Here is a 57,671-nt window from a genome sequence, read left to right as displayed (position 1 = left end):
TTTGGTGAATGCTTCTCAACAATTAGGAACAACATTATGGGAAATATTAAGTGATGAAACATCTGTAAATACTTTAGCAGGACGTTCGGCCAAAGCTGTGAATAATTTCGCCGCCATGATTCAAAATCGTCAAGAACAAATCAAAGTTGTTCCCGGTTCGGAAATTTTACAAGGGATTTTAGAGGATTCTGGCTATATTAAGGAATTGCAAGATCAAGCTACAGATGAAGCTGACAATAGAATTAGTAATGTCAATGAATTATACAATGCTATGCTGCAATTTCAAGAAGAAAATGCTGGAGAAGATATTTCTTTACAGGCATTTTTGCAAAGTGCGGCTTTGAGTTCTGATTTAGATAATTTAAAAGAGGGACAAACGGCGGTTTCTTTAATGACTTTACACGCTTCTAAAGGGTTAGAGTTTCCTGTTGTCTTTTTGGTGGGTTTAGAACAGGGACTTTTTCCGGGTTATCGTTCTTTACAAGATCCTTCATTGTTAGAAGAGGAACGGCGTTTGTGTTATGTGGGTATTACCCGCGCTCAAGAACGGTTGTTTTTATCCCATGCCAGAGAAAGACGTTTATATGGGTCCAGAGAACCGGCAATGCGATCGCAATTTCTCGATGAAATACCCGCAGAATTATTAACTACCCAAAATAAAGCTACCCGTAGTTCGACTAAAACCACCTCTGCAAGCACTAGTAAACAAAGCACTTCCAGAATTTGGCAAGTAGGTGATAGAGTATTACATAAGTCTTTTGGACTTGGTGAAATTACTCACGTATTTGGAGAAGGAAATAAGGTTTCTGTAGCAATCAAATTCACTAGTTTAGGACAAAAAATCGTAGACCCCAGAGTAGCACAATTACAAAAAGTTTAATTTATTAATGTAAGTTGCTATAGGACTCCTATTTGATTTTTGGCGTTGCTGATTAAGGGTATGAATTTTAGTCTCACGCAAAGGCGAGGCAGCGCGGTCTTGGGGGTTTCCCCCATGAGCGACTGCCGTAGCAAAGACGCACTGAGGTTTGAGTTTTAAAGGTTCAATTTGGGAATTTCATACCTCGATTCAGCAACGCCGATTTTTCATTAGTCCACGCAGGTGGACTTTGCTTGTGTAGATGCGGTTTCTAACCGCCGATTTGACTGTGTATATCTTTATTTTGACAAGTGATATTTTTCTATAAAAAGTGGGTAGTATAAAAGTGCTGTCTTCAGAGTTTGGTTGTCAACAATGTCATAACCGAAATACTCACACACAATCACTCTCAGCATATTTCAGGTTACTAACGACCTCTATATAAAGTTCTGCCCTAAATTTGGCAGTCAGAATTATTTGTAATCATAACCAGAAAATATTCACTCCAATTACTTGACAAAGAAGCAACTATGTCTCGAAAACGTCAGCCATTAAAAAAAATTACCAGCATCTCTACGAGATTTATCCGGCGGTTTCTAGCAACCATAAAAAAACAAATTATTTGGTTATTAAGAACTGTTTTTGGGACTCAAAAACAACAGCAAAGTGCCAACCCAGGTTTCGTATTGCCAACAGTGGCAATGGTATCCATAGTCGTAGTTTTATTAACCACTGCTATCATGTTTCGTTCCTTTGATCGAGCGAAAATCGCTAGTAACGTCCGCGTCAATCAAGTAGCCATGAGTTCTGCTGCTCCGGCGATTGACAGAGCCAGAGCAAAATTAAAGAAACTATTTGATGATAACCGACTAGCAAGAGCCACACCCACCGAAGCAGGATTAGATGGGGTTTTAGTCACATACAAAGATGAATACACCTTTGGTGATGAAAAAAATCTGACAATCAACTGCATTGATCCTAGTAATGGGTTAAATGCTGGGGTTTGTGCTAACACTACCGGCAAAGAATTAAAAACAGCATGGCAATTCCCAGTTGATACCGATAATAATGGTAAATTTGATAGCTACACCTTGTACGGGATTTATTATAAAAATCCAGACTTGAATAGCACTAACACTCAATATAAAGTCAAAAGAAATCCCATCCAAGCTAGAACCACACCTATGACTTTTACGAGTATAGGTGGAAACTGTGGTACGAATAAAGTGACTAGCGCTAGTTTGGTTGGTGTCAATGGTTGGTTTAAAGGCAATAAATCATTAAGATTGGTGAAGGCATTTTTCGTCTACACTGTTACAGTTCCCATCACCTCTACTACCACCATTCCTAGCGGGACTAGCAGTAACTATGAAGTCAACACTGGCAATAGAAGTTTCTCAGCCCTAGAGTATGAACAAGATAAAGTTCAACAATCTCTAATTAACAATGCCGTAGTTTATCAAGACGACTTAGGCTTAACTCCTGGTGTTGATTTTCGACTGAATGGGCGCATTTTTACCAATGCCAACTTCCTTACTGGTTCAGGTTCAGCCAATATTAGGATATATCAAGTCAGTAGTCCAAATTCCTGTTTTTACGAGGCTGACAATGCCAAAATCACCGTAGGCGGAAATATAAGTAATGGAGGATTTACAGGAGGAGTCACTCGTTATACTAGTTTTGATTTATTCCCAGGTAAAGGTAATACTCCTAGTTCTTCTTCTACTCCTTCCACAGTCATCTCTCTTAATGGTAATCAATCAGTTACAGACTCATCAACTGATGTTGCCTACAATAATCTAGCTTATACACAGCGCGTAAATCGCTTAGTCGCCGCCCAAATAGCAGCTTATCCTAATAACACTGATGGAACTGGAGCAATTCAAACAAGTGATCCATCGGAAGTTCAACAAGGTATTCAACAACGAAAGAATGCAAGTGGTTTATCTAGCTATACAGACCCTCAGATAGCACAATACCGTTCAGAACAGCTACAGCTTTACTTTCAAAAACGGACTCGCCGAGTTCCTTTCAAGGAAGTAGCTTTTGATGGGGATGCTTTGGGTAGTTATGCCTCTACAAGTCCACTACAAGGTAGTGGCGATTCACTCCGCCCTATAGATGCCTGGAGTTATCCAACAAGCCCCACTGATGGTAAAACTGGTACGAGTTATACAGGACTAACATTGAATACTAGTGGTACTGTCCTGATCCCAAGTGCAACAGAGCCAACACTGCTTTTGAAAAACGCCAAAGAAAAATACTTAGGAGATAGAATCCAGATTGGTCATAATTTACCTCAATTATGGTGGAAGGCTTCTGAATCGAAGTTTGTTGGGCCAGAACCCTCGGATACTCAAAGCATTAGTGGTATCAATTGGACAGAGCCTACTTCCCCCGCTGAAAATCGCTATCGCCTTTCCCAGATTCAGACCCTAGCTGATGTCGGCTCTACGGATAGAGATGGAGATTGGGAACTAGACGCGGCAAAAGTACCAGAGAATCCTCAAGATCCTGTCGGTGGGTTGCGGGTGGTTACAGGGGCGGGGATTTATTTGCGTGGTGCTGATACCGCAGCAACTACCAGTTTTACTGGCGCATCTACGACACCGCCAGTTTGGTCAGACATGATGCCGATTTATAATAGTGTTAATAATGTAACACCTGCAAGGAAAGCAACACCTTATTCAATGTATGATGATGGTCTAGCATTTACAATTCCTACACCTAGTGCTAATACTCCTTATCTGAAAATGCGGGCAACGGCGGTTTACCACTACAAACAAACCGGTTATAGTCAGACAGCCCCCACACCGATCGCCTGTGTTAGTAGTTTTTATGATCCTACAAACAGTACCACAGCGAAGAATCTCAGTTCGTTGGCTGCTGCAACTAATTGGACTCCTCCGACCGGTTTTGGTGGAGGTGGTACTGGTGGTTTATCCAATAATGGCATAGTTTATGGACCACCAACAAAAGGTGTTACTGATTATCAGAACCTTTTGACTTATCAATCCACATTAAGATATGCCAATGGGCGCTCCATAGACGATGGACTTTTAGCCAGGGCTTTAGCAAAAACAGCAGCCAACCGGACTCTTTCCGAACGATCTGCTATTGATGCGGCTATTTGCGCTTTGCAAATTTTAGATGGTAGTGTTACACCTTTAGATACAGTGATTCCCCATGGGGCAATTTTTGAAACTGCGTTTTTAGATGGTAGACAAATTAAGGCAATACATTCAGACAATACAACTACTCCTACTCCTGATAGCAAGAAGTGTAAGAGGGATGATCTTAGTGTAATTCCTGCTGACGAGAGGTTTGTGAATGTGGATTGTGGTGCAAATCAAAGTACAAATTATGATCTGCCACTACAAGATAGACAGCCTATAGAAATTCGTGCCACTGTATTAGATTTGGGTAAATTAAGCGAATTAAGCGACGAAACCAAAAAGATTGGGGGAACAACACCATCACAGGAATACTTAATTCCCAACAGTGGTATTATCTACGCTACCCGTGACGATGCCCTAGTAGATAAAACTTCAGATAATCCTGATAAAACAGCAAATAAGCTAGAAAGTTCAGTGGACTACAAACTCGATCCTACTCGTCGTCCTAATGCCATTATCCTCGCAAATGGGTCAAACATCTCGCGGAAAACAGATTATCGAGACGCTGAGAAAGGTTTGATTGTCGCTACCAATTTACCTTCATATATTAAAGGTGACTTTAATCTGCATAGTGGTGAAGAATTTACAGCTGCACTAAATGATACTTGGAGTAACTTTTATACAAGGAGTACCCTTAATTCCAACTTCGCTTGTCGTCCCAAGGATCTAAGATTGAGCGTTAATGGTGTTGATCAATGTCCTACTGGTGATACATGGCGAACTGCGGCTGTGATTTCCGATGCCATGACATTACTATCTAATAACTATCGGTTTGGCTTCCGCAATGAGGGAGATTATGACTGGAATAATAACTCTAGTGATCCGGCCTCAGTGACTATCCGGACAATTAACAATGATTTTGGAACTAACAAAAATTTCCTATTCAATACCTACGCTCCGAAAACTTCTACTTTTAGTGGTACGTCAGTTAATGGACTGGAGAGTCAACATGACAATACTGGTTGGCGTGGTGGTCAGCCTAGTTCCTACTTATATAATTTCGTCACCCCTGTTGTCAGACAAACACAAAGGAAAAACATTTCATACTTAGATTATGGGTATGAAGTTTGTGACACTACCAAGTACACAGATTGCAGTAGTCCTACTAGCAATCCTAAGCATTGGACGATGACTAATGTTTCTTATAATGGCTTCAAAGACAATGGACAGAACAGTTGGAGAAATGGTGGGGGTGCAATTGAAGGACAACCAGTGAGTTCTTTGAAAACTGGTTCAGTTGGTACCCCTGCTGACAAAGGTTGGGATAATCCAGCTTTCCTGAGAAGAGTTGCTTTTAAACGGAATGTTGATACTGGTGAGTTAATTATTCCTCTTGCTGTTTATGGAGTATCTAATGACAAGTCGCCACCAAGACTAGAGGCTTTTGCAATATCAGATAGAAAAAATATTCGCCAGGTAAAGATAATAAATGATAAAGCTATAGTTCCTCAGTTAGAACTCGATGCCGATTATCAATGGAAACCTGTTTTATGGAATTCTATTGTTTCCACAAATGCAAATGAAAATAATGCTACTAAGTGGTTGCAATCGGCTACAAGCACTACTTACAATGTCATTATTGCCGCTGGTGATACTCCTGCGCGGACTACAGAAGATAATGGTGGTTTGCATAATTATGTCCGTTTTGCCGAGTCATGGGAAGGTGTTAATGCCAAGATCAGTGGTAGTTTTATGCAACTAAGAAAGAGTTCTTATGCTACAGCCCCATTTGCAACGAGTTTAACAAGTCCTAATGACGATAATTTAAGGTATTCTACGAATAATGGAGGTAACAAATTACCCTTCTATCAACCGCCAATAAGATTATGGGGTTATGATGTCGGCATACTTTCTCAGTCACCAGACCGGTTTTCCCAAAAATTAGTTGTACCAGTAGGTGATTTACCCAATGAATATTTCCGAGAAGTGGGTAGAGATGATCCTTGGGTGCAGAATTTGTTATGTGCTAAGGACGATGCTAACACCTCCTATGTAATTGACCAAAATCAACGTCCGAGTATCTGTCAATCTTAGTCTGCATGGTGTAGGGGTAAAGCAAAGGCGAATGGAATTCACGGAACCACACAAACAAAGTCCGCCTGCGCGGACTAAGGAAAAATCAAGGATTGAAACCCACGCAGGTGGGTTTTGCCTGTGTAGACGCGGTTTCTAACCGCCCGTTTTACGTTAGGTTGACATCATTAAGCACTGCTAAACTCCTACCTAGAGGATTAAATAATTAAGCCATTTTGAGTATATAAATAAGGATTTGGTGATTAACAATGGTGCAACTTATAGGGAAACGGAATATTAATAAAGATGCTGGTTTTACTATTATTGAGTCGTTAGTTGCCATGATTGTGGCTTCTGCCTTAATGTTGGCGATCGCACCAGTTTTGATTCTAGCTACAGCAACTCGTGTTCAGTCTCGCAGGGTAGAATTAGGTTCAAAAGCTGCAACGTCATTTATTGATGCGGTCAGGTCTGGAAGAATAGCCACACAATCAACGGATGGTACAACCGAATATATAACTACAGTTAAGGAGATTGATTCCACTGCATCTTCATCTTCATCTAGAAGCATTACAAATAGCACCAAAATCAATGACTATTTGATTAGCAGTACGAATATGTCCGTTCCTACAACAGCAACAACTCTATATTGTGTTCAAAGTGATGGGATTATTCTGACACCTGATTGTTCTAGTGACTCTGATCAAAAGAATTTGTTTTACATTCAAGCGGGTCGAGTCCTTGTTAGTGATCCTACTCCTACTCCTGATACTAGTAATGATAAGGGCTATCGTTTAGCGGTGAGAGTATATCGCCAAGATATTGATTTCACGAAAACTGTTTTAGCCAATACAGGTACTACGAAGAATACACAAGGAGTTGTTACCGCTGGTTCAGGGAATAAACAAGCGCCGATTCTAGAAATGGCTGCTGATGTAGCTAATGCTAATACAAGTTTTAAGGCTTTATGTAACCGCTTGGGTTTTAAAGCTGGTTCTGATACTAAACCTTGTAACTAAAAACGAGTAGGTGCGTCAGATAGGGGAAACCTGTTTTTTGTTAGATTATCGGGTCTGACGCACCCTACAAAGGTCAGTCCTATTTTTACGCTTTGAGCAGGAAAGATGCCTGCATTAACTATTTTAATTAAATGAGATGATCAAATTTACCAAAGGTGAAACTGGAATATGCTTAAACCAATTAATTTCTTGCTTAAAGGATGGATGAAATTTTCTAGGGTAGCAAACCGAGATTGTGGTTTTACCCTCATGGAACTGTTAATAGGCTTGGTAATGGCATTTTTAGTCTTGACACCATTGTTTGGACTAATGGTAAGCGTTATGAATACAGACAAAAGGGAGCAAGCTAAGACGAGTTCTGAGCAAGAATTACAAATAGCAATGGATTTCATTACTCGTGATTTACAACAAGCTGTTTATATCTATGATTACAATGGTGTTACTAGAAATTACAGTGCCACAGCCGCAAATAGTGGGATTAAGGATTCTTTGCGTACAGTAACAAATGGAGTCCCTATACTGGTTTTCTGGAAGCGAGAATTAGTCTCAAATGTCATTTCTACGGACGCAGGGACAAAAGATGATGCTTTTGTTTATTCCTTAGTTGCGTACTATTTGATTAAGGATAGTAGTACAACTTGGTCTAAAGCGGCTCGGATTGCTAGATGGCAAATTAAAGATGGTGTTCGCAGTATCAGTAACAGTACGGGGACGACTTGCACTGGTTCTTATGATACAAGTCTTAAATTTGTTGATACTGCTAATTGTCCTGATGGTGGTTTTGTGCCGTTTAACCTAGACAGATCAACGGGTGATATAACTGAGAAAATGAATCAATGGCGATCGCCTGATACCACCAATTATCCCAACTTAACAACAAGTTATACGGATACTCCCCAGGTGCTAGTTGACTATATTGATCAAACTGTGCCACCAGCAACTCCCACTACAAATAGTCCCAGTATAACAATATCAACAGCATCATGCCCTCCTGATGCTAACCAACCAGGTGTTACCATAACACCAATATCCAGTACAACAATGACCAGTTTTTATGTCTGTGTTAGTAATTATATTAATCAAGGGCAAGTAATTTCTACAGCACAGATTGTTATCCGGGGTAATGCTTTAGCCCGTTTGCAATCGAATAGTATAGATTACACTGACAAAAAGCAACAAACTTATTTTCCTACAGTTAGTGCCATTGTTCAAGCTCGTGGTTTCTTATACACTCAATAAATAAAATATAGGAGTCCGGTTTGATTCTGTGAATTTACTTGTGTGGTCAGGGAACAGGGAACTCTTAACTGGGAACACCTGAGTTTGGTGTTAGGAGTTCGGATCTCAGAGTTATGATTTTTTCAACGAGATCATAAGGGTTTGAGACTCATATTTGGGGCAGTTTTCCAAAAATTATCTTATGTCGAACTCAGCTAAATAGGAGTCCTATAGTTTCAATTATTAGGAATTAGGATTTACGCATTGACAAGATTCCCCAAATATGTGAGGTAAATTTTATCCCTTGTAGGGTGCGTCAGACAGGATATTTTGACAAAAAAACAGATTCCCTCTATCTGACGCACCCTACTCAATAAGTTATTCCCAAAGCCGAAAACGACGCAATTTCGTTCATTCATATTATGGTAAATTAGTGAGCGTGCGTAAGTCCTAGAATAAATAATGGCTACTAATTATAAAATTGCAAATTTACAGATCAAGTTATTACAGCATCATCGTCAAAGATATATTGGTCTAGACGCTGGTTTTAGCTTGATAGAAATGATAGTAGTGTTTTTGATGATTGGTGTTTTATCAGCGATCGCAGCACCAAGCTGGTTAGGGTTTATCAACGTTCACCACTTAAATATTGCCCAAGATCAAGTTTATCGAGCCATGCGTGAAGCTCAAAGCCAAGCCAAAAAGGAAAAATTGACTTACCACGCTAGTTTCCGAGAACAAAATAATATTCTCCAATGGGCAGTTCATGCGGCTACAATTGACCCATCTAATGCTCAATGGAACGACTTAGATGCTAGTGTGAAGTTAGATGAAGATGAATCCACATTAGACAAATTGCCTAATGGTGTAAGAAGAGTCCCATTTGATCATCTTGGGACAGTGAAACCGCCATTTGGTAGAATTACCCTATCCAGTAAATCTGGTGGTAAAGCCAAGCGTTGTGTTTTCATTTCCACCATACTAGGCGCAATGCGAACTGCTAAGGAAAATCCTACACCTGATAGCGGAAACAGGTATTGTTATTGATTCAGCCAGATGCAGCCAAATCCCCGACTTCTCTAAGAAGTCGGGGATCTATATCGGGATCTATATCCTTTATTAAAACCTATTATATGCTTGATCAAATTATTAAAGCTTTTGAATGTAAAGATTATCAAACAGCAGCTAAATTACTTCAGAAACTACTGATAGAATCACCAGAAAATCCTTGGGTACAACTGTATTTTGGTAAGTTAAAAGAAGTTTCTCATCAATTCCCAGAAGCTGAAAAAGTATATCGTCAATTACTTCGCACCACAACTCATAGTAAAATTATTTCTCAAGCTCGTCAAGGTTTACAGCGATTAGAAGAAGTTAAACAAGAAGAAAAACAAAGAGCTATAGTTAAAGCAACAACCGCACCTGATAACAAGGAATTGGGAATATTAGTTTTAGAACCGATTAATAACGAACTGAAAACCATCGCAGCCAGCAATTTTGCCCAAATCATGCAGGTAGATGCTTACACAGCAAGAATGATATTACCTAGCCAAAATTGGCGGGTTTATCGCATTGCTCAAGTTGGAGAATTAGCATTCTATGGAACACAATTACAACAGGCTGGTATTCCCTGTTTCTGGGTAAAAATTCCCCAAATTCAACAAATTCAAGTATTTCAAGTTAAACATTTATCAATAAATAAATCGCAAATCAAAGTAGTCTGTCAAAATGAAGCAAATCAAACTGGTTCGATGAGATTTGATTTATCAGAAGTTACCAATAGAGTAATGGGACTTTTACCAATTTTTGAACAAGTTGTAGATGTTAATGCTAGAGGTAAACTAGAACGGAAAACTAAAACTCAAGATTATGCTCAATTTTGTGATTTACATCTCCCAAATAGACGGAGTATTTTGCGAATCTATGATCAAGGCTATGAATTTCAGCAAGGTTTAGAAACTCAATCTCAAGCTAACCATAATACTATAAGAATGAACTGGAATAATTTAATGACCTGGGTTGAAAATCAGTTACCTGAAGTTAAGGTGTGGTCAGATTTTAAACCCTTTGCACAAATAGTTATAGACCAAACAGACATTCTCAAACAAATCCCATCTCACATTAATTTATTTCGCCCAGAACAAAGTTATTGGGATGCAGCTTTTCATTTATATAGTGGGATTATCTTTGCTAAAAATGCTTTGTAGGTGTTTTGAAAGTATTGGCGATTATAAATCGCTACTACACAAACAAAGTCCACCTGCGTGGACTAATATAGCGACGATTTATAATCTTTTTGATACTTATCCAGGAGTTTTGACTTGACGTGCCATATCTAAAAAGACATTCATATTTACCCCAGGACGACGACGAGGACTATTAGTAGGAATGAGATATTTGGTGGCGAAATTGGCTTCAGTGGGGACTGATATTTTAACTGGTTCGGGCTTAGTAACTTCTACTGCTGCTGGTGTAGCTTTTGGTTCAATTTTTGGTGTGGGTTGTGCTGCTACTGTTGCTGGAGATTGAGTAACATTAGCTTCTTCCTTGAGTTCTAGGTAGTAGCTATTACCCTTATTGCTAAACAATCCAGTAATAAAACCCACAATACCCGCAATGATATTTTTGATAAAGCCCATAAAAAATGCTCCTGGTTTGAATAGTCGTGAATGCTGCCGAAATTGTTAACAATTACGGTGTAATATTACATTTGATTGCGTTATCTGCGGTCAATAATTAGACATACTGTTTGCTGATCAAAAGCCTATAATTAGGGTTTGCTGAAAAAGTTGTCTGTGAGGGGATGTGACAGGTACTACACCACGGGCACAGGTGACAGGTAAGTATTTGTAGGTTTTTTTGTCTAAAACAGTATTCGATAAATAACGCAAATTAATTATTAAATTTTATTATAACTATAAGATTATGAGAATTTATTTCATAAATCTTAATAATTTATATTCAATCCCAAACCAGGGGAAACGCATCTAAATTATCTTGACAAAATACCGTTTTAATGTATAAACAAAGAAATTCCAATTTATCATACTTCAGTAATGATCATCTTTTGGGACTCAATACTGTTCGGTTAACGAAATTTTCTACTTAAACAACCTATTGTATAAAAACAACAAATTTTTGAAGATGTTGGGTTTTCTCAACCCAACCTAGATATTTTCATTTTTTAACCTTAACCGAACAGTATTGTTTTGGGACTCCTGAATATTTTACCGAGATTACTCATTCTCAATTAAGAGGGTGTTTGAAAAGTCTAATTTATTACTTGCAAGGGCGACTAGAAGTCGCAGCTACACAGACGAAACCCACCTATTCCTTCGGTCCCGTAAGGGATACGTGGGTTCAAAAACCTTGATTTTTCGTTAGTCCACGCAGGTGGACTTTGTTTGTGTAGTAGCGATTTCTAATCGCCGGAAACTTTTCAAACATCCTCTAAGGTTTGACAACCAATTGAAAGGAATCTAAATAGCCTGTAATAGTTTTATTGAGAGTATCATGTTGTTTTTTGGAGACTATAGCCATAACTTTATATAATCTACCATGAGCAACAAACATTCTGGTTTTAGTAATTTTACCGATCGCATTCACATATTCAATTTCTTTACCGGGATGAAAGTTAGAACTGCGAATATTGCGCTGATTTAGTAATCTACTTTTGGTGGTTGTGAGTTCTACATATTGGGCTTGATCCATGATTGTTTGGGGGTTAGTCATTTGGACATAGCTATCAGGAAATTCATTATATGTGACTATATATGCAGCTTCTTGTTGGGGTGGTTGGATTAAAAATATTTCTAATTTTATTTTGCCCATGTGGGTTTTTTGAATTTGGGTTTTTCCCTTGGGCATTCCTGGCATTAATACGGTAAAATATCCATCTGGGGAGGTAAATGTTCGCCATTTGGGTTGTATGACTGTGGGAACAATAGGTTTTTTAGGGGCAATTGTTGAATTAGTTGTTGGTTTAGATGAATGCACCTTAGCTACAGCGTAACTACTAGATAACAAGGTGGCAGCAATGAAAGATAGTAAAATTTTGCTATTCATAAGTTATGAAATTTGTAGATGCAGATTTCACTGTTATTAAGAAATAAACATTCAGCTATCAGTGTTCAGCAATTACTATTTAATAAATAATCTACCGATTTATCAAATATTCTGACTCCTGACTCGGTGACTCCTAACTCCTGACGTTGCTAGTTATAACCTAGAGGCAGATAAAGCTGCACCAATTAATCCCACTTGTTGATTAAGAATTATATGCACGGGGATTTCTTCGAGGAGAGAACCCATTCTGCCTTTTTGGGTAAAATTCAAGAGGAAACTACCATTTTGCATTAAGGGGAGGATTTTGGGGGCGATCCCACCAGCAATGTATAATCCGCCATAGGGTAGGAGTTTCAGGGCTAAATTCCCGGCTTCTGCACCGTAGGCTTCGATAAATAATTGCATGGTTTGTTCGCAAAGGCGATCGCTTTTTTGGAGTGCAGCAGCGCCAATAAATGCCCCTGGATCAGCGGTTTTTTCGGTTGTCTGTGCTTCTTGTTCCCAAGTTCTGACTGCTTGGGCAATTTCTGGTGATTCGGTGGCTATTTTCCGATCTCGTAAAAATTGGTAAATGGAGGTAATTCCTAACCCGGAAACCACTCTTTCGACAGAAACTCGTTGAATATTATGTTTATCTACTAGATATTTCAACAGTTGAAATTCTAATTCATTCCGGGGGGCAAAATCTGCGTGGCCACCCTCGGAAGGAAAGACTTGATATTCATGATCTTGTTTAATCAAAAATCCTTGTCCTAATCCAGTTCCCGCACCGATTACAGCCATTGGTGCTGCTGGTTGATATTTACCAACTTGTAAAGTTAGTAAATCCTGTTTTGTTAACCCAAAAATCCCATAACCAACAGCCGCAAAGTCATTAATTAGAGAAATTGACAAAATACCCAATTCTTGAGTTAACCGATTTGTATCGAGAAACCAGGCTAAATTGGTCAACTTGGCGGTGTTTTCCACTACTGGTCCTGCGATCGCAAAACAAGCCTTTTCGGGTGTGCTAGAATTAGCTGTAGTCAAAAACCTTTGCACTATGGGGACTAAATCAGGAAAATCCCCACTGCGAAAACTCTCTTCATACAGAGTTTTTAACCCTAGTGTTTCCGAAAATTCCACCAAACGCAAAATAGTTTTTGTTCCGCCTATATCTCCGGCCAGTAGCAATGTCATAAAATTTATCAATTAGTAGGTTACTTTTGCCCAGTTGTAGCGATATGCACTTGAATGAGATACAGAATCTACAGTAAAAGCCATAAGTTAAAAGTCTCTTAACTCCTGACTCGGTGACTCTTGCTATAGCGTCAATTGTGATTGAGAGAAAATCCCCCTTAAATATTTACACAAATCGCACCAATTCTTCAATTTTCGTCAAATGGGAAGTATCGCCCTTGAGTGCTAATAACCATTCTGAATCTTGACGGACAACTTTTACCAAAGAACATAGAGAAGCTTTAACTTCACTTTTGGCTATGTCTCCCACAAATCCCATTGCTGCACCCAAGACAGACGCGCCATGTGCCACCAATAGGATATCATGGGGGAAAAATTCAGTAGATAAACACCTGGCAGTTTGCGCCGAACGTTCCCGCACCTGTTGATGAGTTTCCGGGTATTTTGCGGCTATACGTGATGTGTAACTGGTATCAATTCTGGGAAATAATTTGACTAAAGCTGAAGTTGAGAGTTTTTCCGGTTCTTCAGTCATCCATTCGGGATTAAGCCATTCACTCAAACCTACTTCTAGTTTAATCTGTAAATCCAAAACTTCAGCGATCGCATTCGCTGTTTGGACAGTTCGCAAAAACGGAGACGCAAAAATATGGGCGATTTTTTCCCCTTTGAGTCGCTTTGCTAACTGCTGCGCCTGAATCATCCCATCATCTGACAAAGGTGGATCATACCGTCTTTCGGCGGTTAGAAACCAATCTGGATATACGAAATCAAGGCGGTTAGCGTGTCTTGCTATCCAAACTATTTGACTCATGGGAAAATCCGAATGTTAATTTTTGTTATGTGGCTATAATACGATACTTTGCAAACCTTTGACTAATCTTTCTATACCTGCTTTAGCTGTATCTGCTGGTAACGCCCCATAAGCAACCCGCAAATAACAACCATCTTCCATCCCAAAGGTTGTTCCCGGAATCACCGCTATTTTGTATTCTTGAATCAGTTTTTTCACCAATTCCAAATCGTTCATTTTTGTATGTACTTTCAATAAAAAGTAAAATGCACCATTAGCTGGTGTAATTGTACATAAATCCTGAAGTAATTGTAGGGAATTAATTACTATTTCTCGAACTTTAGCAATAGTCCCAATATTATCTTTTAAATAATCATCTTTTGCTTGTAAAGCCCCCAAAGCTGCATACTGAGAAACCACAGGTGGACAAATTAAAATAGTATCTTGAGCTTTTTTCACAGCAATTAATAAATGTTCAGGAATTACCATATAACCAATTCGCCAACTAGCAAAACCATAAGCTTTTGACAAACTAAACAGAGAAATTGTATATTGATGACTGCCCGCAAATGCCCCCGGCGAAATATGTTTTACACCTTCATAAGTAAAATATTCATAAGCCTCATCACTAATATGATAAATTCCCCTTTCTCGACAAATTTCATTAACTTGTTTTAATGCTGTTTCTGAATAAATAACACCCGTCGGATTATTTGGAGAAATCGTTACCACCGCACGGGTTTTATTTGTAATTGCAGCAGCTATGGTTTCAGGAATTAATTGATAATTTGCATCTGTCCCAACTAATACCGGATGACAACCTGCCATTTTAATCGCCATTTCATGATTAAAATAGTAGGGAGTATTTAAAATAATCTCATCACCAGGAGAAGTAATTGCTAAAATAGCATTTATAAACCCCATATTGCTACCTGCTGTCACCACAATAGCGTTTTCTTCATTGATATCAATACCATTAAATCTTGATAACTTTGCTGCTAATACTGTTAATAATTCAGGAATCCCCACAACAGCTTGATAAAGATGATTTTTAGGTTCAGCAAGAAATTTTGGTAATAATTCCATTGCCGTATATGGTGGTTGATAATGAACCACACCTTGTCCTAAAGAAATTGTTCCTGGAGAGTTTCTAATTAATTCTCCCACCACCGGAATAATTGGCGATTGAATCGCTGCCATTCGTGATAATTTATAATTCATAACTCTTGAAAATGTATGTTTAGTATGTACAGTAATAAAGAATTAAGTAGGTTGGCGTTGAAAATTGTCGTTATGGCAAGGCAAGAGTGAAGAGGGTTTGGGCGATTTTACATTTCTTTACACAGTTTGGTTTTATTGTGTTCACCTACTTAACCGCAGATAGAAGATGATGGACGCAGATAAACGCAGATAATTTTGTAAACGGATAGACTAGGAAACGCTATATTTTATTATAGAGTATCACCATTTATCCAATTTTTTAAGTATATCAGTTGCTTCATGCGTAGAGATTCCATTTTTTATAAACTATTCCAACAATATCCATCTGTGCTATTTCAACTATTAGCGCAACCGCCAAACAATGCCGACTCCTATAGATTCGATTCCGTAGCAGTTAAAGAACCCAAATTTGAAATTGATGGGGTATTTTTACCACCAGAAAATGATAGTCCAGGAGTAGTATACTTTTGTGAGGTACAATTTCAGAAAGATGAACAACTTTATGAAAGAGTATTTGCCGAATCTCATTTATATTTCTATCGTAACCGCAATAGATTTAGTGATTGGCAAGCAGTCGTAATTTATCCATCTCGCAACACAGAACAAAGTGATATTTATCCTCATCGGGCATTGCTAAACAGCGACCAAGTGCATAGAATATACTTAGATGAATTGGGAGATATTCACCAATTACCTGTATGGGTAGCATTAATGGTACTGACAACATTAGAAGAAAGTCAAGCCCCAGAAGCAGCCAGGTATTTGTTAACAAAAAGTAATCAAGAAACATCATCTTTATTAAGTCAGGTCATAATAGAAATGATCACGACAATAATGATGTACAAATTTGAAGAACTTACTTTAAGGGAGGTTGAAGTCATGCTAGGAATTTCACTAGAAAAAAGTCGCGCTTACAGAGAAATTAAACAAGAAGGAATAGAACAAGCAACTTTAAATCTAGTTATTCGACTATTAACAAAACGGTTTGGAGAATTGCCGGAAGCAATACGCGGTTCTATTTCCGCTTTACCTTTACCCGTCATGGAAAATTTGAGTGAGGCATTGTTAGATTTTACCAGTTTAAATGATTTACAGATTTGGTTAGCAGCAGTTAAAAACTAAAGTATTTTTGATGCCAAATTGCTGGTTATGGTAAGGGTAAAGCACAATCCCAAACCCTTACATAAATTTCAATTACTGTAAATCTATTGATAGTTTTTAGGAATACCAACTTGTGATAAACCGGCAATTACTTTCAAGTTTTGACAACGAATTAATTCACTAAAATTTAAACCAGAACGCCCTTCTATTGTTCCTACTGCTTCAATAGCTGTTAACAAATGTTGGGCGGCTTCTGTTTCTGAATAACCTCGTCTTTGGGCGATTCTAATAGCCGCTATATCAGCAGTTAATTCTGACTCTTGGGATTTATTGGTGCGCCAAATTCGTATAGCTGCTACAGCACTTAATCCTCCGGCTATGACCACACCTACCACATCAGCCTGAACCGCTTCGAGTATTCCGCCCACAAGACCTGCTAACACGGCACCTTGATAGATATTAGGTTGTAACCATTTCACCCCTATTAACCAGGATATTCTTTGCAATAGAAGTAAATCCCGTTGAGGTTTTGTCAACCGTCTCCATAAATCGAAATTAATATATATTGGTCTGGCTTGACTTAATGGTAGGGGAAAAGCCGCATCTATTACCTGTTTTTGTTCTGGTTTACTGACGATTTTAGTCATCATTCGCCCAGAAGCGGGCATGACATCCAACAACCGACGAATTTCAATATTTGGTTCCATAACATCCATTATTAGTCATAATTATGTATATTCAATGACTACTAAGATTACACTCTATTCCACTTTATATTTATATGGACGCTTTTGATCCCAATCCGCCAGAATGGACTAATCAAGCCGTACACGCCTATCAATTCCATTGCCCCAAATGCCATGCTGGTAGTCGAGATGCTGTTAATGTGTGGTTAAATAGAAGGTCTCCCGTCACTACCCCAGAACGTCGTCGGAAGTGGCAAGAATTCTATCATTGTCAATGCAGTTATGTCTGGTGGGCTTGGAGTAATGACAGACCACCGACGGATTTATCTAAGCAAAATCAAAATAATTAACTGCTTTGAGGCAGAGCCTCTATATGGCATTCCCAGTCGAAGACTGGGAACGAGAGATTTTGTTTATAAGGAAGAACGCCGAAAACCCTTGAAAATGTGGCTGACTCAGTCAGCCACATTTGGGCTTTAGACAAGGGATGAAGGCTAGAGGCTTTCCTTTATCCTGCATTGACGTTAATTTGAAAATTTGAAATTATTTCAAATTTTAAGTTACCTTTGGGGGTTAAAGTCCCCTGCTTCTACAAGCGGCGGGTTTTGCGTCTGGGTAAAATCCCCGTTGCAAAACGTAATTCTAAATTCTAAATTCTAAATTCTGCATTCTTTTAATCCATATTCGTGATAGAATTAAATTGTCACTAAAGACATAAAAAGCTACCGAGGGACTCTCGGAAAGTTACGCTTGTCAGATATGATTTCGCCCGCGAGGGCCAAGGAAATCAGGGCAAGAACCCAAATATTTAAGGAACCCTGCCTGAAACTGGGATAACTGAGGGATATAGACTGAAACTCTCTATAGAATCTCCGCGTCTTTAGACCGGAGAGTGTCAATCTAAATCTGGTTCAACACCAAGCGCACGAAGTTGGGTAATTAATCTTTCGGTTTTTTGCCTTTCTTGTTCTAACTTTTGCCTTTCTTGTTCAGCTTTCTGTCTTTCCTCCTCTGTGCTGGTTAACATCCAATTACCGTCTTTGTCATACCAACGTAACCAAGGCATTTCTACATTTTTATAACTTCCTTGCCACACTCCTAAACCTAATTCTATTTCAGGAATCCAAAACCGGAAATCTGATAAGTCTACTTCAGCATAACGAGCGCCTGTTAACTGAAACATTCTAAATTCAGATTTATAACGATCAAAGATGGCGTAATAGGGTACTCTTAAAATTTGTTCGTAAACTTCCCATTTACCAGGAGGTTTTTCGACATCTCTTAATGTTTGCCCTAAGTCTTCTTTTTCTGTTCCCGGTGAGAGTAATTCAACGACAATATACGGATTAACCGCTTCTTGCCAAACTACATAACTTAACCGTAAATCTCTTTTGTCATAAAGAGAGGGAACACCTAACACTGCAAACCAATCTGGACGTTTATACCATGAAGGATGACGCAAATCATAGTAAAGATTCAGATCACTTCCTGTAAATATTTGGTCGCTAGGATAGTTAGGAGGACGGAATGTTTCTGCTAATAATTGTGGTTGGAATAAATGAAATTGATCTGGCAAACCAGGTTCCTCCGGGTCTTCGCTAGGAAGATCATACATTGTCGGTAATGTTTCTTTAGGGGAAAGTGGCGGATCTGTTTGATACATTCTTAACAATCCTAAAGATAGAATTTCTATTTCTATTATGTCGCAAGATGATTCGGTTTAGAAACGCAATATTCGCATATTATAAATAAAGTGCAGAATATGGGTTTCATACTTATTCATTATTCCCCGTCCTTTTCCTGTGCTAAAGTCAAAACCTGCACATAAAGCCGATCTGAAATTCTCATTCCCTGTGCTTGCATTTCATCTAAAACATCCTTAACACTATCCAACAAACCCCGACGCTTCGCTAACAGCAAAATCCCCACAGTCCCAATTAAAGGTAATTTTCGAGCCATAGCCACCTTCCTGGCAGCCCTTTCATTAATTAATAACTGAGAAGCACTAATTTCTTCTGCTAAAGCAATAGCTTCTGACTCTCCTAAATCTAACTTAAACGATTGTTGTAACTCCCTAACCACCTGCTGATTATCTACCGTTACAACCTCCAACTAAGACAAATCCTGAACAAGTTTTGCTGCTGGATGCTTACCTACTTGCAATTCATCAAATACACCTTGGGGAATCACAACTTTACGAAAAAGTTTTGGCAATAAATCAAGATGATCCACTTTTGCCAACTCGCTAATTGGCGTAGTATCGCTCATCTAAAATTGTTAACGCCATTACCAAAATCTCCTACCTCTACATTTTTATTTTAATCTTTAAACCACTTGCCCTAACAATGTTTCTTTAGGGGATGTTTGAAAAGTTTTTAATGTATAAATAAACCCCTCTCCAAACCTCTCCCCGACGCGGGGAGAGGCTTTGAAACCCCGATTTCCTTGTAGGGAAGGGGGGTTAGGTTTCTAGAGATTATCGGTTTCATCTAATACTTTTCAAACAACCTCTTAGGGGAAAGTGGCGGATTTGTTTGATAGATTCTTGATAGTCTTCTCAATTTATCTTGTTTATTTATCATATAGTAATCAGAGAATGAATAATTGCTCAAAAAAAATAGACCGCTTTTCTGAAAATTAACTACCGGTTCGCCCATTTAAAATCGAGTTACCAAAAAGCTGAACGATTTAATCAGGGTTTTCGGCTTTGATAAAAATGTACTACCCTACAGACTTTATGCGATAGCGAAGCGCTGCTGCAAGCAGTTCGTATAAAAATAGAGTTTTAGCACCGGATGTGGTAGTTCAAGCTAAATTTTGGGAAATCGCTAAAACCATTACGACACCTGGATTTCTTGTTTTTTTGGCAATTTCTCGAACTCCAAAAAAAATGAGCGAACCGGGAGTAAAGAATTTCCCCAATGACCAATTTGAGATTTCATAAATTAGCGATCGCTTTCAAGATCAACAAAGTATATCTCAATTACCCCCACTCTGGAGTTTCAGATCCAGGGATCTGGGCATACCTGAGTTCGGAGTTAGGAGTTTCTCCTTCGGAGACGCTACGCGAACAGAGTTATGATTTTTTCAAGGAGATCATCAGGGTTTGAGACTCATATTTGGGGCAGTTTTCCAAAAATTATCGTTATGTCGAACTCAGGTATTACCAGTAGTCTTCTGTTTTTCAATAGCAGTTAGGTTGATCTAATTTCTTTCAAAAACTAGATTTGTTTCCGATTGAATTCTGACTTAATTAGACTCACAAATACACTAATAATTTTTTCTGGTTGATTTATATAATACTCATCTAAATCAACTACCACTAGATTACCAGTTAATTGCAAGAACACCCATTGATTGCCATTGGTAACACAACCATAAATATTTTCAATATTATTTCCCTCCGATTGATTTAATTGAGCAGCAGCAATCATTTCTGCAATACATTGAGCGAATCCTTGTTTAAGATTATCATTTTTCGCCTCCACCAAAGCAATCACAGGAGATGTTACATATAACTGTTGAGATGAAAGACCGATTAAGAAATCGCAAAATCCATTTAAACCTTGCTCAAGATTCACATTAAAATCAATTCCTGAGAATAAACTAATTTTATTATCTAATAATCTTCTTACTTCAATTAAAACAGGCGCAATAATCATTTCTGATTTGGCTTTCTCCGTACTAATTGCTTGAGCTAAGGGAATATTATTTTGCAAGTATTTGATAAAAAAAGCATCAACTGTTAACTGGTCGAAAGCAGTGAAAACATTTGTTCTTTCTTCAATATTAATGCCAAATATTTTAGTGATTCTGTCTAGAGTAAAGTCACTATAAGCCATTTCTTATAACCTTCCCGCAAACTTCTCCCCAAATCTTCTGCTTCTGTACCTGGTGATATCAACTCTACTATAACAAAAGGATTAGTTCCCTGCTGCCAAGAAACGTAACTCAACCGCAGTTCTTTCTCTTCATAGAGACGGGATATACCTAATACACCAAACCAATCTGGTCGATGTTTCTGTTGATCACAAAGTTAGATTTATTTTGATTATGGCAACCATTCAGGGTTGAGAATTTCTGTTAAAGAATAAGGACAAGTTTCAGGGAATATTTCTGGAGATAGTTCAGATTTACGAATGGCATTATTTCTAGCTTTGATATAAATCTTATCTACGATTTTTTCACAATGATTATAAAGAACTTTAGACTCTAATAATAAATCTAATTCCAGCCTAAAGTTATCAATTTCTTTTTCCCAACCCCTCCCTGACCAATCTTTATCTGATTTCCAATAATTATACAATAGAAGATGAATTAAAATTCTTAGTAAATAACTTTCTACCTTTCGCCTTTGTTCGTTTCCCAATACAGTGATTTCCTCGATTAAATGTTCCCAGTCAATATTTTCTAAATCCCGACTTTGCAGTTGGCTAAGGGTAATATCCAACCACTCAGGATAATCTTGTTCATAAATCTCGTAATTTGCTTGTGTAGGTGGCATTTTACTTACTCAATTACAGTTTTCCGTTAATCCACGCAGGTGGACTTTGCTTGTGTAGTAGCGACTTCTAATCGCCCAAAACTTTTAAAACATCCTCTGACCATTTTAACAAAAGTTCCCGACTGGATCAGATTTTTCTCATGATTCTAATTTCGCATCTACCATCATTTTCACAACATCCTGCATTTTATATCTAGCCTCCCATCCTAATTGGATTTTGGCTTTACTGGGATTACCTTTACCGACCGCCAAGTCTGTAGGTCTGAATAGGCTACTATCAACCACTACATGATCATGCCAATCTAAGTTTACAGATGTAAATGCTGCTGTGACAAAATCTTCCAAGGAAGTGCTTTCCCCCGTTGCAATCACATAATCATCAGGTTGATTTTGCTGCAACATTAAGTACATGGCTTCCACATATTCTCGCGCCCAACCCCAGTCCCGCTGAATTGACATATTACCTAAATATAATTTTTCATGACTACCTTGGGCAATTCGACAGGCGGTAGCAATAATTTTTTGAGTGACAAATCTTTCTGGACGCAGGGGAGATTCATGATTAAATAAAATTCCTGAACAGGCAAATAAACCGTAGGCTTCTCGGTAGTTAGCTACTTCCCAAAAAGCGGCAGCTTTAGCTACAGCATAAGGGCTTCTGGGGCGAAATGGAGTTGTTTCTGCGGCTGCTACATTGCCAGTATCACCAAAGCATTCACTCGAACCTGCATTGTAAACCTTAATGGGCGCGCCTAAAAACCGAATGGCTTCTAATAAATTTAGTGTGCCCGTAGCTATGCTTTCTAAAGTTTCTACGGGTTGTCCAAAAGATAAGCCGACGGAAGTTTGTCCTGCCAAATTATAGACTTCATCTGGTTGGATTTTTGTCAGTACCTGTAAGACGCTACGGAAGTCAGTTAAGGTCATTGACTCTAACTTGACTTGATCTTTAATACCTAAGTGGACTAAATTCTGAAAAGGTGAGATTTGGGCATCTCTGGAAGTTCCACAGACTGTGTAACCTTGATTAAGGAGTAATTCTGCTAGATAAGCTCCGTCTTGTCCAGATACTCCACAAATAAGGGCTTTTTTCATGTCAATTCATTACCCAGAAGTCTTTAACACTGTTACCCCCAAGCATTCGGGATTGCCTATAGGTAAATTCTCCCACGGAAGGATTGCGATGGGGATGAATGACCCCTGTTGCCTGTTGCCAAAGTTCGGCTGGGGCCAAAGATATCTCATATTTAGATCCATGCTTATGTACATGATACCATTTTGTTTCTTGGCACTCTTCGCACCAAAAAGCCTCTAACCACTCGCCCTGCAAAGAAACTGTAGTTTTATTGGCGACTAAAATCATCGCCTCTCGTCTGGGAATACCCCGTTTTTGTAGTTGTCCCGCTGTTTCGGTAAATAGTCCATATTTTTGGCTAACACTATCTATGAAACAACCATGTATGGGACAATAAATAGCTCTCCGCTGGGAACGCTTCCGATTGCGCTCGCACCTTTTCTGCACTTCGGCCTCCTGATCATGAACTAAAGAATAGATAGTGAGAAGGTTGCATAGGAGGGACTAAGACCAAAAAGACCATGGACGCCCAACTCCTGATTCAACGTTGTCTAAGGTATTAAATTTTGTTAACTTAGTTGTCTGAAATTTACTGAATTTGTTCACACACTGACGCTGATGAGCCTGGAGTGACATTTCAAATTGTAGATTTTTCTAGCACATTGATGTATTGTTTAGCGATGATTTCTGGTGTAAAGTTTGATTGCAAATATTGGCGGGAGGCATTACCCATTTTTTCTGCAAGTTGGCGATCGCTCTTTAAGTTGAGAATAAATTTAGATAAACTATCACTATCTCCATTGTCAATGCTGACACCAAACTGACCATCTGTTATGAGTTGTCGCAGGTAGGAATCTTTTGGGCAAATAGCTGCTATGGGTCTTCCCGTAGCTAAGGCTGGATAGAGTTTGCTAGGTGCAACTAAACTTTCCAGACCTGCTTCTACACTAACTAATGACAAATCACAAGCTGTCAGGGAATAGGGTAACACACTCTTGTCTTGATAGGGGAGAAAGAGAAAGTTTTTTAGTCCTAACCGCTTGACATCTTGAATAAAACTTTCCCGTTTGGGTCCACCACCAATACAAACGAACCGAATCTCTTCATTTTGTAATTGTTGAGCAGTTGCCAAAATGGTGTTTGTATCATGACACCTACCCATATTACCAGAATAGAGAACTGTAAATATGCTGTCCAAGTTATGCTGTTTGGCAAACCAGTTTTTTTCTTTGGTAATGGGTAAAATCAACTCAGAGTCGCCCCAACTGTGAATTACAGAGACCTTATCAGCTACTTGTGGACAGATGGCGACAACTCTCTCCTTCATAGCCGGACTCAGGACAATAATTCCTTTCGATTTTTGCCAAACCTGGCGATTGATTGCCCACCAAAACTTGGCTAACCAGTGCTTATGAGAAACTACTCCTAAAGCGATCGCAATATCTGGATACAAATCATATATTAAACATACATAGGGGAATTTTAATAATAAATGACTTAAATATCCGGCTATTGATAAAAAAGGAGGTGCTGAAGTTAATAAAAATACGTCATTTTTACGAGCATTGGCGATAATATGCAAAAAAGCCCGCAATGTGAATAAAACACCATTGACAGCTTTCCCACGAATCCTATTAGACCATATCTGAGTAGATCGGGATCTTTGAACGCGAATATTGCCCAATTGCTCTAAGGCTGGGGCTTTAGCAGTGGTAAAAGCATACCCTGGTTGTCCTGTGAATACTCTAATTCTAATTCCTTGTTTCTCTAACTGTTTGACTAGTTCTTCAATTAACTGTCCTGTTGCCGCATAGTCTGGAGGAAAAAACTCAGTGATCACAGACAACGTAGTTAGTTTGTGATATATAGTATCACCAATTTTAGAAGGCTGAACAGCCTCTATGAAATGCAAAGGAGATTTTATAGAACTCTTACGATTGGATATTGACATTATGTTAATTTTTGTTAATTACTGATTTTTATTGATATTAATTTCAAGGATAAATAGGATAAAAACTTGACTTTTTTGCATTTCATTGATTGTTATTATTTTGTGCAAATGATTGCTGTTGCTGAACATTCGTATCCCTTACGAGACCGAAGGAATAGGTGGGTTTCGTCTGTGTGGTTCCGCGACTTCTAGTACAGCCGGGCGTAAATAAAACAACCATTCTCAATCACTAAAAAGCTGATGCCATATTATTTTTGACTTTTGACTTCCGCCTTGCGGTACTAGTCGCCCTTGCAAGTAATAAATTAGACTTTTCAAACACCCTCTTAGAATGAAATCAATTTGCTGTACACTGTTAACCTAAACAGTTTTCTAACATCTTCAAAACCTATTGTCAACCATGGCAAATGGTTTTTCGATCAGATCAATAAGTATTCTACAGGTATATTAATATTGCAAGTCCTTTAATTCAAGATTCTTCATACTGGGTTTCAGTGAATAAGTAGGGTTTGCACCAAAAAGTTGCCTGTGAGGGGAGGTGACAGGTGCTAACGCCACGCTACGCTATCAGCAAGACCTATCTAGCTTGTAAGCAAATGTCGCCGCAGATGATCTAACGCTGTATTTGCACTCACATAACGAATTAAAGACCGTCCTCGAATTGTTCCGAAGCGATGTTCAAAACTGATTACTTCATTACCAGGACCAGCTAAACCAACATAGACTAAACCCACTGGTTTGGTTTGGGTTCCCCCGGTTGGTCCAGCAATGCCTGTAATACTTAATCCCCAAATGGTTGAAAGCCGATTTTTAACGCCAATAGCCATTTGTTCAGCTACTGTCGCACTTACCGCCCCAAATTCCTCTAAATCCTCTGGGTTGACTCCTAATAGTCCAACTTTGACAGAATTATCGTAGGCAATTACCCCACCCCAAAAGTAATCAGAACTACCAGAAATTTCCGTTAACATTTGTCCCAGTCCCCCACCGGTGCAAGATTCGGCTACAGATAGGGTTGCTCCCGCGGACCTTAACAAATTACCAACGACAGCAGCAAGGGTGTCATTATCAATGCCATAATAATCTAAGCCAGCAATTTCTATGAGTTGTTTTTCAATGGGTGCAATTAAAGCTTCTGCGGTTGTTGCGTCTGTGGCTTTAGCAGAGATTCGTAGTCTCACCTCTCCCTTGCCTGCATAGGGGGCTACTGTGGGATTAGTTAAATTAAAGTAGGAGGCTACTTTTTCGGCTAAAGCAGATTCTCCAATTCCCCAAAATCTTAAACTGCGACTATAAATAATTTCCTTTCCCCAACCTTGACTTTTCAGAAAAGGTACTGCGGTTTCGGTCCACATTCGATACATTTCGCTGGGAACACCAGGGAAAGTAAAAATAGTTAATCCTGGACGGGGTTGCCAAATAATACCCGGTGCTGTTCCTGTGGGGTTGGGTAAAATTTCTGCACCTTGGGGAATTAAGGCTTGTTTGCGATTATTAGCGGACATTATTCGTCCCCGTTGGGCAAATTTTTCGGCTATATCTTGGACAATATCGGCTCGTTCTATTAAGGGAACACCAAAAAAATCAGCGATAGTTTCGCAGGTGAGATCATCGGGTGTGGGTCCTAAACCACCTGTGAAAATGAGAATTTGTACTCTGGAAGCAGCAATTTCTATAACTTCTTTGAGTCGGTCTGGATTATCGCCGACGACGGTTTGATAGTAGTGAGGAATGCCTAACTGTGCTAATTGTTGAGCAAGATATTGGGCATTGCTGTTGAGGATATCTCCTAGCAGCATTTCTGTACCAACGCAAATAATTTCTGCACTCATGGGGGTTAAAAAGGAATTAGGAATAGGAATCTAGGAACAACTGGTGATATTAAATACTCGCTTGAATTTTGCTTATTTCTGTACATAAATTTAATAAGTATTATAAAATTAAAGATGACGGTTTTAACACGATATTTTCAAAATATAAACTATGAATATTTGGGTAAATGAACAAATTGATCCTTCTGGACTGATTCACGCCTGTATTGCCTCTTGTGATGAATCTCAGGCTAAGGATTGTCATGAGTCGTTTCAGACTAATCTCACGAACTCTCAAAAGGCAGAGGGCTGGATTGCAAAATTAAGGGTAGTTAAATCTTGGGATGATGTGCCAGTTAATGCTTTAAAACTTGATTAATCAGAGTGTGCTGGATGAGAAAAAGGGCGATACTGTTGATGAGCTAGACAAAGCCCCAATCTCATTCTGTCTATTAATTGATAGGATAGGTGGTAATATTTTGCGTTAATATTCTGGAGTTTCCAGTTACCATTCTAACTTCCATGCAGCATGAGACTCAACTTAGTTTATTTGATAACTCTAGCTTAAACCAAAGAGAGCTAATTACTACAAGTAATAAAATTCCCATTCCGCCGGGAACTTATGAGAATGTAGAGGAATTGACAAAACATTGCAATGGCTGTCAGCGTTGTGCATTAAGTGAAAACCGGACTCATGCTGTGGTCGGCCGTGGTAATCTCCAAGCGGAAATTATGATTATTGGGGAAGCACCGGGGAAAAATGAAGATGAAACAGGTTTACCATTTGTGGGTAGATCAGGGCAATTACTAGAAAGTATCTTAGCTTCGGTAAATTTAAGTACGGAGACAGATATATATATTGCCAATATTTGTAAGTGTAGACCACCGGAAAACCGTGTACCGACTAATGAAGAGGCTGCTGCTTGTAAACCATATTTATTTGAGCAGATTCGCCTGGTTAACCCAAAAATTATCTTATTAACAGGTGCAACTTCTGTGAAGGGTGTGATTGGTGATAACCGTCCGATTACTAAAATTCGTGGTCAATGGTTGGAGTGGGAAGGGCGCTTATGTATGCCTATTTTTCATCCCTCTTACTTGTTGCGTAATCCTTCACGGGAAAAAGGAAAGCCGAAATGGCTCATGTGGCAAGATATACAGGTGGTTCGGGCTAAGTTTGATGAATTAAAAAATCAGGATAAAAACTAAGGAATAGGGAACAGGGAATAGGGAATAGGGAATAGAGGAGAGGCAATAATTTTCCCAATGACTAATGACTAATGACCAATGACCAATGACCAATTACTAATGCTCCTGTAACTTGGTAAAGTTAGGAAATCACAAAATATCAAGTCATCAGATTTTTACCGCTAAAACATGGGCAGCCAGAGAAAAATGTACTGGGAACTCGATTTTTACTCCCGTCCGATTTTGGACGAAAATCAGAAAAAAGTGTGGGAAATGTTGGTGTGCGAAAGTCCTGTAGATATTGGTACACAAACGGAGTCTCTGTTTCGCTATGCTAAATATTGCCCAAGTACCCAGGTAAATTCGGGTTGGCTACGGATAGCAATCCAGGAAGCTATAGAGAAAGCGGGTACAGCACCTACCAAAATCCGCTTTTTCCGCCGCCAAATGAATAACATGATCACCAAATCCTGTGAAGATGTGGGAGTACCCGCTGTCCCAAGTCGGCGGACTTTGGTTCTCAATCAGTGGATACAGCAGCGCGTAAAGGAAGTCTATCCCCAAGAACCAGGATATCAGGGGGTAGTTAATCCTTCGGTGCGTTTAGATAGACCTTTGCCCCAACGGTTGCCAGATGCATTGGAAGGAAAACAATGGGCTTTTGTGACTTTAGAGGCTAGTGATTTGGCGGAAATGCCGGATTGGGAAATTGGTTTTGGTGAAGCTTTTCCCCTGGAGTTGGCGCAATTGTCCCCAGAAACCCGCATTCCAGGGATTTTGATTTTCTCCCCCAGGGCTTTACCCATAGCGGGTTGGATGTCTGGGTTGGAAATGGCTTATTTGCACTTTGACACCAAGCAAGGCAACAGGTTGATTTTAGAAACGGGGGCTACGGAAAGTTGGGTAGTGGCTAATATCCGCACGCCTGAACTTTTAGCAGAAGCACAGGGCTTTGCGGTAGCTAAGGAACAAGCCAATGGCGTACATTTTATTGGTGTCCAGTCTGATCCTCAATCTCAAGATTTTGCGGGCTTTTGGCTGTTACAAGAAATCAATTTGCCATGAGGGTACAAGCAGGGATAAGCTCTAAACTGGTGCAAATGAGTGTTTCTTATCTGTTCCCTTTTTTGTAACTGTTGATGACACGCTAATGGGATAATAGACTGCGACGATTAAGCGATTTATATCCAAAATCCATAATTCATAAGGGGACATGGGTTCTGCAAATTTGTTACAAGATACACTGGCTCAACAACTGCTGGAACTTGCCCTCAAATCTGGCGCTGAGGCTGCGGAGGTGTATCAGTCACGATCGCTTTCTCGACCAGTTTTTTTTGAGGCTAACCGTCTCAAACAACTAGAAACTAGTCAATCTGAGGGTACAGCCCTACGGCTATGGCGGAATGGTTGTCCCGGTTTGACGGTGGCTTATGGCGATGTTGATCCCCAAGCTATGGTGGAAAAATCTTTGGCACTGAGTCAATTAAATCCACCGGAAACAGTAGAATTAGGGACTTATGATGATCATTATTACTCAGATTTTGGCTCATCTGTATCCGTCGAAGTGTTGATTCAATGGGGGAAGGAGGCGATCGCCTTAATTCGTGATGTCTATCCAGATATTCTTTGCCATAGTGACTGGGAATGCGATATAGAAAACACTAGACTGATCAACAGCAAAGGTTTAGATTCTCACTACACCGATACCACACTTAGCTGCTATATGTCAGCGGAATGGGTGAGAGGTGATGATTTTCTCAGTGTTGCTGATGGTCAAACTCAACGCGATCAACTCAACCCAGAAAAAGTAGCCAGCCAAATTTTACAGCGCTTAAATTGGGCTAAAGAAAACATTCCTAGTCCCAGTGGTCGTTGTCCTGTATTGTTCACTTCCAAAGCGGCAGATATGCTGTGGGGAACTGTGCAATCAGCTTTGAATGGTAAACACATCTTGGAAAAAGCTTCCCCTTGGGCAGATAGATTGGGTAAACCAGTTATTGCCCCCACCCTGACCCTTTACCAAAACCCAAAAGCCGGTCCCTATAGTTGTCCCTTTGATGATGAAGGTCAACCTACTCAGTCATTGATATTTATCGAAAATGGGATTTTACGGAATTTTTATAGCGATCGCACCACCGGGCGACAATTAAACAGCGGTAGCACTGGTAATGGTTTTCGTCCCGGCTTAGGTAGTTATCCCACACCAGGGCTATTTAACTTCCTAATTCAACCCGGTGATCTTTCCCTAGTCAACTTGATTCGTAAAATGGATGATGGCTTAATTGTGGATCAAATGTTAGGTAGTTGTAGCGGACTATCAGGTGATTTTTCCATCAATGTTGATTTGGGCTATCGGGTCAAAAATGGTCAAATAATTGGCAGAGTCAAGGATACGATGGTAGCAGGTAACGTCTACACAGCCCTAAAACAAGTGATACAACTAGGTGGAGATGCGGATTGGAATGGTTCTTGCTATACTCCATCATTGATAGTAGAAGGACTATCCATTACTGGGAAAAATAGGTGAGGTCATATCAAGATATTATCATTGGGTTTTCATCCTCTTTTATACGTCATCTTTTATATGCCCCAAATATACTGAAACCGGTTTATAGTTTAACCAAATATAGAACCCCTCTCCAAACCTCTCCCCGCAACGAGGAGAGGCTTTGAACTTGTTTTTTATATCATAAAAAAGTCTAGATTTTAGCCGTTTTGAGTATATCAGGGTAGTTCCCTGCCTTCACAGGCAACTTATTCAGCAACCCGTACTTCTTGACAGACTACTAGAGTGCGTTAAAACGCACTTTAAATTTGAGACCACCTGAGTTCGACATAAGATAATTTTTGGAAAACTGCCCCAAATATGAGTCTCAAACCCTGATGATCTCGTTGAAAAAATCATAACTCTGTTCGCGTAGCGTCTCCGAAGGAGAAACTCCTAACACCGAACTCAGGTGAGACCGGAACTTAAGTTCCGGCCAGGTTTATTCTACCTACTCAAATCCCATGGCCGCCGCCACAGCCTTAATATCAGCATCAATGCCCTGTTTAAATTGAGCATGACTGTGTTTAATAGCCGTATCTGGATCTTTCAACCCATTACCAGTTAAGATACAAACCACCGTTGCCCCCGTGGGAACTTCGTCTTTTACCTGTAACAATCCTGCCACAGAAGCCGCACTAGCCGGTTCACAGAAAATCCCTTCCGATGATGCTAAAAGTCGGTAAGCGTCGAGAATTTCCCCATCCGTCACCGACCGGAATCTTCCCTGACTGGCTGTTTGCGCTGCAATGGCCTTATCCCAACTGGCGGGATTGCCAATTCTAATGGCTGTGGCTATGGTTTCAGGATGTGCTACCGGTTGACCATTCACCAAAGGTGCAGCCCCAGCGGCTTGAAAACCCATCATTTTCGGTAAGCGATCGCATTTACCATCTTGATGATATTGACAAAAACCCATCCAATATGCTGTGATATTACCCGCATTCCCCACCGGAATACATAACCAATCGGGGGCATCACCCAAAGCATCAACAACCTCAAAAGCTCCGGTTTTTTGTCCTTCTAAGCGGTAGGGGTTGACCGAATTTACCAAAGTAATGGGATAACTTTCCGCCACTTCCCGGACAATTTCCAAAGCGCGGTCAAAATTGCCCTTAATAGCTAACACCTCTGCGCCATACAGTAGCGCCTGTGCCAACTTACCTAAAGCCACATAGCCATCGGGAATCAGTACAAAGGGTTTCATTCCTCCCCGTCTAGCATAGGCAGCGGCAGCGGCAGAAGTATTACCAGTGCTGGCACAAATCACAGCCTTAGCACCTGCTTCTGCTGCTTTAGAAATTGCCATTGTCATCCCCCGGTCTTTGAAGCTACCAGTGGGGTTAAGTCCATCATATTTAACATACACCTTGACCTGTCTGCCAATACGTTCGGCGATCGCTGGCACGGGAATCAAAGGTGTGTTACCCTCCAGCAAAGTCACCACGGGGGTTTTTTCGCTGACAGGCAAGTATTGACGATAGGCTTCTATCAGCCCTGGCCACGGTTGGCAATGAGATTTAGCAGCAGACAGGCTCAAAGTCACAGGATTAAAAATTTCTTAATTTAAGGATTTACGATTGGGAATGCTTGTAGATAAGTATCCCACTTTTCAAGTCTATATGTTAGTTGCGGAACACCGTGATCATGAAAAAATATTCAAGGCGGTTTTAACCGCCCGTATCGCTTCCCTCTCAGGGTTAAAGCCACGCTTGTTTCCCACTTACCGGATACCCTGATGATCAAAACTATATAATGTCTTAACAAAGATTAGGATAAGTATATTATACTATCTACAAATGGTGTGAGTTAAATTTCTAATGCCAACAACTATGTCTACTATGTCATCCAGTGTTTCCGAATGTGAATCCCACGCTAACTTAGTTAAGAAGTTAACGAAGGCGTACTATCGAGACGATCAGCAAGTCAAATTTATGAACTTGCAAGCGGAGGTAGATTCCCTTTTAGAGCAATTGCAAAATCTCAAAAGCGAACGAGTGGAAGCTCCTAGCGACGAAGCATAAATTACCTGTTGTGGTAACTATTCAAATCGCTGATTAGTTTGTGACCAACGTTCCAAACTATATCCCTGCCTATTTTCTACCAGTAACGCTAGAGATTGATCATCGGTAAGTTGAGCGATCGCTATTAGCGTTTGCTGGTTTGCACTGGCAAAATCACTATAAATGATATTACTACCCGCTGAAAAGATGAGAGTCCGGGGACGTTTTTGACTATCTGCCGGTTTGGAAGTATTACCATCGAACTGATTTAAAGATGCTATAGCAGCATCAGAAATAGTCACGACAATCTCCTGCTGTTGATCATTCGTCAAATCAGCCAATTGAACAGGCCAATCAGCCATTTTTTCCCGCATTTCCTGAACATCAGGAATCACACCAGCAGTTAAATCACCCGACTGTTGTAATTTTCGCCATAGAACTGGCAGCATGGACTCCACTAACTGAGGTTGTTGTTGATATAAATCCTTCACAGTTACCGGAGACGGTTCTACCCATGTTAACGCATCCATAGTCAGAGCTAAAGGTCGAGGCTGGAAAGAATTAACCTTGCTTTCAGGCAATGCAGAACCCAACATTAACAACCGTAAACCCTGTCCCCTGACTTGTACAGCCTTAATAGTAGTTCTAGTAACCTCCTGTTCTCCATTAGGTTTCCAGACAATAACCTGCATACTAGGGTCAGAACTAATCCCCAGAAGTTTGCGCCAAAATTTTCGAGGTTGACTTTGCAGTTGGTCAAAATTAGCAAACGGATCACTTAACCAACTCGTACCATCATGAAAGGCACTAACTTCCACCTGATACCAAACTTGATTATTAGTGATTTTCAAATCAGTTTGCAGAGATATTGGCAACCAATCCTCCTCATTAATGCGACTAACTTGTTTTACAGTGCCAATAATTCGACTTTTATGGGCATTGATTTTATCATCATCAAGTTGAGTTAGAATACCTTGAATATAGTTAAGTGTTTCCCCATTAATATTCCGTTGTGCTTGCAACCAAGCATTAGCTCTTTCCTCTCCCCGTTGTACCTTAAAAATTAATGCTACCCAAGCTAAAACCGCCCGACGATTAGGATTTAGTCGCAACGCTACCGCAGCCCGATTCCAAATTCTCCCCTGATCAGTTTGTAATAAATTAGTAATTTCTTGACCATTATCAGGTGATTTTTCCAATACCTGTAAAGCCTTTTCCCAACGACCATCAATAATATCTGCCGTCACTTGTTGATGAGGACTTGCCCAACTCTTTTCAGCTTGCATTCTTGTAAATTCCGAATGTAACCGGATCACATCTATTTGCGCCCGTGCTGCCGCTGAAAAAGGCTGTTTACGCTGTTTTTCTAAAGATTTCAACCATGTAAAAGCAGGAGTCCAAAGTCCATTTCTGGCTAAGAACAGAGACTGTTGAAAAGCAAATTCATTAACGGCAGGTTTTTGGAAATTAATTGCTTCCAAATAAATAGAATTAGCCACTAACTGACTCGGTTTAACTTGATAAACTTGCAAATTTGGTTCTACATTTACCGTTTGATCAATAATTAATTCTTTTGCATCATTACCCGTTATCTGTTGCCATTTAGGTAACTGCCCATTGCGGGTTTTCCAAGATAACATTTTTTGTAGGCTTTTCAGAGTAGGATTGTAGTAGATAATTTGACCATAGGTAATATTATTATCGTTATTTTTGTGTTCACCCCGCAAATAAAACCAAAATCCTGAAACTAAGTGAGAATCTGCAAAAGCTTTCATCTTCGTTAAAGGTAAACGGATCTTTGTTTCTTGATTGTCTGATTCAGAAATAGCCGCAACTGAAGAGGATTCTATCAAACTTTTCGATAGGCCAATAACAGGTAATTTGGTAATTAAATAGTAGTATTTTTCTGACTGGAATTTATATTCCCAATCCTGGGAAAGTTTATAAATTCTCAGTTCTACCAATTCTTGACAATGGGACTGACAATTCTTGCGTTTTTGGAAGATTGGTAATAAAAAAGATTCCTCTGACTTACCATCTAAAGACATGATTTCGCCAAATAGACGTTGTTGTTGAGTTAAACCGAGTTCAATAGCTGTAAATGTTTGCGGTAGTTCTCGTTTACCTGTAGATATTTTTGCCCATTTCGGTAAAAAATCATTTACCCAACTAATCTGAGTAGGATTTAAAATAAATAGCACACTCATCCAACCAACACCAATAATTACACCAGCGCTGCTTAACAACAGACTCACCGCCAACGTAGACCATAACCAACTACGCCGTTGGGAACGTTTGGGTAATTTTTTAACATTCTTCTTCGTTACACCTGGAGGAGGCTGATTTAGCCCAGCAGCTTTTGGTATACGTTTACGGGGTTTATTGATCATCTGACGATTACTAGCACTGGTAATTTGATGTTGTTCAAAATTAGGACTTACGCAAGTGTCACACTAAAAATCTGTTGTAGGGTGCGTCAGATATCAACAATTTGTTTATTCGCAGTATTTATACAGTCTGATGCACCCTACCAATGTGCCAGTTGTGTAAGTCCTGAAAATCATCCATGATAAATTCTGACAAACTTGGTAACATTCCGCCAGTGTACTAGGGTAAAACTTACAACTTCACCAAGATCACTAAGATACCCGACCTCTCTAAGAAGTCGGGTATCTTGTTTTGTTTGTTGAATAAGTATATTTTTGATTAAATCATCAACTGGGAGAAAAGGGGCAATAAAAAAGGTTTGGTTGTCAACCAAACCTTGACTTAAATCCAGTGCATAACAACATCCCGAATTAATTTAACCTATATGATCTATTTTCAGCATCTTCCTATAGTATGTATGCAAATTTCATAAAACCTGATAGGAAATCATTGGTCAGTTGTCAGTTGTCGGTTGTCAGTTGTCGGTTGTCAGTTGTCAGTTGTCGGTTGTCGGTTGTCAGTGGTAATAGGAAAGTTATTTTATTATTACTTCTATTACCTATTACCTATTCCCTCTTCCCTATTCCCTATTCCCTATTCCCTATTCCCTATTTCTGAGATAAATCTAATAAATTTGCTAACTTATAAACTGTTCGCGCACCGACATTACCATCCCATTCAGCATCACCAACTTCACAAACATCAAAACCAATAATTTTTCTACCACTATTGACCAGTTCGCGGAATAGACAATAAACTTGTTCTAATTCCAGTCCTCCAGGGACAGGAGTACCTGTGTTGGGGCAAAGTTTAGGGTCTAAACCATCAATATCGAAGCTAATATAAACTTTTTCTGGTAAATGATTGATAATTTCTCGACATAAATCCAACCAAGTTTTACCAGCATATAGTTGTTGTTTAATTGCTGAATCATAATAACCAATAATGCGATTATTTGATTGATTAATTATTTGGACTTCATCATGACAAATATCTCGTACACCTACTTGCACCAATTTAGAAATCTGTGGTATTTTTATAGCATTAAACATAATAGACGCATGGGAAAATTCAAATTCCTCATAGGCATTACGTAGGTCTGCATGGGCATCAATATGTAAAATTCCCCAGTCATCATATTGATTAGCTAAGGCTTGAAAGTAGCCTAATGGTGAACTGTGATCACCACCAATGACAGCAACTCGTTTACCTTGATTGATTGCTGCTTGTGCTTGGGTAAATAACCAATGATTTACTTGTTCCCCCGCTTGGTTAATTGCTTCTAGAACAGGAGTTAAATCTGGTGAGTCTGTTAGGGATTTACCTTGGGCTTGACGTTCAATAATTATGGCTGCTTGTTGACGATAATAGTTATTTTTTTCAATCATTTCTTGGGGAATTTCTACCATAAATATTCCCTGTTTCCAACCATCAGGATGATCAAAATCGAATAAATCTATTTGCAATGAGGCATCTAAAATTCGCTGTGGACCGTTCGCCGTTCCAGCACGATAGGAAACCGTGACTTCCCAAGGTATGGGGAAGATAATTAAATTTGCGGAATCGTAATTAAATGGTAATCCCATAAAATTGCCATTTTTTTCGGCCACGCCGTTGGGATTGTAGTTTTCAATGGAGTCGTTCATATTGAAAATTAGTGCTGGTTACGGATTGATATTTAGAGGATGTTTGAAAAGTTTTTAATGTATAAATAAACCCCTATCCAAACCTCTCCCCGATGCGGGGAGGGGCTTTGAAACCCCCATTCCCAGCCTTCGGCACGCTGCGCTAAGGTAGGGAAGGGGGGTTAGGTTTTTGGAGATTATCGGTTTCATCTAATACTTTTCAAACGCCCTCTTAGATTTTATCAATATTTGTTAATCTCGGCTGATTTTAATTACCATTACTTTTGGTGATATCCAATAGGAGAAAATCCATAAATTATAATTAAGAACGACGGACATTTAAACAACACCATTCTTTTCTTTTCCAGAGGGTAGCTACAATCCAACCATTTTGTTCTAAAGCATCAGCAACGGCTTTGGATTGTTCTAGTAAAATACCACTGAATATACCCCAAGTGCTAGGTTTGGTAATGGCGGTCATTTCTGGGAGTAATTCGATAATTACATCTGCTAAAATATTGCAAACAATCCCATCTACAGGTTGATCAATTACTTTCCGAACTATGTCTACACTACCCTCAAGGGGGATTAAAGAATCTGGACGGATTTCATTAAGAGTGCGATTACTAAAAGTAGATTTTACGGCTAAAGGATCGTTATCAACGGCATAGACTTTACCAGCGCCTAATAATATTGCCCCAACCCCTAGAATACCTGAACCACAACCAATATCGGCAATGATTAAAGGTTTTTTTGGTGCTTCTGTGTCTAGGAAGGATTGGGGAATTTCACCGAAGCGCATTTCTAGGGATTCTAAACAAAGTTGAGTGGTGGCGTGATTCCCTGTACCAAAGGCTACACCTGGATCAAGACGAATTACCAATCTGTCTAGGGATTCGGGTAGAGGTAGCCAAGCGGGGTTAATGAGAAAGCGATCGCCTATTTCTTCCGGTTGCCAGTGTTGTTTCCAGCTACTAGACCAGTCCTCTTCGTCAATTAAGCCCCAATGCAACAGGGGTGCGGTGAGTCCTACACACAGGGCATCTTGACGCAGCCAGAGCGATAAAGCAGCCAAATCTAGGAGTTGTACTTTAAAGGTGGGTAAATAAGCCTTAACAAAGGAGACATTGCCCTTAATTTCTACTGCTGTACCACGACAGCCAAAGTTTTCTAACCGCCAAAATATAGTTTCTTCTAAATCTGGTTCAGATAAAATATTTAATTCCCACCAGGTATTTGCCATAGAATTTTAGATTATTGGTAATGGGTAATTGGTAATGGGGAAAAATAAACTATGATTTTGAAGATGTTGATGATGGGGATGATTTGGATAAATATCAAATTAAACTATCATTGTTATTGATGATGACCAACGACAATGCAATGATTGAATCATCCCCATCAAATTAATTACAAATTAATTACAAAAATCCTAGTCCAGAATTAAAGTGTGACTGTATAAGCGTCTCGAATACCTTCCACTTTTTTAATTTCCTCTAAAATGCCATCGGGTAAAGGATCATCAATACTGAGAGCCATAACAGCATCACCACGCACGATTTTCCGACCTACCTGCATACTGGCAATATTGACATTAAAGCTACCCAGTAAAGAACCGAGTTTACCAATAATACCGGGCATATCACGGTGTCGGGTAAACAGCATATATTTACTGGGAGGAACGTTAATGGGGAAACCGTCAACATCCGTTAAGTGGATTTCCTTATCACCCAACAAAGCACCCGTAACAGAATGTGTACCTAAAGTCCCTGTGGCCTGGAGATGCAACGAACCGGCATAATCCCGTGCCGAAGCGTCCCTAGTTTCAATGACTCGAATCCCCCGTTCTTTGGCTTCTATGGTGGCGTTGACATAATTTACCCGTTCCCGCAGGGCTTGGTAAAGTAGTCCTTTGAGGGCAGCTATTACCAAAGGTTGACTTTTATTAGTTGCCAGTTCTCCTTGTAGTGTAACATTAAGTGTCTCAACTCTGCCGCCGGTGAGTTGACCAACTAAGTTCCCCAAGGTTTCTGCTAATTCCATGTAAGGCTTGAGTTCTTCCAGAACATCAGGTCCAAGTCCAGGAATATTCACAGCAGAACGGGCAGGTAGTCCTAATAAAACATCCCGAATTTGTTCGGCCACATCTATGGCGACATTAACTTGGGCTTCAGCCGTAGAAGCGCCGAGGTGAGGAGTAAGGACAACTTCTTTACCCAACCCTAGTAAGTCAGATGCACCTAATGGTTCGGAATCGAACACATCTAATGCAGCCCCAGCAATTACACCATCTCTGATTGCCACTGCTAAAGCCGCTTCATCAATAATGCCACCACGAGCGCAGTTAATAATCCGGGTAGTGGGTTTCATTAACGCCAAAGTTTTCGCGTTGATTAAGTTGGCAGTTTCTGTGGTTTTGGGAATGTGTAAGGTGATATAGTCGGCTTGCTGGAATAGCAAATTTAAGTCTACCAGTTGACAACCCAGTTGTTCGGCTCGTTCTGTAGAGATAAATGGATCATAGGCGAGGAGTTTCATCCCCATAGCCTTAGCGACACTGGCAACATGAGAACCAATTTTTCCTAACCCGACAACGCCGAGGGTTTTTTTGTATACTTCCGAACCAACATAACTTTTCCTGTCCCATTCACCACGTTTTACTGAAGCATTAGCATCAGGAATATGACGAGATAAGGACAAAATCATCGCTAAAGCGTGTTCGGCTGCGGCAATGGTATTACCTTCTGGCGAATTGACGACGACAATCCCTTTACGGGTAGCTGCGGGGACATCAACGTTATCCACACCTACACCAGCACGGCCAATAATTTTTAATTTTGTACCGGCTTCTATAATTTCTTGAGTAACGCGAGTTCCAGACCGGATCATCAGCGCGTCATACTCGCCAATGATGGCTTTGAGTTCATCTGGTTTGAGGCTGGTTTTGACATCAACTGTAGCTACTTGGGAAAGAATATCAATACCAACTTGATCAATGGGGTCGGAAACAAGAACCTTGGACATAATTACTTGATTTTGGTTGACAGGTTTTGCTGTACAAGACTTTTTAGTTTAATCTTTATCTGTGGCACTTGGGGAAAAATTATCTATTTTTTGAGAAGTCAGGAGTCAGGAGTCAGGAGAAGAAAGAAGAAAGAAGAAAGAAGAAAAAATATTCTCCTTATTTAGCCATTACCAATTACCAATTACCAATTACCAAATTTTACTAAATTTTCTTTTCTCCACATCACATCTCTTTTCCTGTTTGTTCTTACTTCCAAAACTCTAATTCCTGTTTTTGGTAAATACTTGAATCTATTTGCTAATTCTTTCCAAGAAGTAATCAATTCATGTTGCACTTTGTAAGTCGCGCATAATTGAGAAAAATCAATATTTTGGGGTGTGGCGAAAAACTCTTCAAAAAGTGGATTGAATTTAGCAATGGGTAACATCTCAAAGATTCCTCCCCCGTTATTATTAATGAGGATAATTGTTAAATGTCCAATAAATTTATTGCTAATCAAAAAACCGTTGGTGTCATGCAATAAGGATAAATCTCCTGTTAACATTACACTACTTTGCTGATGATGTGCTATTCCTAAAGCAGTGGAAAGTGTACCATCAATGCCATTTGCGCCCCGGTTAAAATAGGGTTTAATTCTTAAATTATTGGGTTTCCAGAAAAATTCCACATCTCGCACTGGCATACTATTAGCAATGAATATGGGTGTTTCTGGTGGGAGGATTTGGGAAATTAACCAAGGGACTTTACTCTCGATTAATTCATCTACATTTTTCAAATCATCATCAATATTTTTTCTGACTTGCTTTTCTGCTGTACACCATTTTTGTAAATATTCACTTTTTCCTAAACTTGCAATTTTCAACTTACCAATTTCTGTAACTGCAATTCTTAAATGGGTGGTTTTTCCATGTAAAGGATCTAAATTTTGATCACAATTATCAATGACAAAACGTCGCGGTTTAGCCCTGATTAGCCAATTACGTAATTCTTTACTTGTGGGCATTTCGCCAATTTGAATAACTATTTCTGGTGTTAATTCTTGAGCAAGGTTTTGATTTCTGAGAATAATATCATAGGTAGAAATTAAATATGGATTTAAGTCTGCGTAATTTCTGACGGGGGAAAGTCCTTCAGCTAAAACAGGCCATTGGAGAGTTTGACAAAGGTTAGCGATCGCTCTACAATACTCTTCTGGGGTTTGTGGTTGGGCAACACCAGCGATAATCATCCCTTTTTGGTAATTGGTAATTGGTAATTGATAATTGGTAATTGGTAATGGGGTGGAAACTATTCCCGCAAAGAAATCTTCCACATCTAAGGTGAAATCTGTACCATCAGGAATGGGCGCGAGAGGGTCACGAAAAGGTATATTTAAATGTACTGCGCCAGAGTTGGGAAATTGACAACGTTCCCAAGCGTGAATTACCGTTTGTCGGAGATAATCTAACATTCCCACATCTAGAGAAGGTGTAGTTAATTCCCCTTGCCAATTGGGATAATTACCGTATAATTTCACCTGATCAATAGTTTGTCCAGAATGACAATTTCGCAATTCCGCCGGTCTATCAGTGGTTAAGATTAACAAAGGGACGCGACTTTCCCTAGCTTCAATTACCGCTGGATAAAAATTTGCCCCCGCAGTTCCCGAAGTACAAACTAATACTACAGGTTTTCCCGTTGCCTTGGCTTGTCCCAACGCAAAAAAAGCCGCTGAACGTTCATCTAAAATGGGAATAGCTTCAATATCCGGTATTTGTTGCACAAAAGCCACCGTTAATGGTGTAGAACGAGAACCAGGACAAATAACAGCACAATTTAAACCCAAGCGTTTGAGGGTTTCTGTTAATACATAAGACCAAAGAAGATTAAGATTATTAAAAGTAAGTTGCATTGACTAGAGATTATGGACTGTATTCATTTAACAGGAATTCGTAGCTATGGTTATACCGGATTTTTACCAGAAGAACAAGCACTAGGACAATGGTTTGAGGTAGATGTGAAATTATGGTTGGATCTTTCTAAACCCGCCAAAACAGATAATATTGAAGATACTATAGATTATCGGCAGATAATTAGCTTAGTCCAAAATTTGCTAAAAACCTCAAAGTTTGCATTGGTAGAAAGACTAGCTGGAGCGATCGCTGATGGTATTTTAGAGGATCAGGAGGGGATTAATCAAGTACAAGTTATTCTCAGTAAACCCACTGCACCTATTCCTGATTTTAGCGGCAGAATTAGTATTGAATTGACTCGAAGTAAAGTCTAATATGTGAAAATGGCTGGTACAGCTTACGTGATAGTAAAGGAAATGATACCTTGAGCAACTTTTACTATTAGTCATGGCTTCGCCACGTAGGCTATCAGAATTCATTCTGAGGTAGCTTAACTGAATCTTACTTAGCCATAAAAAATGGCGTTGGTGAATTGGGGTATGAAAGTCGAAAATTCCATCTCTCACACTCTTACTCTCTGCGCCTCTGCGTGAAATAAAATCATACTTTTAGTCAGCAACACCTAAAAAATAAAAACAGTGAAAAAATAATTCACGGCTTTAATAAAAAATGTGGTGTGAGGAGACTTAACTCACTTCATCATACTGCATTTAAAAATTAGAATATTTGTCACTTTATACTATAGCACCACCACAACTAGAACCACACCCCGCAGTACAACCATAGCAATATTCAGCAGTTTGGATTTCATTAATTATATCTAAACTACCAATTTCTAATAATTTGCTCACCGTCAACTTTTCACCATTGCTAGTTTTTGCAGGTAAATTCATCATTTGGTTAAAGTCACAATCATAAATATTCCCTAAATAATCAACAGAAAGTTGTTCACGACACATTAAACCATCAATTGTGTTGGGGTTAAAGTGAGACTCTAAAAAATGCAAATACCTAGAATAAAGTTGTTTTCGTCCTAAATGGAACTTTGTTCTCCCTACAGGTATATTAGTAATTGTGAAAAGATGATTAAATTGAATATCAAACTTTTCAGACAGAAAGGTTTTATAAGCCTTTTCTAAATTTCCCTGTTCGGGAGTTAAAGAAAAATCTTCACTATTTGGTAATGGAGGATTGTACACCAAATCTAAAACTAAATTTGGGTTTTGACCATAACCAATTTTATTCAACCATTGCAAAGCCTTAATTGATTGTTCAAAAACACCATTCCCTCGCATTTTATCCACATTGTCTGCCAAATAACAGGGAAGAGAAGCCACAATTTTAACTTGATGTTGAGCAAAGAAATCTGGTAAATCCTCAAATCCCTCTACAAAATAGATTGTCAAATTTGATCTCACAATTACCTGTTTACCTGCTTTTATAGCAGCTTCTACCAATGGCTTAAAACCATAATTCATTTCTGGTGCGCCACCAGTTAAATCAACAATTTTGATTTCTGGAAACGTATTAATTAAAGTAATTAACTGTTGACAAATTTCCGGTGTCAGTTCCTCTGTTCTTTTGGGACTAGCTTCTACATGGCAATGGTTACAAGCTAAATTACAACGCTTTCCCAAATTAATTTGTAAAACGTTAATTTCCTTTTTTGTTAAAGGTGAATTTAGCTGCTGAAAAAAAGGTGTAATCATAGAAGCATCTCTAGCACGAATTTCCATAAGAGGATATTTTAAAGATCATATAGTAATAGTATTTGAATTTTGAAAAAATCTAAGTATTTGTAGGGTGCTTTAGCGACAGCGTTATACTAAAAACGGACGATTGTTAGACTTTTGCCGAGGCAAAAATCTTTGTATATCAATACTTTTAGCGATTTCAATAGTAAGGCTGCGACCCGTTTTTAGTATACGCACAATACGTATCTTTTTTAACCACAAATTTCTTCAATTAAATGCCAATGTCGGCTCCCTTTAATCGCTTGCTTCACATACTCAAAGATTTTTCGGCAGTGATTTTCCAGTATTAATGGCAGTTCCTCATTCTTGGCCAGGAGAGTCATCCGGATTTCCGTTTCCGTAGCAGTAATTGTATCAATCATTACCTCTACTGTCACTAATTCAGAGAAGGATGCGTTACCAGGAATTTCACGAGCCATAATGTAATCAGATGTGTGGTATTGAACATCCAACTCAAGATCATTTAGTACATCTATGAGTAATGCTTGGAGATTGTCTATGTTCACAGAAAGAATAAACGCACAGGTATAGCGAGCCATAAAAATCCTACATTTTCTAATACTTTGTCAATGATCCCAAAAAACCATTTTACATTGTCGAGGTTCAATTTCAACCCGATGATGATTTATATTGATGATTTATATTATCGTCTCTTTGCAGAACTTTTTCTTTACCTGCGACAATACAAAACTCCTCATCCTTGGCAAGCTGTCATCATCTATCCTAGTCGTAATATAGAAAGAGAACAGAATTTACAATTTGGGGAAATCTTACTGCTTGAAAGAGTTACACGCATTTATTTAGATGAGTTGGGAGAGAGTTCTTTAGGAGTAGGAGTTGTTAAACTAGTAATAGAAACAGATAAGGCTGCACCAGCATTAGCAAGACGCTTAATTGCACAAGCAAACCAACAACTAACTGATACCAAAATCAAACGGGATTTAATTAATCTGATTGAGACAATTATCGTCTACAAATTACCCAAAAAAAGCAGAAAGGAGATTGAGGCTATGTTAGGTTTAAGTGAGTTGAAACAAACTAGGGTTTATCAAGAAGCTGTAGAAGAAGGTAAAGCTGAAGCAACCAGAAAGTTTGCCTTAAAATTGTTACGAATTGGCATGAGTTTAGAACAAATTGCTGAGGTTACGGAATTATCTCTGGAACAAATTCGGGCTTTACAAAAGGAAATTCAAGAATCATAGTTTTAATTCATACCCATTCAAAACATTTTTCTCGTTCTCATACTTCTGTATGGGAACATGAGTTAAATTACTCAATTACCGTGAAAACCGATACAATTTTCTATAGCTTATTTCAAGCATTTCCTAGCATCTTTTTTGAATTAATTAATAATTCTCCCACAGAAGCAGATGTTTATGAATTTACCTCTCGTGAAGTTAAACAACTGGCTTTTCGTTTAGATGGTTTATTTTTGCCAACCACTAAAGATCCGAAAAAACCATTTTACATTGTCGAGGTTCAATTTCAACCCGATGATGATTTATATTATCGTCTCTTTGCAGAGCTTTTTCTCTACCTGCGACAATACAAAACTCTTCATCCTTGGCAAGCTGTCATCATCTATCCTAGTCGTAATATAGAAAGAGAACAGAATTTACAATTTGGGGAAATCTTACTGCTTGAAAGAGTTACACGCATTTATTTAGATGAGTTGGGAGAGAGTTCTTTAGGAGTAGGAGTTGTTAAACTGGTAATAGAAACAGAGAAAGCTGCACCAGCATTGGCAAGACGCTTAATTGCACAAGCAAACCAACAACTAACTGATACCAAAATCAAACGGGATTTAATTAATCTGATTGAGACAATTATCGTCTACAAATTACCCAAAAAAAGCAGAAAGGAGATTGAAGCTATGTTAGGTTTAAGTGAGTTGAAACAAACCAGAGTTTATCAAGAAGCTTTAGAAGAAGGTAAATCTGAAGGTAAATCTGAAACAACAAGACTGTTTGCCTTAAAATTGTTACGAATTGGCATGAGTTTAGGACAAATTGCTGAAATTACGGAATTATCTCTTCAGCAAATTCAGGCTTTACAAAAGGAAATTCAAGAATCATAGTTTTAAATAACACCTAATTCAAAACATTTTTTCTTGTTCTCATACTTCTGTATGGTAGCTAAATAAAATCTCTTCTTCCCCGTGTCTTCTGTGGTTCAGAATACAGCAGTTCTTGCTCTAATACAATTGAGGGCGGGGAAACCCCGCCCCTACGGGTTTGAAGGGAAGTGCTGTATAAGATTAACAACATCCCCCACCATCGTAATACCATGTAGAATCAGTAATTATAATTTCTTCAGGATTTACAACTGCTAAATTTGCCGCTGTTTTATCACAAACTGCCGCAGGAATTCCTCTTTGTAAAATATGCCCATTCTTATCATCAAAAAATGCTTCCTTACCTGCATAAATCGCTGTTTTACCAGTAAAAATACAAGCACCATCTGCGGGAATATCTACTTTAAAAGCCACAGAATCCAGGCTTTCTAAAAGTAGATTTTCCGGTAATTGATAATTGTGTTTATCTAATAAGCGATAAGGACGACGGGCGCGAATTTCAATTTGGCCAAAACCAGCATTAATAATTAAGTTAGTATATTCTGGATATGTAAGTGCGCCGGATAAACACAAGGCGCGTAAATGTTCATTTTGTTGTAAATGAGCAGGAATTGGACTTGTTGCAATCGGGTCACTCATCTGCAAGCGTCCACCAGATTTTAATACTCGATATGCTTCTTTTAAAGCGCGAGTTAAATCTACTGGTTCAAAAATATTAAACAGACAATTTTGCGCTACTACATCTACAGAAGCATCCGCAACAGGTAAATTAAAAGCATCTCCCGGACGAATTTCGACAAAGCTAGGATCAAACCAGGGATTTTCCTTTGCAGCAATTTCTAAATTACGGGTTGCAGCTTCTCTCATAGCTTCCACAGGTTCGACAGCAATAATCGCACCGGGACGACGGGAAAAATAAGCAAATTGCAAAGCTTCCAACCCACCACCCACACCAACATATAAAACGGTGGGTTCATTACTGAGTTCATTGTGATGGACTGTAGTTCCACAACCATAGTTCATTTCCTGCATAGCTAGAGGAATTTTCAGTCCTGGTAGTTGTAAAGGTGTACTTTGGACACAGCAAAGACCTATTTCTGGTGTTTGGGCAACTTGGCTGTAAAATTGGGCTGCGGTTTCTAAATAGGTCATAATCTTAAAATTAGGGTTTCTGACTTGACTTTTATGGTCAAAAAGAGTATTATACATGACTAATAGAAGGGGAGTAGCTGCTGACAGTAAATCAAAATTTTCTGTTCAGTATATCTAAGTCAACATACTGGTGATGAGCCTGGTTTAGATAGCGAATAAATAAAGTATTTGAAAGCGAGACCTTCACTGACTACACATTTAACTATGTGGAGTTCAGTGAGGTTTGATTGCTCTCATTGATACTCCACACAGGTAAAAAATCCTTTAGGAGTTTGAGAGAGTGCTAACAGCTTTTACCGCAGGTTTATTATTAATTACCATTTCCGAATTAGGCGATAAAACATTTTTTATTGCTGTGATATTGTCCATGCACCATTCGCGGCGTTTGGTATTTGCTGGTGTGGTGGCTGCTTTAGCGGCTATGACTATTTTGTCAGTTGCATTTGGACAAGTCGTATCTTTTTTGCCAGAACAAATTATTCATTATGCCGAAATAGCTTTATTTATTGCCTTTGGTTTGAAGTTAATTTATGATGCCAATAAAATGCCCAAATCTCCTAATGAAGAAGTAGTAGAAGAGGCACAAGAAGCGGTAGAAAAGGCAGATTTAGATAATTCCCAACAAAAAAGCGTTGGGTCAATTTTACTAAAGTCTTTCCTATTAACATTTATAGCAGAATGGGGCGATCGCACACAAATAGCCACCATAGCCCTAGCAGCCGGGAATAACCCCATTGGTGTCACAGCCGGCGCAATATTAGGACACGCAATTTGTGCAGCGATCGCCGTCATCGGTGGTAAATTAATAGCAGGTAAAATTTCCGAACGGCAAATTACCTTTGTGGGTGGCTTTCTATTTATCATCTTTGGGATAGTCGCAGCTATAGAGGGAAAATAATTAACATCGAAAACAGATGTTAGAACCCCGATTTCTTTAAGAAGTCGGGGTTCTGGGTTTTTGTGTGTTTTCTTGGTCGCTGAATGTTAAGTGTATTACCCCCCACTATTTATGTTACTATAAAGTAGGAAAAATATAATTACCTTTTGGTAATACTATGCAAGCTGAAAAACTTTCCATTTCTTTACCATCCTCTTTGGTGCAGTTTATTGAAAATTATAAATTGACTAAAGGCTGTAAATCTCGTTCTCAAGTAATTGAGTTAGCCATAGAATTACTGCGTTATCAGGAACTAGAGCAAGCTTATCGGGAAGCTGCGGCAGAATTTGACCCAGAATGGGATTTAACTGTAGGAGATGGGCTAACAGATGAAACGTGGTGAAATATACCTTGCAAATCTCAGTCCCGCAGTGGGGTCAGAAATGGATAAACGCCGTCCTGTACTCATTGTTAGCAATGATGCTAATAATAATGCCTCTACTACGGTGACGATTTTACCAATTACATCTAATATGAGTCGTGTATATCCTTTTGAGGTTTTATTAAATCCAGAAGATTCCGGTTTATCTAAAACTTCTAAGGTACAAGCGCAACAAATACGGACAATTTCTAAACAGCGCATTTTAGGAGATGTGGTAGGGTGTTTAAGTCAAGAGTTGATAGATTTGGTCAATGATGCTATTAAGTTACATTTAGCTTTGGAGTAGCAGATATTAAAACATATACACTTGACCTTAAACCTCATTTATAAATAGAAATTTGACAGACCACTAGCAGTTTCAGCCAAAGTATGACTTCCTGTAATTTCCGCATCTACACGCAATTTGTGCAGCGATCGCCGTTATCGGTGGTAAATTAATAGCAGGTAAAATTTCCGAAAGACAAATTACCTTTGTGGGTGGCTTCCTCTTTATCATCTTTGGTATAGTCGCCGCCATAGAAGGAAAATAAACTCAAGATTAAAAATTTCTTGTGTTGCGGGTATCCTGCCCGCTAATAAAGCAGAACAAGCAGTAAATATAGCGGTATGCACTTGAATGAGATACAGTGATTAAATTGTAAAACCTGTAGGGGCGGGGTTTCCCCGCCCTCGATTGTATTGCATCCGACTATATAGTCTATTGTATCTCTTGCCAAAACCCTCCGACATTCCAAACTTTGTCAAATTTTTCATCTTTAGCAGATGCTATACAAGGTGGCATTATAAAACTTTTAATAACAGTGACAACCTCATCAAAGGTAAGTTGTGGATTCCCCTTTTTAATTTTATTTAAAAAGGCTGCCCATTCTTTTGATTTCTGTGGATTATTAGTAAATTCTTGGGTAAAAGCTAAAGGTTCTTTTATTGGTATTTCTGTTTTGCGTCGTTTAAAAGTATTTCCTATAGCTTGGCAAAATAAATCACCTTGAAATTCAAAATCTTTACAAAGAAACCAAATATCATAAAAATCTTTCATGCGACTATTTATTATACCTAAATCAACCATAGCTTGAAACTTTTCAGCTATTACTGTTTCACGAGGATATATTATCAATTTTGGTTTTGGAGTATCTAGAAGAATAGTATTAATTAATTCTTCTTGAGGGTTAGGTGTAACAACATCACCAAATCCAATATCAACTTGAAGCTTACACTGATTAGTACCTAATTTTCCTATAATTTCAACTCTTACCCCTTCATACTGCTGATCTTCTTTTATTACTTGAGCTTTGATAGATTCTGACAAGAAAATAATGCCATCTTCTTCACAATTTATTAAGCAAATTTCTTGAAAAACTTTTTCTATATATTCGACTTCATTATTGCCAGAACTCAGAAAATCTAAATCTTTTGTCGCTCTATGCGGTTCACCATTCCATACCTTAAAAAGTGTAGCTCCCTTCAAAATAAATTGTTGTTGATATCGAGATTTACTAAGCCTATATAGCAGCCTTTCACCAAGATAAAGGATTAGTAAATAATTATAGTCTTCCCTTCTTTCTTTAGATAGATTTAACAATCTAGAACGGATAGATGCTGCTATATTAATAAGCTTTTTTGATGTCATGGCAGTGATTCTAGATAAGGACGCATTACATTATGGACTCGGCAAATTTTAGCATAATGCCATAGTTCATTCATTGAGCATCTTCTTTCTTTCCAACATTCTCGAAGTGCTTCAAGTGCTACATCTAGACCAATTTTGTTGCGAAATTTAAAACAATCCACAACTGTCTTAGCCAAAGAATATATCTGGACATTAACACCCTCTATTAGATGGTTTTCAATGCCTTCCTCTAGAGATTGACCAGACATATAAACGATTCTTAGAGGTAGAAGATTATCTTTTGGTGGACGATGCTTGTGAGGAATAGCAAGCCATACTTCAAAAGGTGATTGCGTAGTTAGCTCATAAAAACTGAGTGCTGATAGAAGACAAACGACCCCACTAGGAACTCGTTTAGCAGTTTCAGCCAAAGTATGACTTTCTGTAATTTCCGCATCTACAAAAGTATAAATACCACGAGCAGAACGTATTAGTAGCCCTTGCTCTTCAAGACGTTTAATATACTGTCTGTGAATACCTTGTACTTCTATATCTTTAGCTGTAATTATGCCTTTCTGACGAGCATAATCCAGCACTTGTTGTGTTTTGGACATAATTAAATTAATGGATTTAACTGCAACACTTTTGTGATCAAATGTGATAAACTGCTAGCAGTAGTGAACAATTGCCCACATTTTATCACAAATTTTTCTTTAACGCATCCTTAAAATTAAAAAAAGAAGTAGAAAAAGATATTAGGACACGCAATTTGTGCAGCGATCGCCCTCATCGGTGGTAAATTAATTGCAGGTAAAATTTCCGAAAGACAAATCACCTTCGTGGGTGGCTTTCTATTTATCATCTTTGGTATAGTCGCCGCCATAGAAGGAAAATAAACTGAACATTGACAGAGTTCAGATACCGGACTTCTCTAAGAGGCTGTTTGAAAAGTATCAGATAAAACCCATAATCTCCAAAAACCTAACCCCCCTGCCCCCTTCCCTACCAGGGAATGGGGTTTTCAAAGCCTCTCCCCGCGTCGGGGAGAGATTTGGAGAGGGGTCAATTTATACATTCAAAACTTTTCAAACATCCTCTAATAAGTCCGGTATCTTGTTATTCATAACTAATTTAGGATTGCTATAGCAACTCACCTTTAATACTCTCATAAATACTAGCTAATAACTTCTCAAACACCACCGCTCTAAATTCTTCATTATTCATCACCTCCATAAATATCTTTTCATTCCCGTCCATGCGTTCAATAAACAACGCTTCCAGATGCTTTTCTAGGACAGGGGCGAAGTTTTCTTTGCTGTTGACTTGGGCAGCTTGTTTGATATCATCTTTACTAATTGCTGTTTCGGTGATTTGTTCAAAAAACAGTTGGTCTGCTGGGGTGAAGTTAGTCCCAAACCGTTCGTTGAGGGAGTCTATAAGCTGGGATAGGGGAACTTCTCTATCTGGTTGACGAGTTCCCACTGCTGTAGCACCGCGCAATGGTTCTGCTGTCCCTGACTGTAAATCAATTTTACCTTCACTGATTTTTTCTAAGCGATAATATTTGATTTCTATATCCCCAGATAAATCAATTTTGGGAGCGTCTTTACTTCTGGGTAATTTCTTGAGTAAAAATCTGCCGTAAGCATAAAGTTTTTCCAGTTCTGAATCTTGATAAGGAATAATTTGCGCTAGGAATAAATACAAATTACGGAAGCTGGTTAATTGATTTTTAAATTGTTCTTGTTCTGCTTCTGCTAATTCTTTATATTGGTCTACAATTGGATCTAATAAAGTATTTAATTTTTTATGTTCACCTCCAGTCAAAGAAGTTTTGGGACGAAACCAAATTTCACACCATTGGTTAACATCATCTAGGCTAAAAAGTTGCCATTGATAAAGTTGATAGGATAAATCATTTAATTGTTGGGGGTCTGCTGTTTCTCCTACGGGAGTTTCTTCATAGTAGGGTTTGAAGGCTTGGTAAATGTCCTCTGGTTTGTTGACAAAATCCAGTACAAAGGTGTCTTCTTTCCCTGTGGTAGTCCGATTGAGGCGAGATAAAGTTTGCACTGCTTGGACTCCATCTAGCCTTTTATCTACAAACATTGTATGTAGTAATGGTTGGTCAAATCCAGTTTGAAATTTATTCGCTACTAACAATACTTGGTAAGCATCACTGGTAAATTTATCGGCAATTTCTTGAGATTTTATGCCTCCATTCATGTTGACTTCTGTAAATGGTTCATCTGGTAATTCATCTAAGGTGATAGAACCAGAGAAAGCGACTAAAGATTTAATATCACTATAGCCTTTGGCTTTAATATATTTATCAAATTCCAGTTTATATCTCACTGCGTGTTCACGGGAACGGGTGACAACCATTGCTTTAGCTTTACCGCCAATTTTATGACGGGTATGGGTGCGGAAATGTTCAATAATTATTTCTACTTTTTGGGCGATGTTATGGGGGTGGAGTTCGATAAATCTGGCAATGGCTTTGGCTGCTTGACGACGGGGTAAATCGGGATTTTCTTCGGAGGTGCGGACAAGTTCATAATACCTTTCATAGCAGGTATAATTGGCTAATACATCTTTAATATATCCCTCTTCAATTGCTTGGCGCATGGTGTAAAGATGAAAGGGAGATTGACCGTTTTCTCCTGGTTCATCAAAGACGAGGAGGGTTTTTTGTTTGGGGGTAGCTGTAAAGGCGAAATAACTCAGGTTGGGTTGTTTGGTGCGGGCAATTTGTTCTTTTAATAGTTGTTGTTTGGCTTGGTCTGTTAAATCTTCTGACTCTGTTTCATCTGCTAAAATTTGGGCAGCAATGGCTGATTCAATGCCATCTTGATTAAGAATTTTCCGCAGTTCATTGGCGGTTTCTCCACTTTGGGAACTATGTGCCTCATCTACGATAATGGCAAAGCGTTTATCTTTGGTGGTAATGTCTATGGTTTTACCTTTTTTAGCTAAGGTTTGAATGGCTTTATTAATAAAGGGGAATTTTTGAATTGTAGAAATGATAATTGGGACACCATCATTTAAAGCTGTGGCTAGTTGTTGGGTGTTTTCATCTATTTTTTGGACGACTCCAGCTTTATGGTCAAATTGATAAATTGTGTTTTGTAATTGTTGGTCTAAGATGGTTCTATCTGTAATGACGACGACGGTATGAAAGATTTTTTCATCTTGGTTATCGTGGAGGTTGGCTAACCGATGTGCTAACCAAGCAATGGAGTTTGATTTTCCTGAACCTGCGGAATGTTGAATTAAATAATTATGTCCGGCTTTGTGTTTTTTGGTATGTGCAATTAATTGACGAACTACATCCAGTTGATGATAGCGGGGGAAAATTAAGGTTTCTTTTTTTTGATAGTTAATTCCTGTGGCTGTGGGTGTTTTGATTTCTTCTATTTTTATGTGTAAAAATCGGGCTAATATATCTAATAAACTATCTTTTGCTAATACTTCTCGCCAAAAGTAACTGGTGCGATATTCGCCATTTTCCCCCGGTGGGTTGCCAGCACCGTGGTTATGGCCTTTGTTGAAGGGGAGGAAGTAAGTATTTTCTCCTGCTAGTTTGGTGGTCATCCATACTTCTTCTGTGTCTACGGCGAAGTGGACTAAGCACCGTTGTTTAAAGACAAATAGGGGGTCTTTGGGGTCTCTATCCTGTTTGTATTGGTGGATGGCGTTGAGGTAGGTTTGCTGGGTGAGGGGGTTTTTCAGTTCGATGGTGGCGATGGGTAGGCCGTTGATACTGAGGAGGATATCAGGGATTTTTCCGGTTTTAATTGTGACTTGGCGGGTGATGGTGAGGCGATTTTTTTGATACTGTGCCAAGGTGTCCGGGTTCATGGCGGTGTTGGGTTGGAAGTAGGCGATTCGTAAGGTTTTACCGTAGCATTTGAAACCATTACGGAGGACATCTAGCATTCCCCGGCTTTTGAGTTCTTTGGTGAGGCTATCTATAAGGATTTTTTGGGGGTCTTTATTGCTGGCTAGGCGTTGCCATTGTTTATCTTGGGTGGTTTGGATGAAGTTGATGATTTCTGTGGGGAAAAGGGCGGTTTCTGGGTCGTATTCTGCGGGGTTACTTTGCTGGTAGCCACTGTGTTGCAGTAGTTCTCTTTCGATGGTGTTTTCAAATTCTTTTTCCGTGTGCATTGGTGTATGACCAAATATTGTAAATATTTTCAGTATTATAAGTATAAAAGGTAGGTTTGGTTAAGGAACGCAACCCAACATTTAATTTACATATAAATATTTTAATTTTGTTGAGGTTTACTGTTTTAAAATTATGAATTGGGGTTGAGCCAATTTTCTACTTTTAAATTAGGAACGCGGGCAAATTCACGAACATTGGCGGTAATAACTGTTAGATTTAATGTCAACGCATGGGCAGCAATTAATAAGTCATTACCTCCAATAGGAGTTCCTTGTTGTTCTAAATCAGTGCGAATTTCTGCGTAGTATTGTTCTACAGGATGATTAAGGGGTAGGATTTCTATGCTATTTAAGATAATTTCCAGTTTTTCTATCAGTTTTGGTGAGTTCTTTTTTTTCGCTCCAAATCTTGATTCACAAGCGACAATAATACTTGTGCAAACTTTGTCTTCTCCGACTTCTTGAATTTTTGAAAATATCACTCCTCTAGGGTTTTTAATTAGTTCGGAAATGATGTTTGTATCTAACAAGTATAAATAAGTCATTTTTACAATTCAATATCATCTAAGGGTAATAATCCTGCGTCAACATCTGCAAAGTCTTCGTCCAGTGGTTCAAGGGTGGAAAGGGCTTGCAGGAGGGATTTTTTATGGATGGGGGAAATAATGGCGAAGGGGATACCATTTTGGATAATGGTCAGGGGTTCTCCTGTTTTTTGGGCTTGGTTAATTAGGGTTTGTAGGTTTTGAGGAAGTTCTGCAAGGGTGATTTGTGTCATGGTGGTTTCTGAGGTTAGGGAATATCAACTTGGCTTACATTTATTTTACCTGTGACGGCGTTGGTGATCAAGGCTGTGCGGTATTCTTTTAATATTTCTATGGCTTGTTGAATTTTGGTTTTTTGTTCTTCTATTTGGGCTGTTTTTTGGTCTAAATATTCAGCTATTTTTTGTTGTTCTTCAAGTGGTGGAATTGTAATAATTGTTTTAGCTAAGTGAGATGGTCCAAAATTTGGTTGACAAGAACCAGTCATTAATAAACTTAACTGCTCTCGTAAACACACAGATTGCAATATCCATTTTAAAAAAACTCTATCTGTACATAAATTTTCATGTTGATTAATTCTAATGGTACTCGTATTGAGTATTACTATTTCATCTGAAAGATATTCTGCAACTTTCCCCCAAGAATTACCAGAACTAGATAAAAGTAAATCATTCTTTCTTACTGTAAAGTGTTTGTAGTTCTTCTCGTAATCTTCTTGTTCAATGAATTTTTGATAATTGGAAAAGTCAATTCCTTTATCAGTGATATTTGTTACGCAAATAACTCTAATTCCATTATCTGAAAATTGCCAATTACGAAGTCCTGGACCTTCTTGAAAAAAAGCAGCCCTGATAAATTTTTGAACTTCCCAATGCTTTGGAATTTCACCTAACCACTCAATACCAGAATCTTTCATCGGGACATTTACATCTAGCCCTTTGGTGACAGCGTGACTAATAAGGGAGGTGCGTTTTTCGTCCAGTTTTTCTATCAGGGTTTCTTTCTTCGCTATCAGATCATCTATTTGTTTGGTTTTATAGTCTAAAAATCGGGCTATGTTTTCTTGTTCTTCTAATGGTGGTTCAACAACAGGTAAACTAATTAAAACGCTTGAATTAATTGCTGGATAGCTTACTCCTAACGAACTAGAAACAATCTCACCAATAAATCCTTCGCTTTGTAACAAATAACCAATATAGTTAGGATTTATGTTGATTTTTGGTCTAATGACTGCAAAACCAGTAGAAACAATTAAATTATTAGGTGGTTGCTTAATTGTAGCAATTGATTTTAAATAAGTTCTTACAGTAGAAACAATAGTATCTCCATCTTGTACTTTTCTTCTAGCACGAGAAGGAGCTTTATCAAAACTCATGTTTTCATAGTTTTTAATACCTGAAACTAAATCAACGCTGGAAATATCAACGTATTCTATTTCGTAATCAGGAGCAGTATTTTCTCCTAAAGATTCATCATTACAAGATGCAATATTTTTTAATCGTTTTACTTCCCAATGATTAGGAATCTCCCCCAACCACTCAACCCCAGAATCTTTATACTTATCATAACCCTGATACTTACCCATTTAACTAACTTCCCAATCTTCAAACTTTAACCCGTCAATTCTGCTAAACTCTCTCACATTATGAGTTACCAATATTAAATTATTCGCCAAAGCAATAGCAGCAATTTGTATATCATTGGAACTAATAGGAGTACCAATTTTAGTTAAATCAGCCCGAATTTGTCCATAAATTTCCGCACAATTATCATCAAAAGGTAAAGATAAAAATTGATATAAAAACAACTGTTGTATATTTAAACTTTTTTGAGGATTATTGCTACGCTTTGAGCCATAAAATAACTCAGCCTTCACCACAGAACAAACAGCAATCTTATTTGCTGCTATGCTGTCAAGACGGCGATTTATAGCAGAACCTTTATTCTTTAAATACACAATACAAGCATTAGTATCTAGTAAATAAATAAGTGGAGAATTACTCATCAAAAACACCTACTAAATCATTATCCCTATCATCAGTAATACCTTGTTCATCAAGGGTAAAATCTATATCCGCACAACTCCCCGCTAAATTTAATAACCCCCCAGAATGTAGGGGAAAATTTGCTGATAAAAAAGCCTTGAAAGCGACATCATCCTGAAAACCTAACATCTGTCTAAATTCATTAAAATTAATCAATCCTTCTAAAAAAGCTTCTAAAGCTAATTTATTCATAATCTTTTCGGATAAATCACCTAATTTATCCTGGATTTTATCTGTTAAATTATCTGGTACATTTATTGTGATTTGCATAATTTTAAAATCTCCCTAATTTGTATTTTTATTTTACAGCATATTCCAGGGAAGATGAAAACTTTTATTAACAATTTTCCCATCATACCCAAATCCCCGACTTCTAGCATCTATTGATAATTTATTAACCAATTTATTAAAATTTATTAAAAAGGTAAGATTATCAACCAATTTATTTAACGTGGTAATCAAAAAAATCGGGGATATTATCATTAAACTATTTCCCCCAACATCGCCATAATATCCGTTTCTAAAGATTTAATATCATCCTCAATAGCATCTAAATTTCTGGGTGGTTGATATACATAAAAATGCCGATTTAAAGGAATTTCGTACCCTACCTTAGTCTTATCAAAATCAATCCAAGCATCTGGAACATGGGGTAAAACTTCCTTTTCTAAATATTCTTGACAGTGGTTTTCTACTAACTTAATCAATTCATTGACACTCGCTTTTTCTCCATATTCCAAGGGTAAAGGTAAAGGAATATCATCTGGTAAAGGAACAATTTCTGTATCACGTAAATTACTATCAGGTTCAGGATTTCCTTTAGCATCTGTACAAATTTCTGCTTCTGGGTCAGTTTCTCCCAATGCTGCTAAAATCGCTTTTTTCACAGGTGCTTTTAATGTTAATCCTGCATTTTTTAACACCTTGTTTAAGTCAGTTTCAAACTCTGTCCGGGATAAATACAGTTTATTAGATTGCATATTTTTCAAAGCATCAATAATCTGTTCTTGGAGATTTTTACCCTCTAATATTTCTAACTGTTGTACTTTTTCATCCTTACGCTTTTTAGTGGTAGCTAAATTTTGAAAAGCTGTTTGTTCCCATAATCTCGCTAAACGTTCCTCACTGACTTGAAAATTTAATCTTAATGGACGTTCTACCGTAATCTTTAAAAAGCCAAATTCCCGATTATCAAAAATCTTAGAACATACTCGCTGTTCTATTTGTCCATCTGTTTCTACTTCACTAATACCATTATGTTGAAAATCTCCATATAATCGCACCAGTTCGGTAATATGTGCGGGGGATAATTCATTGCGTTTATTACCAAGACTCTTTTTCATTTTCTGGTAATGTTTTGTACCATCAATAAGCTGTACTTTACCTTTTCTATGATCCGCTTTTTTATTAGTAACTAACCAAATATAAGTGAAAATTCCGGTGTTATAAAACATCTGGTCAGGTAATGCAACCACCGCTTCTAACCAGTCATTTTCAATGATCTAGGACTTACGCATTGACAAAAAAATGAATCTATGTTGATGAAGCAGCACAAGCATTGGTAAGATTGTCCACAATGTAGTCGCGCACAACTAAAGTGAATAAGTTTCTTTGCACTTCATACCAATTA

52 protein-coding genes and 2 pseudogenes (1 of these 54 running past the window's edge) are annotated in these 57,671 nt (G+C 38.6%); 21 read left to right on the top strand and 33 right to left on the bottom strand.

Going from position 1 to position 57,671, the window contains the following annotated elements; genetic code table 11:
- From pcrA to IQ226_RS11025, 6 genes are all read left to right on the top strand, one after another.
- A protein-coding gene (gene pcrA, locus IQ226_RS11050; RefSeq protein ID WP_193895333.1) for a DNA helicase PcrA crosses the window boundary here: on the top strand, positions 1-880 show its end. The gene continues 1,448 nt to the left of window position 1, outside the view; only the last 880 of its 2,328 coding nucleotides appear in the window; its start codon lies off the left edge, out of view; its stop codon occupies positions 878-880.
- Between the two features lie 509 nt (positions 881-1,389).
- Positions 1,390-6,069, top strand: a complete 4,680-nt coding sequence (gene hpsA, locus IQ226_RS11045) for a hormogonium polysaccharide biosynthesis protein HpsA (protein WP_193895331.1) — start codon at positions 1,390-1,392, stop codon at positions 6,067-6,069.
- A gap of 248 nt (positions 6,070-6,317) precedes the next feature.
- A complete protein-coding gene (hpsB, locus tag IQ226_RS11040; RefSeq protein ID WP_193895329.1) occupies positions 6,318-7,067 on the top strand; it encodes a hormogonium polysaccharide secretion pseudopilin HpsB in 750 nt (249 codons plus the stop codon).
- 168 nt (positions 7,068-7,235) lie between these two features.
- Positions 7,236-8,306 carry a hormogonium polysaccharide secretion pseudopilin HpsC gene (hpsC, locus tag IQ226_RS11035; RefSeq protein ID WP_193895327.1) on the top strand — a complete coding sequence of 357 codons (1,071 nt, stop codon included), beginning with the start codon at positions 7,236-7,238 and terminating at the stop codon, positions 8,304-8,306.
- 441 nt (positions 8,307-8,747) lie between these two features.
- On the top strand, positions 8,748-9,332 hold the full coding sequence (locus IQ226_RS11030) for a type II secretion system protein (RefSeq protein WP_193895325.1): 585 nt from the start codon (positions 8,748-8,750) through the stop codon (positions 9,330-9,332).
- Positions 9,333-9,418: 86 nt separating this feature from the next.
- A complete protein-coding gene (locus IQ226_RS11025; protein ID WP_193895323.1) occupies positions 9,419-10,492 on the top strand; it encodes a M48 family metallopeptidase in 1,074 nt (357 codons plus the stop codon).
- A gap of 96 nt (positions 10,493-10,588) precedes the next feature.
- Here the strand turns inward: IQ226_RS11025 and IQ226_RS11020 are convergent, their stop codons facing one another.
- The 5 genes from IQ226_RS11020 to IQ226_RS11000 all read right to left on the bottom strand — a co-directional run bounded on the left by IQ226_RS11020 (position 10,589) and on the right by IQ226_RS11000 (position 15,543).
- On the bottom strand, positions 10,589-10,924 hold the full coding sequence (locus IQ226_RS11020; RefSeq protein WP_193895321.1) for a hypothetical protein: 336 nt from the start codon (positions 10,922-10,924) through the stop codon (positions 10,589-10,591).
- An 811-nt stretch (positions 10,925-11,735) separates the two neighbouring features.
- Positions 11,736-12,350 carry a hypothetical protein gene (locus IQ226_RS11015; RefSeq protein ID WP_193895319.1) on the bottom strand — a complete coding sequence of 205 codons (615 nt, stop codon included), beginning with the start codon at positions 12,348-12,350 and terminating at the stop codon, positions 11,736-11,738.
- Between the two features lie 153 nt (positions 12,351-12,503).
- Entirely contained in the window at positions 12,504-13,529 is a 1,026-nt protein-coding gene (locus IQ226_RS11010) for a glucokinase (protein WP_193895317.1), read from the bottom strand.
- Between the two features lie 166 nt (positions 13,530-13,695).
- Positions 13,696-14,343 carry a histidine phosphatase family protein gene (locus IQ226_RS11005; protein WP_193895315.1) on the bottom strand — a complete coding sequence of 216 codons (648 nt, stop codon included), beginning with the start codon at positions 14,341-14,343 and terminating at the stop codon, positions 13,696-13,698.
- A gap of 33 nt (positions 14,344-14,376) precedes the next feature.
- Positions 14,377-15,543 (bottom strand): pyridoxal phosphate-dependent aminotransferase, encoded by a 1,167-nt coding sequence (locus tag IQ226_RS11000; RefSeq protein WP_193895313.1) that lies wholly within the window; start codon positions 15,541-15,543, stop codon positions 14,377-14,379.
- Between the two features lie 279 nt (positions 15,544-15,822).
- Here IQ226_RS11000 and IQ226_RS10995 point away from each other — a divergent pair, with 279 nt between their 5' ends.
- Positions 15,823-16,665, top strand: coding sequence for an Rpn family recombination-promoting nuclease/putative transposase (locus tag IQ226_RS10995; protein ID WP_193895311.1), 843 nt, complete (start codon positions 15,823-15,825; stop codon positions 16,663-16,665).
- A gap of 83 nt (positions 16,666-16,748) precedes the next feature.
- Here the strand turns inward: IQ226_RS10995 and IQ226_RS10990 are convergent, their stop codons facing one another.
- The gene (locus tag IQ226_RS10990) at positions 16,749-17,351 is read right to left on the bottom strand and encodes a DUF3318 domain-containing protein (RefSeq protein ID WP_193895309.1); all 603 of its coding nucleotides are present in this window, start codon (positions 17,349-17,351) and stop codon (positions 16,749-16,751) included.
- A gap of 74 nt (positions 17,352-17,425) precedes the next feature.
- On the opposite strand from IQ226_RS10990, the gene IQ226_RS10985 reads away from it, so the two are divergent.
- The gene (locus tag IQ226_RS10985; RefSeq protein WP_193895307.1) at positions 17,426-17,680 is read left to right on the top strand and encodes a hypothetical protein; all 255 of its coding nucleotides are present in this window, start codon (positions 17,426-17,428) and stop codon (positions 17,678-17,680) included.
- Between the two features lie 545 nt (positions 17,681-18,225).
- Here the strand turns inward: IQ226_RS10985 and IQ226_RS10980 are convergent.
- From IQ226_RS10980 to IQ226_RS10940, 9 genes are all read right to left on the bottom strand, one after another.
- Positions 18,226-18,993, bottom strand: a complete 768-nt coding sequence (locus IQ226_RS10980; protein WP_193895305.1) for a Uma2 family endonuclease — start codon at positions 18,991-18,993, stop codon at positions 18,226-18,228.
- A 119-nt stretch (positions 18,994-19,112) separates the two neighbouring features.
- Positions 19,113-19,442 carry a DUF3368 domain-containing protein gene (locus tag IQ226_RS10975; RefSeq protein ID WP_228039370.1) on the bottom strand — a complete coding sequence of 110 codons (330 nt, stop codon included), beginning with the start codon at positions 19,440-19,442 and terminating at the stop codon, positions 19,113-19,115.
- The gene (locus IQ226_RS25090; protein ID WP_228039369.1) at positions 19,443-19,598 is read right to left on the bottom strand and encodes a hypothetical protein; all 156 of its coding nucleotides are present in this window, start codon (positions 19,596-19,598) and stop codon (positions 19,443-19,445) included.
- A gap of 953 nt (positions 19,599-20,551) precedes the next feature.
- Positions 20,552-21,172 (bottom strand): hypothetical protein, encoded by a 621-nt coding sequence (locus tag IQ226_RS10970; protein WP_193895303.1) that lies wholly within the window; start codon positions 21,170-21,172, stop codon positions 20,552-20,554.
- Between the two features lie 209 nt (positions 21,173-21,381).
- Positions 21,382-21,834, bottom strand: coding sequence for a DUF29 domain-containing protein (locus IQ226_RS10960; RefSeq protein ID WP_193895301.1), 453 nt, complete (start codon positions 21,832-21,834; stop codon positions 21,382-21,384).
- A 138-nt stretch (positions 21,835-21,972) separates the two neighbouring features.
- Complete coding sequence (locus tag IQ226_RS10955; RefSeq protein WP_193895299.1) at positions 21,973-22,929, bottom strand: GDP-mannose 4,6-dehydratase; 957 nt, start codon at positions 22,927-22,929, stop codon at positions 21,973-21,975.
- Between the two features lies 1 nt (position 22,930).
- A complete protein-coding gene (locus IQ226_RS10950; protein WP_193895297.1) occupies positions 22,931-23,356 on the bottom strand; it encodes a hypothetical protein in 426 nt (141 codons plus the stop codon).
- Between the two features lie 190 nt (positions 23,357-23,546).
- Positions 23,547-24,860 carry a glycosyltransferase family 4 protein gene (locus tag IQ226_RS10945; protein WP_193895296.1) on the bottom strand — a complete coding sequence of 438 codons (1,314 nt, stop codon included), beginning with the start codon at positions 24,858-24,860 and terminating at the stop codon, positions 23,547-23,549.
- A gap of 581 nt (positions 24,861-25,441) precedes the next feature.
- The gene (locus tag IQ226_RS10940) at positions 25,442-26,692 is read right to left on the bottom strand and encodes a competence/damage-inducible protein A (RefSeq protein ID WP_193895294.1); all 1,251 of its coding nucleotides are present in this window, start codon (positions 26,690-26,692) and stop codon (positions 25,442-25,444) included.
- A 151-nt stretch (positions 26,693-26,843) separates the two neighbouring features.
- On the opposite strand from IQ226_RS10940, the gene IQ226_RS10935 reads away from it, so the two are divergent.
- From IQ226_RS10935 to IQ226_RS10920, 4 genes are all read left to right on the top strand, one after another.
- On the top strand, positions 26,844-27,050 hold the full coding sequence (locus tag IQ226_RS10935) for a hypothetical protein (RefSeq protein WP_027402472.1): 207 nt from the start codon (positions 26,844-26,846) through the stop codon (positions 27,048-27,050).
- Positions 27,051-27,193: 143 nt separating this feature from the next.
- A complete protein-coding gene (locus tag IQ226_RS10930; protein ID WP_193895292.1) occupies positions 27,194-27,880 on the top strand; it encodes a uracil-DNA glycosylase family protein in 687 nt (228 codons plus the stop codon).
- Between the two features lie 186 nt (positions 27,881-28,066).
- On the top strand, positions 28,067-28,924 hold the full coding sequence (locus tag IQ226_RS10925; protein WP_370567119.1) for a Tab2/Atab2 family RNA-binding protein: 858 nt from the start codon (positions 28,067-28,069) through the stop codon (positions 28,922-28,924).
- A 148-nt stretch (positions 28,925-29,072) separates the two neighbouring features.
- Positions 29,073-30,386 carry a TldD/PmbA family protein gene (locus tag IQ226_RS10920; protein ID WP_193895288.1) on the top strand — a complete coding sequence of 438 codons (1,314 nt, stop codon included), beginning with the start codon at positions 29,073-29,075 and terminating at the stop codon, positions 30,384-30,386.
- A gap of 469 nt (positions 30,387-30,855) precedes the next feature.
- On the opposite strand, the gene thrC is transcribed toward IQ226_RS10920, so the two are convergent.
- Positions 30,856-31,950: a threonine synthase gene (gene thrC / locus IQ226_RS10915; protein ID WP_193895286.1), complete on the bottom strand. Its 1,095-nt coding sequence runs from the start codon at positions 31,948-31,950 to the stop codon at positions 30,856-30,858.
- A gap of 286 nt (positions 31,951-32,236) precedes the next feature.
- On the opposite strand from thrC, the gene IQ226_RS10910 reads away from it, so the two are divergent.
- A complete protein-coding gene (locus IQ226_RS10910; protein ID WP_193895343.1) occupies positions 32,237-32,428 on the top strand; it encodes a hypothetical protein in 192 nt (63 codons plus the stop codon).
- A gap of 17 nt (positions 32,429-32,445) precedes the next feature.
- Here IQ226_RS10910 and IQ226_RS10905 read toward each other — a convergent pair whose 3' ends face one another.
- The 5 genes from IQ226_RS10905 to menD all read right to left on the bottom strand — a co-directional run bounded on the left by IQ226_RS10905 (position 32,446) and on the right by menD (position 41,375).
- The gene (locus tag IQ226_RS10905) at positions 32,446-34,797 is read right to left on the bottom strand and encodes a hypothetical protein (protein WP_193895284.1); all 2,352 of its coding nucleotides are present in this window, start codon (positions 34,795-34,797) and stop codon (positions 32,446-32,448) included.
- Between the two features lie 645 nt (positions 34,798-35,442).
- Complete coding sequence (locus IQ226_RS10900; protein ID WP_193895282.1) at positions 35,443-36,480, bottom strand: agmatinase family protein; 1,038 nt, start codon at positions 36,478-36,480, stop codon at positions 35,443-35,445.
- A 301-nt stretch (positions 36,481-36,781) separates the two neighbouring features.
- Positions 36,782-37,702 carry a 50S ribosomal protein L11 methyltransferase gene (gene prmA, locus IQ226_RS10895; protein WP_193895280.1) on the bottom strand — a complete coding sequence of 307 codons (921 nt, stop codon included), beginning with the start codon at positions 37,700-37,702 and terminating at the stop codon, positions 36,782-36,784.
- 200 nt (positions 37,703-37,902) lie between these two features.
- Positions 37,903-39,483, bottom strand: a complete 1,581-nt coding sequence (gene serA / locus IQ226_RS10890) for a phosphoglycerate dehydrogenase (RefSeq protein ID WP_193895279.1) — start codon at positions 39,481-39,483, stop codon at positions 37,903-37,905.
- 182 nt (positions 39,484-39,665) lie between these two features.
- The gene (gene menD, locus IQ226_RS10885) at positions 39,666-41,375 is read right to left on the bottom strand and encodes a 2-succinyl-5-enolpyruvyl-6-hydroxy-3-cyclohexene-1-carboxylic-acid synthase (protein ID WP_193895277.1); all 1,710 of its coding nucleotides are present in this window, start codon (positions 41,373-41,375) and stop codon (positions 39,666-39,668) included.
- A gap of 12 nt (positions 41,376-41,387) precedes the next feature.
- Between menD and folB the strand changes: the two genes are divergently transcribed.
- Positions 41,388-41,750: a dihydroneopterin aldolase gene (folB, locus tag IQ226_RS10880; protein ID WP_193895275.1), complete on the top strand. Its 363-nt coding sequence runs from the start codon at positions 41,388-41,390 to the stop codon at positions 41,748-41,750.
- Between the two features lie 360 nt (positions 41,751-42,110).
- On the opposite strand, the gene arsS is transcribed toward folB, so the two are convergent.
- Together arsS and IQ226_RS10870 are read right to left on the bottom strand one after the other, a co-directional pair.
- A complete protein-coding gene (gene arsS / locus IQ226_RS10875) occupies positions 42,111-43,112 on the bottom strand; it encodes an arsenosugar biosynthesis radical SAM (seleno)protein ArsS (RefSeq protein WP_193895273.1) in 1,002 nt (333 codons plus the stop codon).
- A gap of 209 nt (positions 43,113-43,321) precedes the next feature.
- Entirely contained in the window at positions 43,322-43,669 is a 348-nt protein-coding gene (locus IQ226_RS10870) for a hypothetical protein (protein WP_193895271.1), read from the bottom strand.
- Positions 43,670-43,747: 78 nt separating this feature from the next.
- Here IQ226_RS10870 and IQ226_RS10865 point away from each other — a divergent pair, with 78 nt between their 5' ends.
- Both IQ226_RS10865 and IQ226_RS10860 read left to right on the top strand, forming a co-directional pair.
- Complete coding sequence (locus IQ226_RS10865) at positions 43,748-44,332, top strand: Rpn family recombination-promoting nuclease/putative transposase (RefSeq protein WP_228039368.1); 585 nt, start codon at positions 43,748-43,750, stop codon at positions 44,330-44,332.
- Positions 44,333-44,412: 80 nt separating this feature from the next.
- Entirely contained in the window at positions 44,413-45,207 is a 795-nt protein-coding gene (locus tag IQ226_RS10860) for an Rpn family recombination-promoting nuclease/putative transposase (RefSeq protein ID WP_193895269.1), read from the top strand.
- A gap of 180 nt (positions 45,208-45,387) precedes the next feature.
- Here IQ226_RS10860 and arsM read toward each other — a convergent pair whose 3' ends face one another.
- Entirely contained in the window at positions 45,388-46,356 is a 969-nt protein-coding gene (gene arsM, locus IQ226_RS10855) for an arsenosugar biosynthesis arsenite methyltransferase ArsM (RefSeq protein WP_193895341.1), read from the bottom strand.
- A 280-nt stretch (positions 46,357-46,636) separates the two neighbouring features.
- Here arsM and IQ226_RS10850 point away from each other — a divergent pair, with 280 nt between their 5' ends.
- The 4 genes and pseudogenes from IQ226_RS10850 to IQ226_RS10835 form a co-directional block, all read left to right on the top strand.
- Positions 46,637-47,254, top strand: coding sequence for a TMEM165/GDT1 family protein (locus tag IQ226_RS10850; RefSeq protein ID WP_193895267.1), 618 nt, complete (start codon positions 46,637-46,639; stop codon positions 47,252-47,254).
- A gap of 157 nt (positions 47,255-47,411) precedes the next feature.
- Positions 47,412-47,636: a CopG family transcriptional regulator gene (locus IQ226_RS10845; protein ID WP_027404252.1), complete on the top strand. Its 225-nt coding sequence runs from the start codon at positions 47,412-47,414 to the stop codon at positions 47,634-47,636.
- Entirely contained in the window at positions 47,623-47,961 is a 339-nt protein-coding gene (locus tag IQ226_RS10840; RefSeq protein WP_193895265.1) for a type II toxin-antitoxin system PemK/MazF family toxin, read from the top strand. Before IQ226_RS10845 ends, IQ226_RS10840 begins: the two co-directional genes overlap by 14 nt.
- Positions 47,962-48,070: 109 nt before the next feature.
- Positions 48,071-48,205 (top strand): annotated as a pseudogene (locus tag IQ226_RS10835) (TMEM165/GDT1 family protein); the annotation flags it as partial.
- A 167-nt stretch (positions 48,206-48,372) separates the two neighbouring features.
- Here IQ226_RS10835 and IQ226_RS10830 read toward each other — a convergent pair.
- Both IQ226_RS10830 and IQ226_RS10825 read right to left on the bottom strand, forming a co-directional pair.
- Complete coding sequence (locus IQ226_RS10830) at positions 48,373-49,302, bottom strand: nucleotidyl transferase AbiEii/AbiGii toxin family protein (protein WP_193895263.1); 930 nt, start codon at positions 49,300-49,302, stop codon at positions 48,373-48,375.
- Positions 49,299-49,895 (bottom strand): type IV toxin-antitoxin system AbiEi family antitoxin domain-containing protein, encoded by a 597-nt coding sequence (locus IQ226_RS10825; RefSeq protein ID WP_193895261.1) that lies wholly within the window; start codon positions 49,893-49,895, stop codon positions 49,299-49,301. The genes IQ226_RS10830 and IQ226_RS10825 overlap by 4 nt, the downstream gene beginning before the upstream one ends.
- 138 nt (positions 49,896-50,033) lie before the next feature.
- Here IQ226_RS10825 and IQ226_RS10820 point away from each other — a divergent pair.
- A pseudogene (locus IQ226_RS10820) lies at positions 50,034-50,177 on the top strand (TMEM165/GDT1 family protein); the annotation flags it as partial.
- A gap of 244 nt (positions 50,178-50,421) precedes the next feature.
- Here the strand turns inward: IQ226_RS10820 and IQ226_RS10815 are convergent.
- The 7 genes from IQ226_RS10815 to IQ226_RS10785 form a co-directional block, all read right to left on the bottom strand.
- Positions 50,422-53,451, bottom strand: coding sequence for a type I restriction endonuclease subunit R (locus IQ226_RS10815; protein WP_193895259.1), 3,030 nt, complete (start codon positions 53,449-53,451; stop codon positions 50,422-50,424).
- A gap of 131 nt (positions 53,452-53,582) precedes the next feature.
- Positions 53,583-53,996: a type II toxin-antitoxin system VapC family toxin gene (locus tag IQ226_RS10810; RefSeq protein ID WP_190348245.1), complete on the bottom strand. Its 414-nt coding sequence runs from the start codon at positions 53,994-53,996 to the stop codon at positions 53,583-53,585.
- A gap of 2 nt (positions 53,997-53,998) precedes the next feature.
- On the bottom strand, positions 53,999-54,229 hold the full coding sequence (locus IQ226_RS10805) for a type II toxin-antitoxin system Phd/YefM family antitoxin (RefSeq protein ID WP_193895257.1): 231 nt from the start codon (positions 54,227-54,229) through the stop codon (positions 53,999-54,001).
- Between the two features lie 14 nt (positions 54,230-54,243).
- Positions 54,244-55,581 (bottom strand): restriction endonuclease subunit S, encoded by a 1,338-nt coding sequence (locus IQ226_RS10800; protein ID WP_193895255.1) that lies wholly within the window; start codon positions 55,579-55,581, stop codon positions 54,244-54,246.
- A complete protein-coding gene (locus IQ226_RS10795) occupies positions 55,582-56,001 on the bottom strand; it encodes a type II toxin-antitoxin system VapC family toxin (RefSeq protein ID WP_193895254.1) in 420 nt (139 codons plus the stop codon).
- A complete protein-coding gene (locus IQ226_RS10790) occupies positions 55,994-56,311 on the bottom strand; it encodes a hypothetical protein (protein WP_193895252.1) in 318 nt (105 codons plus the stop codon). Before IQ226_RS10790 ends, IQ226_RS10795 begins: the two co-directional genes overlap by 8 nt.
- 212 nt (positions 56,312-56,523) lie before the next feature.
- Positions 56,524-57,540 (bottom strand): N-6 DNA methylase, encoded by a 1,017-nt coding sequence (locus IQ226_RS10785; protein WP_370567120.1) that lies wholly within the window; start codon positions 57,538-57,540, stop codon positions 56,524-56,526.
- Between the last annotated feature and the right edge of the window lie 131 nt (positions 57,541-57,671).

It is taken from the genome of Dolichospermum sp. LEGE 00240 (assembly GCF_015207875.1).
GTDB classification, from domain to species: Bacteria; Cyanobacteriota; Cyanobacteriia; order Cyanobacteriales; family Nostocaceae; genus Dolichospermum; species Dolichospermum gracile.
Note: the sequence above shows the minus strand (reverse complement) of the source record. Positions and strands in the feature narration are given on the sequence as shown.

Bases quoted from the DNA above. Each gene is read 5' to 3' on its own strand.
- hpsA (WP_193895331.1), top strand. From the start codon at position 1,390: ATGTCTCGAAAACGTCAGCCATTAAAAAAAATTACCAGCATCTCTACG.
- hpsB (WP_193895329.1), top strand. From the start codon at position 6,318: ATGGTGCAACTTATAGGGAAACGGAATATTAATAAAGATGCTGGTTTT.
- hpsC (WP_193895327.1), top strand. From the start codon at position 7,236: ATGCTTAAACCAATTAATTTCTTGCTTAAAGGATGGATGAAATTTTCT.
- IQ226_RS11030 (WP_193895325.1), top strand. From the start codon at position 8,748: ATGGCTACTAATTATAAAATTGCAAATTTACAGATCAAGTTATTACAG.
- IQ226_RS11025 (WP_193895323.1), top strand. From the start codon at position 9,419: ATGCTTGATCAAATTATTAAAGCTTTTGAATGTAAAGATTATCAAACA.
- IQ226_RS11020 (WP_193895321.1), bottom strand. From the start codon at position 10,924: ATGGGCTTTATCAAAAATATCATTGCGGGTATTGTGGGTTTTATTACT.
- IQ226_RS11015 (WP_193895319.1), bottom strand. From the start codon at position 12,350: ATGAATAGCAAAATTTTACTATCTTTCATTGCTGCCACCTTGTTATCT.
- IQ226_RS11010 (WP_193895317.1), bottom strand. From the start codon at position 13,529: ATGACATTGCTACTGGCCGGAGATATAGGCGGAACAAAAACTATTTTG.
- IQ226_RS11005 (WP_193895315.1), bottom strand. From the start codon at position 14,343: ATGAGTCAAATAGTTTGGATAGCAAGACACGCTAACCGCCTTGATTTC.
- IQ226_RS11000 (WP_193895313.1), bottom strand. From the start codon at position 15,543: ATGAATTATAAATTATCACGAATGGCAGCGATTCAATCGCCAATTATT.
- IQ226_RS10995 (WP_193895311.1), top strand. From the start codon at position 15,823: ATGCGTAGAGATTCCATTTTTTATAAACTATTCCAACAATATCCATCT.
- IQ226_RS10990 (WP_193895309.1), bottom strand. From the start codon at position 17,351: ATGGAACCAAATATTGAAATTCGTCGGTTGTTGGATGTCATGCCCGCT.
- IQ226_RS10985 (WP_193895307.1), top strand. From the start codon at position 17,426: ATGGACGCTTTTGATCCCAATCCGCCAGAATGGACTAATCAAGCCGTA.
- IQ226_RS10980 (WP_193895305.1), bottom strand. From the start codon at position 18,993: ATGTATCAAACAGATCCGCCACTTTCCCCTAAAGAAACATTACCGACA.
- IQ226_RS25090 (WP_228039369.1), bottom strand. From the start codon at position 19,598: ATGAGCGATACTACGCCAATTAGCGAGTTGGCAAAAGTGGATCATCTT.
- IQ226_RS10970 (WP_193895303.1), bottom strand. From the start codon at position 21,172: ATGGCTTATAGTGACTTTACTCTAGACAGAATCACTAAAATATTTGGC.
- IQ226_RS10960 (WP_193895301.1), bottom strand. From the start codon at position 21,834: ATGCCACCTACACAAGCAAATTACGAGATTTATGAACAAGATTATCCT.
- IQ226_RS10955 (WP_193895299.1), bottom strand. From the start codon at position 22,929: ATGAAAAAAGCCCTTATTTGTGGAGTATCTGGACAAGACGGAGCTTAT.
- IQ226_RS10945 (WP_193895296.1), bottom strand. From the start codon at position 24,860: ATGTCAATATCCAATCGTAAGAGTTCTATAAAATCTCCTTTGCATTTC.
- IQ226_RS10940 (WP_193895294.1), bottom strand. From the start codon at position 26,692: ATGAGTGCAGAAATTATTTGCGTTGGTACAGAAATGCTGCTAGGAGAT.
- IQ226_RS10935 (WP_027402472.1), top strand. From the start codon at position 26,844: ATGAATATTTGGGTAAATGAACAAATTGATCCTTCTGGACTGATTCAC.
- IQ226_RS10930 (WP_193895292.1), top strand. From the start codon at position 27,194: ATGCAGCATGAGACTCAACTTAGTTTATTTGATAACTCTAGCTTAAAC.
- IQ226_RS10925 (WP_370567119.1), top strand. From the start codon at position 28,067: ATGTACTGGGAACTCGATTTTTACTCCCGTCCGATTTTGGACGAAAAT.
- IQ226_RS10920 (WP_193895288.1), top strand. From the start codon at position 29,073: ATGGGTTCTGCAAATTTGTTACAAGATACACTGGCTCAACAACTGCTG.
- IQ226_RS10910 (WP_193895343.1), top strand. From the start codon at position 32,237: ATGTCTACTATGTCATCCAGTGTTTCCGAATGTGAATCCCACGCTAAC.
- IQ226_RS10905 (WP_193895284.1), bottom strand. From the start codon at position 34,797: ATGATCAATAAACCCCGTAAACGTATACCAAAAGCTGCTGGGCTAAAT.
- IQ226_RS10900 (WP_193895282.1), bottom strand. From the start codon at position 36,480: ATGAACGACTCCATTGAAAACTACAATCCCAACGGCGTGGCCGAAAAA.
- prmA (WP_193895280.1), bottom strand. From the start codon at position 37,702: ATGGCAAATACCTGGTGGGAATTAAATATTTTATCTGAACCAGATTTA.
- serA (WP_193895279.1), bottom strand. From the start codon at position 39,483: ATGTCCAAGGTTCTTGTTTCCGACCCCATTGATCAAGTTGGTATTGAT.
- menD (WP_193895277.1), bottom strand. From the start codon at position 41,375: ATGCAACTTACTTTTAATAATCTTAATCTTCTTTGGTCTTATGTATTA.
- folB (WP_193895275.1), top strand. From the start codon at position 41,388: ATGGACTGTATTCATTTAACAGGAATTCGTAGCTATGGTTATACCGGA.
- arsS (WP_193895273.1), bottom strand. From the start codon at position 43,112: ATGGAAATTCGTGCTAGAGATGCTTCTATGATTACACCTTTTTTTCAG.
- IQ226_RS10870 (WP_193895271.1), bottom strand. From the start codon at position 43,669: ATGGCTCGCTATACCTGTGCGTTTATTCTTTCTGTGAACATAGACAAT.
- IQ226_RS10865 (WP_228039368.1), top strand. From the start codon at position 43,748: ATGATGATTTATATTGATGATTTATATTATCGTCTCTTTGCAGAACTT.
- arsM (WP_193895341.1), bottom strand. From the start codon at position 46,356: ATGACCTATTTAGAAACCGCAGCCCAATTTTACAGCCAAGTTGCCCAA.
- IQ226_RS10845 (WP_027404252.1), top strand. From the start codon at position 47,412: ATGCAAGCTGAAAAACTTTCCATTTCTTTACCATCCTCTTTGGTGCAG.
- IQ226_RS10840 (WP_193895265.1), top strand. From the start codon at position 47,623: ATGAAACGTGGTGAAATATACCTTGCAAATCTCAGTCCCGCAGTGGGG.
- IQ226_RS10830 (WP_193895263.1), bottom strand. From the start codon at position 49,302: ATGACATCAAAAAAGCTTATTAATATAGCAGCATCTATCCGTTCTAGA.
- IQ226_RS10825 (WP_193895261.1), bottom strand. From the start codon at position 49,895: ATGTCCAAAACACAACAAGTGCTGGATTATGCTCGTCAGAAAGGCATA.
- IQ226_RS10815 (WP_193895259.1), bottom strand. From the start codon at position 53,451: ATGCACACGGAAAAAGAATTTGAAAACACCATCGAAAGAGAACTACTG.
- IQ226_RS10810 (WP_190348245.1), bottom strand. From the start codon at position 53,996: ATGACTTATTTATACTTGTTAGATACAAACATCATTTCCGAACTAATT.
- IQ226_RS10805 (WP_193895257.1), bottom strand. From the start codon at position 54,229: ATGACACAAATCACCCTTGCAGAACTTCCTCAAAACCTACAAACCCTA.
- IQ226_RS10800 (WP_193895255.1), bottom strand. From the start codon at position 55,581: ATGGGTAAGTATCAGGGTTATGATAAGTATAAAGATTCTGGGGTTGAG.
- IQ226_RS10795 (WP_193895254.1), bottom strand. From the start codon at position 56,001: ATGAGTAATTCTCCACTTATTTATTTACTAGATACTAATGCTTGTATT.
- IQ226_RS10790 (WP_193895252.1), bottom strand. From the start codon at position 56,311: ATGCAAATCACAATAAATGTACCAGATAATTTAACAGATAAAATCCAG.